52 protein-coding genes (1 of these 52 cut by a window edge) are annotated in these 56,762 nt (G+C 69.2%); 20 read left to right on the top strand and 32 right to left on the bottom strand.

Features of this window, described 5'->3' with window-relative positions:
• Positions 1-99: 99 nt before the first annotated feature.
• Entirely contained in the window at positions 100-528 is a 429-nt protein-coding gene (locus ACFWIW_RS04045; RefSeq protein WP_378367194.1) for a DUF4396 domain-containing protein, read from the bottom strand.
• A gap of 270 nt (positions 529-798) precedes the next feature.
• Between ACFWIW_RS04045 and ACFWIW_RS04040 the strand changes: the two genes are divergently transcribed.
• On the top strand, positions 799-1,815 hold the full coding sequence (locus ACFWIW_RS04040) for an autoinducer 2 ABC transporter substrate-binding protein (RefSeq protein ID WP_378367026.1): 1,017 nt from the start codon (positions 799-801) through the stop codon (positions 1,813-1,815).
• Position 1,816: 1 nt separating this feature from the next.
• Here ACFWIW_RS04040 and ACFWIW_RS04035 read toward each other — a convergent pair whose 3' ends face one another.
• Both ACFWIW_RS04035 and ACFWIW_RS04030 read right to left on the bottom strand, forming a co-directional pair.
• On the bottom strand, positions 1,817-3,025 hold the full coding sequence (locus ACFWIW_RS04035) for a DUF6923 family protein (protein ID WP_378367025.1): 1,209 nt from the start codon (positions 3,023-3,025) through the stop codon (positions 1,817-1,819).
• 4 nt (positions 3,026-3,029) lie between these two features.
• Positions 3,030-3,794 carry a hypothetical protein gene (locus tag ACFWIW_RS04030; RefSeq protein ID WP_378367024.1) on the bottom strand — a complete coding sequence of 255 codons (765 nt, stop codon included), beginning with the start codon at positions 3,792-3,794 and terminating at the stop codon, positions 3,030-3,032.
• A gap of 454 nt (positions 3,795-4,248) precedes the next feature.
• On the opposite strand from ACFWIW_RS04030, the gene ACFWIW_RS04025 reads away from it, so the two are divergent.
• A complete protein-coding gene (locus ACFWIW_RS04025; protein WP_378367023.1) occupies positions 4,249-5,274 on the top strand; it encodes a family 2 encapsulin nanocompartment cargo protein polyprenyl transferase in 1,026 nt (341 codons plus the stop codon).
• A 57-nt stretch (positions 5,275-5,331) separates the two neighbouring features.
• On the opposite strand, the gene ACFWIW_RS04020 is transcribed toward ACFWIW_RS04025, so the two are convergent.
• Positions 5,332-6,456 (bottom strand): CapA family protein, encoded by a 1,125-nt coding sequence (locus ACFWIW_RS04020; RefSeq protein ID WP_378367022.1) that lies wholly within the window; start codon positions 6,454-6,456, stop codon positions 5,332-5,334.
• 295 nt (positions 6,457-6,751) lie between these two features.
• Between ACFWIW_RS04020 and ACFWIW_RS04015 the strand changes: the two genes are divergently transcribed.
• Genes ACFWIW_RS04015 through ACFWIW_RS03995 form a run of 5 tightly spaced genes read left to right on the top strand, consistent with a single transcriptional unit; the run spans position 6,752 to position 11,337 of the window.
• A complete protein-coding gene (locus ACFWIW_RS04015; RefSeq protein ID WP_378367021.1) occupies positions 6,752-7,726 on the top strand; it encodes a substrate-binding domain-containing protein in 975 nt (324 codons plus the stop codon).
• A 20-nt stretch (positions 7,727-7,746) separates the two neighbouring features.
• On the top strand, positions 7,747-9,279 hold the full coding sequence (locus ACFWIW_RS04010; protein WP_378367020.1) for a sugar ABC transporter ATP-binding protein: 1,533 nt from the start codon (positions 7,747-7,749) through the stop codon (positions 9,277-9,279).
• Positions 9,276-10,274, top strand: a complete 999-nt coding sequence (locus ACFWIW_RS04005; RefSeq protein WP_378367019.1) for an ABC transporter permease — start codon at positions 9,276-9,278, stop codon at positions 10,272-10,274. The genes ACFWIW_RS04010 and ACFWIW_RS04005 overlap by 4 nt, the downstream gene beginning before the upstream one ends.
• Positions 10,271-10,921 carry a FadR/GntR family transcriptional regulator gene (locus ACFWIW_RS04000; protein ID WP_378367018.1) on the top strand — a complete coding sequence of 217 codons (651 nt, stop codon included), beginning with the start codon at positions 10,271-10,273 and terminating at the stop codon, positions 10,919-10,921. The genes ACFWIW_RS04005 and ACFWIW_RS04000 overlap by 4 nt, the downstream gene beginning before the upstream one ends.
• Entirely contained in the window at positions 10,918-11,337 is a 420-nt protein-coding gene (locus ACFWIW_RS03995; RefSeq protein ID WP_378367017.1) for a hypothetical protein, read from the top strand. The genes ACFWIW_RS04000 and ACFWIW_RS03995 overlap by 4 nt, the downstream gene beginning before the upstream one ends.
• A 19-nt stretch (positions 11,338-11,356) precedes the next feature.
• Here the strand turns inward: ACFWIW_RS03995 and ACFWIW_RS03990 are convergent, their stop codons facing one another.
• The 6 genes from ACFWIW_RS03990 to ACFWIW_RS03965 all read right to left on the bottom strand — a co-directional run bounded on the left by ACFWIW_RS03990 (position 11,357) and on the right by ACFWIW_RS03965 (position 16,975).
• Entirely contained in the window at positions 11,357-12,673 is a 1,317-nt protein-coding gene (locus tag ACFWIW_RS03990) for a DNA polymerase IV (protein ID WP_378367016.1), read from the bottom strand.
• Positions 12,660-12,983, bottom strand: coding sequence for a transcriptional regulator (locus ACFWIW_RS03985; RefSeq protein ID WP_016332004.1), 324 nt, complete (start codon positions 12,981-12,983; stop codon positions 12,660-12,662). Before ACFWIW_RS03985 ends, ACFWIW_RS03990 begins: the two co-directional genes overlap by 14 nt.
• Positions 12,980-13,609, bottom strand: a complete 630-nt coding sequence (locus ACFWIW_RS03980) for a hypothetical protein (RefSeq protein WP_378367015.1) — start codon at positions 13,607-13,609, stop codon at positions 12,980-12,982. Before ACFWIW_RS03980 ends, ACFWIW_RS03985 begins: the two co-directional genes overlap by 4 nt.
• 20 nt (positions 13,610-13,629) lie before the next feature.
• Entirely contained in the window at positions 13,630-14,361 is a 732-nt protein-coding gene (locus ACFWIW_RS03975; RefSeq protein ID WP_378367014.1) for an ABC transporter permease, read from the bottom strand.
• The gene (locus ACFWIW_RS03970; protein ID WP_378367013.1) at positions 14,358-15,260 is read right to left on the bottom strand and encodes an ABC transporter ATP-binding protein; all 903 of its coding nucleotides are present in this window, start codon (positions 15,258-15,260) and stop codon (positions 14,358-14,360) included. Before ACFWIW_RS03970 ends, ACFWIW_RS03975 begins: the two co-directional genes overlap by 4 nt.
• 143 nt (positions 15,261-15,403) lie before the next feature.
• Positions 15,404-16,975 carry an alpha/beta hydrolase gene (locus ACFWIW_RS03965; RefSeq protein ID WP_378367012.1) on the bottom strand — a complete coding sequence of 524 codons (1,572 nt, stop codon included), beginning with the start codon at positions 16,973-16,975 and terminating at the stop codon, positions 15,404-15,406.
• Positions 16,976-17,265: 290 nt separating this feature from the next.
• On the opposite strand from ACFWIW_RS03965, the gene ACFWIW_RS03960 reads away from it, so the two are divergent.
• The gene (locus ACFWIW_RS03960) at positions 17,266-18,438 is read left to right on the top strand and encodes a macrolide family glycosyltransferase (protein WP_378367011.1); all 1,173 of its coding nucleotides are present in this window, start codon (positions 17,266-17,268) and stop codon (positions 18,436-18,438) included.
• 63 nt (positions 18,439-18,501) lie between these two features.
• Here ACFWIW_RS03960 and ACFWIW_RS03955 read toward each other — a convergent pair whose 3' ends face one another.
• From ACFWIW_RS03955 to ACFWIW_RS03935, 5 genes are all read right to left on the bottom strand, one after another.
• Positions 18,502-20,235: an aminotransferase class V-fold PLP-dependent enzyme gene (locus ACFWIW_RS03955; protein WP_378367010.1), complete on the bottom strand. Its 1,734-nt coding sequence runs from the start codon at positions 20,233-20,235 to the stop codon at positions 18,502-18,504.
• Positions 20,232-20,999 (bottom strand): amino acid ABC transporter ATP-binding protein, encoded by a 768-nt coding sequence (locus tag ACFWIW_RS03950; protein WP_037346556.1) that lies wholly within the window; start codon positions 20,997-20,999, stop codon positions 20,232-20,234. Before ACFWIW_RS03950 ends, ACFWIW_RS03955 begins: the two co-directional genes overlap by 4 nt.
• The gene (locus tag ACFWIW_RS03945; protein ID WP_378367009.1) at positions 20,992-21,891 is read right to left on the bottom strand and encodes an amino acid ABC transporter permease; all 900 of its coding nucleotides are present in this window, start codon (positions 21,889-21,891) and stop codon (positions 20,992-20,994) included. Before ACFWIW_RS03945 ends, ACFWIW_RS03950 begins: the two co-directional genes overlap by 8 nt.
• Positions 21,878-22,846 carry an ABC transporter substrate-binding protein gene (locus ACFWIW_RS03940; RefSeq protein WP_360969216.1) on the bottom strand — a complete coding sequence of 323 codons (969 nt, stop codon included), beginning with the start codon at positions 22,844-22,846 and terminating at the stop codon, positions 21,878-21,880. The genes ACFWIW_RS03945 and ACFWIW_RS03940 overlap by 14 nt, the downstream gene beginning before the upstream one ends.
• A 161-nt stretch (positions 22,847-23,007) precedes the next feature.
• Entirely contained in the window at positions 23,008-24,225 is a 1,218-nt protein-coding gene (locus ACFWIW_RS03935) for a glycosyl hydrolase family 8 (RefSeq protein ID WP_378367008.1), read from the bottom strand.
• A 141-nt stretch (positions 24,226-24,366) separates the two neighbouring features.
• On the opposite strand from ACFWIW_RS03935, the gene ACFWIW_RS03930 reads away from it, so the two are divergent.
• Positions 24,367-24,768, top strand: a complete 402-nt coding sequence (locus ACFWIW_RS03930) for a PPOX class F420-dependent oxidoreductase (protein WP_378367007.1) — start codon at positions 24,367-24,369, stop codon at positions 24,766-24,768.
• A 69-nt stretch (positions 24,769-24,837) separates the two neighbouring features.
• Here the strand turns inward: ACFWIW_RS03930 and ACFWIW_RS03925 are convergent, their stop codons facing one another.
• The 5 genes from ACFWIW_RS03925 to ACFWIW_RS03905 form a co-directional block, all read right to left on the bottom strand.
• On the bottom strand, positions 24,838-25,389 hold the full coding sequence (locus tag ACFWIW_RS03925) for a TetR/AcrR family transcriptional regulator (RefSeq protein ID WP_378367006.1): 552 nt from the start codon (positions 25,387-25,389) through the stop codon (positions 24,838-24,840).
• Positions 25,389-26,954 carry a long-chain-fatty-acid--CoA ligase gene (locus ACFWIW_RS03920; RefSeq protein ID WP_378367005.1) on the bottom strand — a complete coding sequence of 522 codons (1,566 nt, stop codon included), beginning with the start codon at positions 26,952-26,954 and terminating at the stop codon, positions 25,389-25,391. Before ACFWIW_RS03920 ends, ACFWIW_RS03925 begins: the two co-directional genes overlap by 1 nt.
• Before the next feature lie 68 nt (positions 26,955-27,022).
• A complete protein-coding gene (locus ACFWIW_RS03915) occupies positions 27,023-28,228 on the bottom strand; it encodes a GTPase (RefSeq protein ID WP_378367004.1) in 1,206 nt (401 codons plus the stop codon).
• Complete coding sequence (locus ACFWIW_RS03910; RefSeq protein ID WP_378367003.1) at positions 28,225-29,991, bottom strand: dynamin family protein; 1,767 nt, start codon at positions 29,989-29,991, stop codon at positions 28,225-28,227. Before ACFWIW_RS03910 ends, ACFWIW_RS03915 begins: the two co-directional genes overlap by 4 nt.
• Positions 29,992-30,111: 120 nt before the next feature.
• Positions 30,112-31,209 (bottom strand): IniB N-terminal domain-containing protein, encoded by a 1,098-nt coding sequence (locus ACFWIW_RS03905; protein ID WP_378367002.1) that lies wholly within the window; start codon positions 31,207-31,209, stop codon positions 30,112-30,114.
• A 294-nt stretch (positions 31,210-31,503) separates the two neighbouring features.
• Between ACFWIW_RS03905 and ACFWIW_RS03900 the strand changes: the two genes are divergently transcribed.
• Genes ACFWIW_RS03900 through ACFWIW_RS03885 form a run of 4 tightly spaced genes read left to right on the top strand, consistent with a single transcriptional unit; the run spans position 31,504 to position 35,951 of the window.
• The gene (locus ACFWIW_RS03900; RefSeq protein WP_378367001.1) at positions 31,504-32,649 is read left to right on the top strand and encodes a molecular chaperone DnaK; all 1,146 of its coding nucleotides are present in this window, start codon (positions 31,504-31,506) and stop codon (positions 32,647-32,649) included.
• Positions 32,646-34,997 carry a LuxR C-terminal-related transcriptional regulator gene (locus tag ACFWIW_RS03895; RefSeq protein WP_378367000.1) on the top strand — a complete coding sequence of 784 codons (2,352 nt, stop codon included), beginning with the start codon at positions 32,646-32,648 and terminating at the stop codon, positions 34,995-34,997. The genes ACFWIW_RS03900 and ACFWIW_RS03895 overlap by 4 nt, the downstream gene beginning before the upstream one ends.
• Positions 34,998-35,001: 4 nt before the next feature.
• A complete protein-coding gene (locus ACFWIW_RS03890; RefSeq protein WP_378366999.1) occupies positions 35,002-35,466 on the top strand; it encodes a VOC family protein in 465 nt (154 codons plus the stop codon).
• A gap of 14 nt (positions 35,467-35,480) precedes the next feature.
• Positions 35,481-35,951, top strand: coding sequence for a hypothetical protein (locus ACFWIW_RS03885; RefSeq protein WP_378366998.1), 471 nt, complete (start codon positions 35,481-35,483; stop codon positions 35,949-35,951).
• Positions 35,952-35,955: 4 nt separating this feature from the next.
• Here the strand turns inward: ACFWIW_RS03885 and ACFWIW_RS03880 are convergent, their stop codons facing one another.
• Positions 35,956-37,254: an OmpA family protein gene (locus ACFWIW_RS03880; protein ID WP_378366997.1), complete on the bottom strand. Its 1,299-nt coding sequence runs from the start codon at positions 37,252-37,254 to the stop codon at positions 35,956-35,958.
• Positions 37,255-37,630: 376 nt separating this feature from the next.
• Between ACFWIW_RS03880 and ACFWIW_RS03875 the strand changes: the two genes are divergently transcribed.
• Both ACFWIW_RS03875 and ACFWIW_RS03870 read left to right on the top strand, forming a co-directional pair.
• Positions 37,631-38,035: a hypothetical protein gene (locus ACFWIW_RS03875; protein ID WP_378366996.1), complete on the top strand. Its 405-nt coding sequence runs from the start codon at positions 37,631-37,633 to the stop codon at positions 38,033-38,035.
• A 549-nt stretch (positions 38,036-38,584) separates the two neighbouring features.
• Positions 38,585-39,766, top strand: a complete 1,182-nt coding sequence (locus tag ACFWIW_RS03870; protein ID WP_378366995.1) for a DUF222 domain-containing protein — start codon at positions 38,585-38,587, stop codon at positions 39,764-39,766.
• Between the two features lie 87 nt (positions 39,767-39,853).
• On the opposite strand, the gene ACFWIW_RS03865 is transcribed toward ACFWIW_RS03870, so the two are convergent.
• Positions 39,854-40,993 carry a HEAT repeat domain-containing protein gene (locus tag ACFWIW_RS03865; RefSeq protein ID WP_378366994.1) on the bottom strand — a complete coding sequence of 380 codons (1,140 nt, stop codon included), beginning with the start codon at positions 40,991-40,993 and terminating at the stop codon, positions 39,854-39,856.
• Positions 40,994-41,103: 110 nt separating this feature from the next.
• On the opposite strand from ACFWIW_RS03865, the gene ACFWIW_RS03860 reads away from it, so the two are divergent.
• Both ACFWIW_RS03860 and ACFWIW_RS03855 read left to right on the top strand, forming a co-directional pair.
• Positions 41,104-42,528 (top strand): M20/M25/M40 family metallo-hydrolase, encoded by a 1,425-nt coding sequence (locus ACFWIW_RS03860; protein WP_378366993.1) that lies wholly within the window; start codon positions 41,104-41,106, stop codon positions 42,526-42,528.
• A 38-nt stretch (positions 42,529-42,566) separates the two neighbouring features.
• Positions 42,567-43,157, top strand: coding sequence for a hypothetical protein (locus tag ACFWIW_RS03855; protein ID WP_378366992.1), 591 nt, complete (start codon positions 42,567-42,569; stop codon positions 43,155-43,157).
• Positions 43,158-43,192: 35 nt separating this feature from the next.
• On the opposite strand, the gene ACFWIW_RS03850 is transcribed toward ACFWIW_RS03855, so the two are convergent.
• Positions 43,193-43,891 carry a class I SAM-dependent methyltransferase gene (locus ACFWIW_RS03850; protein WP_378366991.1) on the bottom strand — a complete coding sequence of 233 codons (699 nt, stop codon included), beginning with the start codon at positions 43,889-43,891 and terminating at the stop codon, positions 43,193-43,195.
• A 175-nt stretch (positions 43,892-44,066) separates the two neighbouring features.
• Here ACFWIW_RS03850 and ACFWIW_RS03845 point away from each other — a divergent pair, with 175 nt between their 5' ends.
• Together ACFWIW_RS03845 and ACFWIW_RS03840 are read left to right on the top strand one after the other, a co-directional pair.
• A complete protein-coding gene (locus ACFWIW_RS03845; protein WP_378367193.1) occupies positions 44,067-44,321 on the top strand; it encodes a hypothetical protein in 255 nt (84 codons plus the stop codon).
• A 45-nt stretch (positions 44,322-44,366) separates the two neighbouring features.
• Complete coding sequence (locus ACFWIW_RS03840) at positions 44,367-45,161, top strand: LmeA family phospholipid-binding protein (RefSeq protein ID WP_378366990.1); 795 nt, start codon at positions 44,367-44,369, stop codon at positions 45,159-45,161.
• A gap of 42 nt (positions 45,162-45,203) precedes the next feature.
• Here the strand turns inward: ACFWIW_RS03840 and ACFWIW_RS03835 are convergent, their stop codons facing one another.
• From ACFWIW_RS03835 to ACFWIW_RS03805, 7 genes are all read right to left on the bottom strand, one after another.
• Entirely contained in the window at positions 45,204-46,307 is a 1,104-nt protein-coding gene (locus tag ACFWIW_RS03835; protein WP_378366989.1) for a peptidase inhibitor family I36 protein, read from the bottom strand.
• 127 nt (positions 46,308-46,434) lie between these two features.
• Positions 46,435-47,013, bottom strand: a complete 579-nt coding sequence (locus ACFWIW_RS03830; RefSeq protein ID WP_378366988.1) for a hypothetical protein — start codon at positions 47,011-47,013, stop codon at positions 46,435-46,437.
• Positions 47,010-48,632, bottom strand: a complete 1,623-nt coding sequence (locus tag ACFWIW_RS03825; protein ID WP_378366987.1) for a substrate-binding domain-containing protein — start codon at positions 48,630-48,632, stop codon at positions 47,010-47,012. Before ACFWIW_RS03825 ends, ACFWIW_RS03830 begins: the two co-directional genes overlap by 4 nt.
• On the bottom strand, positions 48,629-49,783 hold the full coding sequence (locus ACFWIW_RS03820) for a toxic anion resistance protein (protein WP_378366986.1): 1,155 nt from the start codon (positions 49,781-49,783) through the stop codon (positions 48,629-48,631). The genes ACFWIW_RS03825 and ACFWIW_RS03820 overlap by 4 nt, the downstream gene beginning before the upstream one ends.
• The gene (locus ACFWIW_RS03815) at positions 49,783-50,871 is read right to left on the bottom strand and encodes a hypothetical protein (RefSeq protein WP_378366985.1); all 1,089 of its coding nucleotides are present in this window, start codon (positions 50,869-50,871) and stop codon (positions 49,783-49,785) included. Before ACFWIW_RS03815 ends, ACFWIW_RS03820 begins: the two co-directional genes overlap by 1 nt.
• A gap of 139 nt (positions 50,872-51,010) precedes the next feature.
• Positions 51,011-52,432, bottom strand: coding sequence for an ATP-binding protein (locus ACFWIW_RS03810; RefSeq protein ID WP_378366984.1), 1,422 nt, complete (start codon positions 52,430-52,432; stop codon positions 51,011-51,013).
• A complete protein-coding gene (locus ACFWIW_RS03805; RefSeq protein ID WP_378366983.1) occupies positions 52,429-54,084 on the bottom strand; it encodes an FAD-dependent oxidoreductase in 1,656 nt (551 codons plus the stop codon). The genes ACFWIW_RS03810 and ACFWIW_RS03805 overlap by 4 nt, the downstream gene beginning before the upstream one ends.
• A gap of 25 nt (positions 54,085-54,109) precedes the next feature.
• Between ACFWIW_RS03805 and ACFWIW_RS03800 the strand changes: the two genes are divergently transcribed.
• Positions 54,110-54,838: a hypothetical protein gene (locus ACFWIW_RS03800; RefSeq protein ID WP_378366982.1), complete on the top strand. Its 729-nt coding sequence runs from the start codon at positions 54,110-54,112 to the stop codon at positions 54,836-54,838.
• Here ACFWIW_RS03800 and ACFWIW_RS03795 read toward each other — a convergent pair.
• On the bottom strand, positions 54,825-55,379 hold the full coding sequence (locus ACFWIW_RS03795) for an HdeD family acid-resistance protein (protein ID WP_378366981.1): 555 nt from the start codon (positions 55,377-55,379) through the stop codon (positions 54,825-54,827). The genes ACFWIW_RS03800 and ACFWIW_RS03795 overlap by 14 nt on opposite strands.
• Positions 55,380-55,583: 204 nt before the next feature.
• A protein-coding gene (locus ACFWIW_RS03790) for an RICIN domain-containing protein (RefSeq protein WP_378366980.1) crosses the window boundary here: on the bottom strand, positions 55,584-56,762 show its 3' portion. 975 nt of this gene lie beyond the right edge of the window; 1,179 of the gene's 2,154 nt are visible here — the last part of the coding sequence; its start codon lies off the right edge, out of view; it ends in the stop codon at positions 55,584-55,586.

The following is a 56,762-nucleotide window of genomic DNA, read 5'->3' as shown; positions in this document are numbered from 1 at the left end:
GTGGCGTCCGTTCCGTCACGTGTGTCGTCCGTCCAGTCACGCGAAACCGCCGCTCACGACCAGCCGGACCCACCGCGGCTCCGTGTTGCGAAACCGGGCTCAGTGCGCGCCGTGGTGCGCGTGGACCTTCGCGTGCCCCAGCCCGCGCCCGATCATCCACTTGTTCACCGGCACGGTCAGCACGAACGCGACGGCAAGCGAGAACGCCAGCGAACCCCAGAACAGCACGCTCCCGAGCCCGGCCTCCATCGCACCCGGCACCACCAGCATGACCCCGTTGTCGACGATCTCCATGACCGCGATCGACACGGTGTCCGCGGCCAGCGCCACCTTGAGCGCGGCGCCGAACGCCAGCCCCGACTTCAGCACGCCGCGCATGGTCAGCGCGTAACCGAAGACGAAGGCGAGCGCCACCGCCAGGACGATCGTCGCCAGGTTGCCGAGGCCGAGCGCCGTACCGATGACCATGCCGAGGACCTCGCCGATCGCACAGCCGGTCAGGCAGTGCAGGGTCGCCGACGCCGCCATCGACCAGCTCGCTCCGTGCCGTGTGTCGTCCATACCTGAGACCATACCCCCCACCCGTATGAACTGCGCGGCGAACCGCGTATTCCGATCGCTCACCGTCACCCCCGTAGGCCGACTGGGTAATCGGCCCAGGTCGATGAACTCACTTCCGTAACCCTTTGCGCTCATCCGGTTGACCGGGGTAACCGGGGACCCCTAGTTTCGCCGGAGGTCTCCACCGCGCGTAGACCGATCGGCTGGTTCAGATGGTTCCGTGACTATGGGGTGGAGATGCGAGGGCCGACGAAGACGCTCGTCGTTGCCACTGTGCTCGCTTTGGGCATGGTGTTCGGGCTGGCCGGCTGTGACGGCGAAGAACCGGCGGGAACGGCGGCCAAACCGATCCGGATCGCGTTCGTGCCGAAGGTCGCCGGCATCCCGTACTTCGAGGCGATGAACACCGGCGGGCAGGCCGCGGCCAAGCAGCTCGGTGTCGAATGGTCCTCGACCGGTCCGGTCACGGTGGACCCCGCGGCGCAGGTCTCGATCGTCCGCGGCCTCGTCGACCAGCAGGTCGACGTCATCGCGATCGCGCCGAACGACCCGAGGGCGATCGCGCCCGCGATCGCCGACGCGCGGGCCAAGGGCGTCCATGTGATCACCTCGGACACCGACGCGCCCGGCACCGATCGGGAACTCTTCGTCAATCAGGCGACCCCGGAGGGCATCGGCAAGGCGCTCACCGACGCGCTGATGAAGAAGATGGGGAACGCGGGCAAGTACGCGATCGTCTCCTGCGGCGAGACCGCCGAGAACCTCAACGCGTGGATCGCCGTCCAGCGTGCCTATACCGCTACGGCGTACCCCCATGCCCAGCTCGTCGAGACGGTCTACGCCGGTGAGGACAAGGACAACGCCACCGCGCTGGCCAAACAGCTGATGACCAAGTACCCGGACCTCACCGGTCTGGTCGGCGAATGCACGACGTCCGCGCCCGGCGTCGCCGAAGCGGTCCGCTCGCAACAGAAGATCGGCCGCGTCTTCACCGTCGGCGTCGGGACACCGCAGGCGATCAAGCCGTACCTGCTGGACGGTTCCGCGTCGCTCTCGGTGCTGTGGAACGTCGAATCGCTCGGCTACCTCACCGCCTGGGCCGGCAAGCAGATCGCCGAGGGCAAACAGCTCGGCCCGTCGAACAAGGTCAACCTCGAACTCCCCGCGATCAAGTACGAGGAAGACAAGAAGACCCTCCTGCTGGGCGACCCGCTCCTGATCACACGCGAGAACGTGGACCAGTTCAAGTACTGACTCACCGGCCCCGCCGGACGGCACCGGCCGCCGCGCCACCACCGATGATCAGGACCAGCGCGGTCAACCCCCATCGCCGTTTCTCCTTCGTGCGGGCATGGGCATCGGTCTCCTCCGCCTCCTTCCGTTCCCGGGGCGCCGCCGAACGAGACGGCTTCGGCGCGGAAACGGGGGGCCGCGGCGCCACCTGAGGAGCGGAAGTGGGCGCCGGGCTCGACGACGGCGAGGGCGACGGGGAGGGGGTCGGCGTCGGACTCGGGCTCGGGCTCGGTGAAGAAGAAGGCGGCGCGGAAGTCGGAGAAGGCGTGGGGGTCGGCGAAGGCGTGGGAGTCGGCGTCGGTTCGGGTGGTTCGGGCTGGGGCGGCTCGGGCTTCGGCGGCGCCGGTGCGGTGAGACAGCCCGCGGCGTCCGAACCCGCCAGCGGCGGGCCCGAAAGCACCACGCTCACCTGCCCGCTCCGGTCCAGGCGGTAGAGCACGCTGCGCCCGCCGATCCGGTTCGCCGTGGCGTACAGGGCACCGTCGCGGCCGAGCACGACCGAGCCGTAGACGTCGGACGGCGGGAAACGCGCGTCTTCGGCTTCACGGACCTTGCCGGACTCCGGGTCGATGGTGATCACGGCGCCCTTTCCGCGCCAGGTGGTGGAAACGCCGTACAGCAAACCGTTGTGGTACGCGAAATCGTTGACGTCGTGGGCGAGCGTGATCGGCCGCAGGAACACCGTCCTGATCACCCGCAGGTACCGCTCCCCCGGCGACAAGTCCACTGTGTACAGTGTGCCGTTCCTGAGCAGGTACCAGGAATCCCCGCCGATCGCGCCGGCGGTCACCCCCGCGACGGGGCTCCACAGCGGCAGCCGGTTCCCGGCGCGGGTGATCGGGCCGAGGTCCCGGGTCTTCCCGTCGCGGTCGATCGTCACCGCGTGCGCGCCCCGGCTGAGCCCTTCGGCGACACCGAAGACCAGGTCCCGTTTCGCGGAGTAGCCGAGCGCGTTGAGCCGGTAGCCCGGCTCGGTCACCCGCGAGGTGGTCCCCGAACCGACGTCGAGCCAGCGCAGCTTCGACTTCCCGTACGACCCGGTCTCGGCCTGCACCACCAGACAGGACTCGGCGGCCCGCGCGGCCATCGGTGCCAGGAACGCCGACGCCCCCACCAACCCGGCGACGGCCATCGTCGCCGCCGCCCGGGTCACCCGGTCCACAGTGCTCACCGGCTCAAGAGATCCTCGCCAGCGCGGCGGTGAACGCGTCCGGCGGGATCCGCACCCCACCACCGAACGGGTTCTGCAGCTGGTAGATCGCGAACAGCAGCAACGTGACCGTGCCTGCCAGCGTGGACACGATCACCAGATGCGCGGCCAGCCTGGTGCCGCCGAACAGGTTGGGCAGCAGCGCCGAGACGAGGCTGCCGAGAATGAGCGCGAACCACACGACGCCACCGACCCGGCCGCCCACGACCGCGTTGAGCCGGTCCTGGCGGGCTTCGTAGACCTGCCAGAGCTGCGTGTTCGCCTCGGTCTTGCGCTCACGGAGCCAGTCGTCGTCCGTCGGTGCCTTGTCCACCGCCTTGCGCAATCGGTCGAGCTGTGTCCAGCCGAGGTCCGGGAGGGTCGTCTGGCCCCCGGCCATCAGCGGCCATTCCTTCCGCTCGACCGTGGTGATGTACTCGGTGCTCAGCTTCCGCACCTCGTCCTTGACCTCGGTCCCCAGCGAATCGGCGGCCCAGACGGCGGCGACCAGGCTGTCCGCCTCGTGGTAGGAGCCTTCGCGCGCCGCGCTCGCGGAGTCGAAGAGGGAGATCAGGATGAACGCGACCAGGACGGCGTGCAGGCCGCCGACGATGGTGAACACCTGGCCGGCGGCGTCGTTGTTGTCGGGCCGTCCTTCGTCCCAGCCGAACTTGCGGACGAGGTAGCCGACGAGTCCCGCGAGGGCCGCCGCGCCGACGACCCAGGCGATGCCGGTCAGGTAAATGCCCATTCGAGTCCTTCCAGGCGGAGACTGCTGAAACTAGTTCACGCTTCGACGAGCGGAAAAGACCGGTTGAATCAATTCATACCAGCGGCGGACGGACCCAAGTCGATCATCACCGGCTCGGCCCAATTTCCCACGACTCGAAACCATTTCCGATACGCGCCGGAAAGGCCCGTCACCGGTCGGAGAACACCTTTTCACGACCGAGTGAGCGGCCACCACGAGACGTCACCGACCTCGCTGCATACCGGCATTCCGCGCAGCTCGGGCACCCGATCGGCCGCCAGGGACCACGCGTCCGGCCCAGTCCGGCAAACAGGTGAACCTCTCCGTAGACCCGATCGAGCTGTTTGTCCGGGCATTACCCCTTGCTATGTTGACTTTGCGCCCGCCCCACTCGAATGGGTATCCACGAATTGCGAAAAACTGCAGTTCACCGGGTCGACTGAAAGGGAGTCCGTTGACGACCATCGAGACCCATGCCGTCGCCCGTCCCGCCGGCGAAGTACTGACCTGGAGCCGGAATATTCTCGACCCGGCGCTGCGGGAAGCCGTCGACGGACTGCCCGAGTCGATGCGGCTCATCGCCGGCTACCACTTCGGCTGGTGGGACGAACACGGCCGTCCGTCCACTTCGGACAGCGGGAAGGCGCTGCGGCCGGCGCTGGCGCTGCTGTCGGCGCGGGCGGTCGGCGGCGACGCCGGGATCGCCGTCCCGGTGGGCGTCGCGGTGGAGCTGGTGCACAACTTCTCCCTGCTGCACGACGACGTGATGGACTCCGACACCACGCGACGGCACCGCCCGACGGCCTGGACCGTTTTCGGCACCGGCGCGGCGATCCTCGCCGGGGACGCCTTGCTGTGCCGGGCCTTCGAGGTGCTGGCCCCGTTCGGGCAGACCGCGCTGCGGGTGCTCAGCACCGCCGTGATCGACCTGCTCGAAGGACAGAGCGCGGATCTGAAATTCGAGGAACGCGGTGACGTCGACACCGCCGAATGCGTTCGCATGGCCGAGGGGAAGACCGGCGCGTTGCTCGGGGCGTCGTGCACGCTCGGAGCACTGGCCGGAGAAGGGAGGCAGGATCAGGTCGACCGGCTGACCGAGTACGGGAGGGCACTCGGGCTGGCGTTCCAGCATATCGACGATCTCCTCGGGATCTGGGGAGATCCGGCGGTGACCGGGAAACCGGTCCACTCCGATCTCTCCAACCGGAAGAAGTCCCTGCCGGTGGTGGCCGCGCTCCACTCGGGGACGGACGCCGGGCGAGAACTGGATGCCTTGTACCGCAAGGAAAACCTCGACGCCGCGGAATTGCCCCACGCGGCGGAACTGGTGGAACGCGCGGGCGGCCGGGCGTGGAGCCAGGAGCAGGCCGACGCGCTCCTGACCGGCGCGCTGCACCATCTCGCCGTCTCGAACCCGGTGCCCGGCCCAGGCGCCGAGCTCGCGGCCCTCGCGAAACTGGTGGTGCGGCGACGATATTGAAGACGGGCACGGTCAGGCAGGGGTGGGCAGGGAAGAGCCCACCCCTGTCCCCTCAGGTCAGCGACCGGGGCGGGTCAAGCCCTGGTCACCGGCTCCACGGCTGAGAACGACCTCGTCGGTGGCCTTCAGCGCTTCCGCGCCCGCGTTCCCGGCCTTCCCGGCGGTCAGGTCGAGCAGCCGGATCGGCGGGCCGAGCCGGACCAGCGTCGGAATGTATTCGGCCTTGCCGACCTTCCAGCGTTCGCCGTCCCGCACGAACCGGAACCGCGCCGCGGCGCCCTGTTCGGTCGAACCCTTCGGCTCCGAATGCCGGGCGACACTGTTGCCGAGGCCGTAGGCGACCCATTTGCCGTTGATCTGCTCGAAGGGCTGCACGACGTGCGCGTGGTGGCCGATGATCAGGTCGATCGAGTCGTCGCCGAGGAGTTTCTTCGCCAGCGTGCGCTGTTCGGCGGTCGGGTCGTGCTGGTATTCGGTGCCCCAGTGCAGGCTCGCGAGGACGACCTGGGCGCCGGCCTTCCGCGCGGCCTTGGCCTCGGCGATCACGTCTTCGGCGTCGATCTGGTTGACCAGCCAGGGTTTGCCCGCGGGCACCTTGATCCCGTTGAACCCGTAGGAGAAGGAGATCTGGGCGACCTTGACCCCGTTGACGTCCACGATCAGCGGCTTCTTCGCCTCTTCGGCCGAACGCGCCGAACCGGTGTGCTTGATCCCCGCCTCGTCGAGTGCGTCGAGGGTACGGGTCGCGCCGTCCACGCCCTGGTCGATCGTGTGGTTCGAGGCGGTGGAGCAGTTGTCGTACCCGGTGTCCTTGAGCGCGACGGCGATCTCGGGCGGCGCACTGAACGACGGGTAGCCGCTGTACGGCCCGCCTTTCGGCGCGAGCGGGGTCTCGAGGTGGCAGATGCCGAGGTCGGCCCCGGAGATCAGCGGCTTGATCCCGGCCAGCAGCGGCCGGTAGTCGATCTTGCCGCCGCCGTCCTCCTTCGCCTGCTCGGTCAGCGCGGGGTGGATCAGCACGTCGCCGGTGGCGACCACGGTGAACGACCCGTCCGGCGCCTGGCTCGCCGGCGCCGCTTCGGACGCGGCGGGCGGCTTTTCCTCGGGGGCGCCGCTGCACGCGGAGAGCAGGACGGCGGCGCCGAGGAGGGCGGCGGTCTGGCGGACGCGGGAGCTGAACATCGATTCCCTCGATCAGGTGACAGTCCCTCCATCCTGCCTTACGCGCAGTAGGCGCGACACTCAACCAAAGTCAACAAGACCGATCGGACAAACTTCGGACAAGTTCCACAGGATCGATCGCGTTCCTGACCGGCGATTAGTCCGACCAGAGCCGCTGATCGTGACCGGATCGCGGCTTGACGTCACCCGTAGGAGTGTTTAGTAATACAAGTCACACTCTTCCGCTTCGTCCTGGGAGCATCCGATGTCCACAGCTTCGCACAGGTCCCTGCCCTGGCGCCTTGTTGGTTCTTGTTTGATTGCCGGTGTCGTCCTGACCGGCTGCTCCTCCGGGAAAGAGGCCGCCGCACCTCAGCAGCAGGCTCCCGCGAGCGGCAAGATCACCCTGTTCTACCTGCAGAAACAGGGCGACCAGCAGTACTTCGTCGAGCAGGCGCAGGGAGCACAGGAGAAGGCGAAGGAACTCGGCGTCGAGCTCAAGGTGGTCAACCTCGGACAGGACGCCAACAAGGCGATCACCGAACTCGACGCCGCGGTCGCCCAGGGCGCCAACGGCATCGCGATCGTCGTCCCGGACCAGGCGATCGGTCCGCAGGTACTCGACAAGGCCAAGAGCGCGGGCATCCCGATCATCGCCTCCGACGACGTGATCAAGGACGGCGCCGGGACGAAGTCGCCGTTCGTCGGCTTCAACGGCTCCCAGATGGGCGATTCGGTCGGCAAGGAGGCCGCGAAGCTGTTCAAGGCGGCGGGCTGGACCGCGGCGGACACCAAGATCATCAGTGCCTACAAGCAGGATCTGACGGTCTGCTCGGATCGGGTCACCGCCGCGAAGGCCGCCTTCGACAAGGAGGCCGGCGCGCAGGTGCCGGTGATCGAGGTCGGCACCGACAACACCCCGGTCGACGCGCAGAACCGCACCGGCGCGGTGATCGGCTCGAATCCGGGCGTCAAGCACTGGGTGGTCTGGGGCTGCAACGACGAGAACGAGACCGGCGCCGTCACCGCGCTCGCGAACTCCGGCGTCCCCGCGGCCGACATCATCGGCGTCGGCCTCGGCGCATACCTGACCTGCAAGGACTGGGCGGCGGGCAAGGACACCGGCAACAAGGCGGCACTGTTCATCTCCGGCGCCGAAGTCGGCCGCACGGCGATCCAGCTGCTCGTGGACAAGGTGAAGAACTCGAAGGAACTTCCCCCGGAGACGATCGCGAAGACCCAGATCGTCACCAAGGACAACTACAAACAGGCCGGCGTCAACTGCATCTGATCCCGCGTGGAGGCGGATCCATGGCCATACCCGAACCCGCGGCGGTGCTGACCGCCGAAGGGATCAGCAAACGGTTCTCCGGGGTGACCGCGCTCGACGGCGTCACCCTGGACTTCCGGCCCGGCGAAGTCCTCGCGCTGATGGGCGAGAACGGTGCCGGCAAATCCACCCTGCTCCGGGTGCTCTCCGGCGACCACGGCCCCGACGACGGGCACCTGCTGATCGACGGTGCCCCCGTGACGTTCGACAGCCCGCGGGCCGCGATGGCCGCCGGGATCCGGGTGATCTACCAGGAGCCGGAGATCATCCCGCACGTTTCGGTGGCGGAGAACGTCTTCGTCGGCGAGCTGCCCGCGCGGGGACGGCTGGTCAATCGCCGGACCCTGCACCGGATGACACAAGAAGCCTTGCGGGGGTACGGGTTCGAAGGGGTGCTGCGGCCGGAGACGCTCGGGAGCAGGCTGTCACCCGCGCAACGGCAGCTGGTCGAGATCCTGCGGGTGCTCACCGCCACGTCGCCGCCGAAGGTGATCGCGTTCGACGAGCCGACGTCGTCGCTGTCCGAGCACGAGGTCGACGCGTTGTTCGCGCTGATCCGGCGCCTGCGCGACAACGGGGTCGCGGTCGTCTACGTCTCCCACCGGATGAAGGAGATCTTCCAGCTCGCCGACCGGGTCGCCGTGCTGCGCGACGGCAGCCTGATCGGCGTCGAGGACGCCGCCTCCACCGACGAGAACCTGTTGGTGCGCATGATGATCGGTCGTGATCTGTCCACTTTGGAGCGCCGGACCACGCAGGCGGCCGGCCGCGTGGTGCTGCGGCTCGACCGGGTCAGCACCGACGACGTCACCGACATCTCGCTCGAGGTCCGCGCCGGAGAGGTCGTCTGCCTCGCGGGGCTGGTCGGTGCCGGGCGTTCGGAACTCGCGCACGCGATCGTCGGCGATCTGCCCGTGCGTTCGGGAACCGTCGAACTCGACGGGAAACCGTTGCGTGCCCGCACTCCCGGCGACGCGGTGAAGGCAGGGATCGGGTTCGCGCCGGAGGAACGCAAGACCGACGCGTTGCTGATGCAGCGATCGGTGCGGGACAACGTGTCCATCGCCGTCCTGGACCGGCTGCGCCGGTTCCGGGTGGTGCGGCGGGCCAAGGAACGCGAACTCGTCGCCGAATACGTACGCGAACTGAGCGTGCGGACGCCGTCGATGGAGCAGGAGGTCCGCAAGCTCTCCGGCGGCAACCAGCAGAAGACGGTGCTCGCGCGCTGGCTCGCGCGGCGCCCGAAACTGCTGATCCTCGACGAGCCGACCCGCGGTGTCGACGTCGGCGCGAAGGCCGAGATCTACCGGATCATCGACGGTCTCGCCGCCGAAGGTATCGCGCTGCTGGTGATCTCGTCGGATCTGCCCGAGGTGCTGAGCCTCGCCGACCGGATCGTCGTACTGCGCGCGGGCCGGGTCGCCGGCGCGCTCGGCCGTGACGACGCGACCGAAGAAGCCGTGCTGACCCTGGCCATCCCCGAATCCGAAGACACCGAGGAGATCGCCTCGTGACCACCATCGCCCAACCGGTGTCCCCGTTCCGCCGGACGGTGACCGCGATCGGCGTGCAGAACTCGAGCCTGCTGCTCACCCTGATCGCGCTGGTGATCCTGATGAGCTCGCTGAACGAGAACTTCTTCCGCACCAACAACCTGCTGCTGATCGGCAGCGCGATCACCATCATGGGCCTGCTGTCGCTGGTGCAGACCCTGGTGATCATCCTCGGCGCACTGGACATCTCGGTCGGCTCGATGGCAGGGCTCGCGTCGGTGGTGTCGGCGATGGTGTTCACCTCGACCGGGAGTTCCGCGGTCGGCACCCTCGCCGCGATCGGTGTCGGTGTGGTGTGCGGCCTGGTCAACGGCATGATCATCATCTTCGGCCGGGTCAACCCGGTGGTCGCGACGCTGGCGATGCTGGCGACGTACAAGGGCATCGCGCAGGTGATCTCGGACGGCAAGGCGCAGGGCTACACCGGCGCCGACGACCTGTTCATCTTCCTCGCCAAGGGTTCGATCGCGGGACTGCCTACCCTGGTGTGGGTGTTCCTGCTCGTCGCGGCGGTGCTGCATTTCCTGTTGCGCTACACCGACATCGGCCGCAACATCTACGCCATCGGCGGCAACGACACCGCCGCGCGCCTTGCCGGGATCAACATCAACCGCTACATCATCGGCGTCTACGCGCTGGTCGGCGTCGTCGCGGCGATCGCGGGGCTGCTGATCACCGCGCGCACCGGCTCCGGGCAGCCCACGTCCGGCTCCGAGGGGCTCGAACTGCTGGCCGTCACCGGCGCCGCGCTCGGCGGCACGATGCTCAAGGGCGGCAAGGGATCCATCGTCAGCACCGTACTGGCGGTGATCATCCTCGGCGTGCTCAACAACGGGATGTCCGGGCTCGGCGTCAACCCGTTCTGGCAGAACATGGCCACCGGGACCCTGCTCGTCGTGGCCGTCGTGCTGCAGCAGGTCCGCGGCGGGGAACGCCGGGTCGGTCTGCCGGTATGACCCGGCATGCCCGGATCGTCGACGAGCTGGGCAGGCTGATCGTTTCCGGTGCCTTCGGGGCGGGGCGGCCGATCGTGCCCGAAGACATCGGGCGCCGGTTCTCCGCGTCGCGCACGGTGGTGCGGGAAGCGTTGCGGGTGCTGGAATCGAAGGGCATGGTCGTGGCGCGGCCGCGGGTCGGCACCTGGACGCGGCCGCCGGAGCATTGGGACGCGATCGATCCGGACGTGATCGCCTGGCGGGTCGAGGGGCCCGAGCGCGTCCGGCAGCTGGCGGAACTGCGCGAACTGCGGCGGGCGATCGAGCCGCAGGCCGCGAGAATGGCGGCGTGGCATCGCCGCCCGGACGAACTCGCGGTTCTCGTCGCGGCGTACGGGTTGCTGGAGGAGTCCACTGACGTCCGGGCTTTCCGGGAGGCCGACAGTGCCTTCCACGCGGCCCTGCTTCGCGCGTCCGGCAATCCCCTGATCGCGCGCCTGCACGTCCCGGTCGTCGCGGCGCTGGACGAGGTTCCCGGCGACGAAGTGCTGTCCGCGCATTCGCTCGTCCTGGCGGCGGTGCTCGGGAAGGACGCCGACGGGGCGGAATCGGCGTCGCGGCGCTTACTGGACATCGTGGCGCCTGATCGCCGAGTATCGCTGCCATGACCGCGTACTCCAGGCTGGGCCTGATCGGTTTCGTCGTCGTGACGTTCTGGGTGACCGCCGCCTGCGGTTCGTCGCCCGACAGAACGACGGCGGACGGCACGGCCGGGGCGATCGCGAACGCGATGACCGACGGCGACAACCCCGCCCTGCTGGCGTTGACCTGCCCGCGCACCCCGGACAAACCGGCCGCTCCCGACGAGCTGGTCTCCGGCGAGACACCGGTCACCGTCGGCAGTGTGGACCGGAAAGGGCAGGCCGCCATGGCCGTCCTGAACGACCAACGGAACGAGAAACGCTCGTACGGCGCGCTTCTGGTGGAAGGCGACGACGGGAACTGGTGCATCTTCGGTTTCCGAAACTGCCCGCGCGAGGTCAAGGTGACGAGCGCGAACTTCGTGACGGTCTGCCGCACCTGATCTCGCGTGAGTTCCGTGTTCAAGCCAGGCAGTCGCCGGGTTCGCCCCGGCGCAACGCCGGATCCTCCTGCGGGAACGTTCGCGCCACGCCCGGCCCGCTGGATCGCGTCTCGAACCGGACGGTCACCCGCCCGTGCCCGGCGCCCTGCACCCAGCCGGTGCCGAACTCGTCGTGCACGACGTCGTCCCCGGGCCGCCAGCTCGACGAGACCACGGGCGCCGGCGCCGGTGCCCGCTCGACCACGGGCGTTTCCGAAACCGGGACCGAAAGCGTGAACAGCGGATCCTGATGCGGTACCGAAAGCCCGGACAACGCGACACCGGCCAGCCGCACGCCGCCGAATTCGGCCGGGTCGATCAGCAGCCGTTCCGCCATCGCGGCGAGCTGGTCGAATTCGTCGGTGGACGAGGCCATCGTCTCCGAACGCGTCACCGTGCTGAAATCGGTGTGCCGCAGTTTCACCACCACCGTCCGCGCGACCCGGCCGGCGTTGACGAGCCGCCGGTGCGCGTGCACGGCCAGGTCGCGGACCTCGCGCCGCAGGCTCGGCAGGTCGATCAGGTCCCGGTCGAACGTCGTCTCCGCGCTGACCTGCTTGAGCTCCGCGCGGTCGGATACCGGCCGGTCGTCGACGCCGGTCGCCAGCCGCCGCAGGTCCCGCCCGACCACACTGCCCAAAGTGGACACCGCGTCGGCGTCGGAGAGCGCGGTCAGCTGCCCCAGGGTCCGGACGCCGATCGCGCGCAGTTTCCCCTCCGCCACCGGGCCGATCCCCCACAGCACCCTGGTCGGCAGCGGGGCGAGGAAGTCGCGTTCGGTGCCCTGGTCGACGACGAGCAGCCCGTCCGGTTTCGCCAGATCCGAAGCGACCTTCGCGACCTGTTTCCCCGACGCCGCCCCGATCGACGCGACCAGGCCGACGTCGGAGCGGATGTGCTCCCGCAGGCGCGCACCGAACTCCCGCACGTCGTCCGACGACGCCCCGGCCAGTGACGGCGGTTCCGCGAACGCCTCGTCGAGGGAGATGCGTTCCAGCACGGGCGCGTACGTGGCGACGAGGTCGAACACCCGGGTGCTCAGCAGTTCGTACAGTTTGAACCGCGGCGGCAGGATGACCCCGTTGGGCGGTAGCAGCCGCCGGGCCTGCGACATCGGCATCGCCGATTTGATCCCGTGTTCCCGCGCCTGGTAACTCGCCCCGGCGACCACGCCGCGCGGGCCCGCACCGCCGACCAGGACCGGACGGTGCGCCAGGGTCGGCCGGGTCAGCTGTTCACAGGAGGCGTAGAACGCGTCCATGTCGAGGTGGATGACCCACCGGTCATGCCCGCCCATCGCCCGGCACCTCGAGAAGACGGTGCAGGGCCTTCGTGTACTCCTCGAACGCGGCCCGGCCACGCGTGGTCAGCTCGACGAGCGTCACCGGCGTGCGATGTTCGAAGGCCTTGGTGATCCCGACGTAGCCGGCGTCCTCGAGTTTGCGCAGATGTGTCGACAGGTTGCCCGGTGTCATGTCCAGCAGTTGCTGCAACCGCGGGAAGGTGATGCTGTCGCCAGGTCCCAGGCTCGACAGGGCCACGGTGACCCGCAGCCGCGCCTGCGCGTGGATCACCGGGTCGAGCTGGGGCAGCCCGTCCTCACTCATCGCGCCCGTACCAGGAAGACCAGGGACGCCACCAGGAAGCCACCGCCGCCCGCGACGCTCAGCACGAGGAAGTTGTACGGTCCCCCGGCCAGCACGCTCGCCGCGCCGCAGGCGATGATCCACACGCCGAGGCCGTACTGCAGTTTGCTCTGCCACAGCATTCCGCCGGCGAGGTACATCAGCCCGGTCAGCATGAGCGAGGTCCCCGACCACAGCAACGGGACCAGGTCGGCGTCGAGGCCGAGCCGGATCAGCGCGGTGTTCACCACCGTCAGCCCGCCGAACGCGATCATCCAGCTCCACCCGTACATCGCCCCGACGATCCGGGACGGGCCGCGGACGCCGCGACCCGAGCGGATGCCGTAGATCGCCGAGTACGTCATGGCCCCGGCGAAGCCGACGACGGTGAGCACGGCGGCGACCCACATCGGCATCAGGGCGGTCGGCGGGGCGGAGACGTAGATCAGCCCGAAACCGAACAGCCACACCAGACCCCAGACGGCGAGCAGCACGGCCGGATTCGGCCCGATCTCGCGCCGGGTCCGCTCCGACTGCGTGGCGATGAGCGCGAGCGACTCCTCGGGCGTCATCGGCCGCTCGTCGCCGTCCCGTTCATCCTCCACCACTTGGGAAAACTAACACGGGTTCACAGTCTCGCCGTGTCGAGCCGGAACCTCGCCATCACCACGAGCGCGGGCACCACCAGCCACGCCGCGAGCACTCCGACCGCGGTCACCAGTCCCGAACCGCCGAGCACCGGCGCGCGGCCGATCTCGCCGAGCCAGTACGTCGGCATGAGGTGCCCGGCGGTGTTCATCCAGCCGGGCAACACCTGCAGCGGGATCCACAGCCCGCCGAACATCCCCAGCGGCAGCATCAGCGCACCGGTCACGGCCTGGACGGTGTCGCCCTTGCCGAACAGGCCGATCATCAGGCCCAGCACGGCGAAGGGCAGCGTCCCGAGCCATAACGTGCCGAAGATCGTGAACCACTGGCCGGTTTCGAGCCGGATGCCGCGGATCATCCCGGCCGCGAAGATCACCAGCAGTACGGGCAAGGCGACGAACAGACCGGCCGACACCTTGACCATCAGGTAGCCGGGGGCCCGCATCGGCGTCAGCCGCAGGGTGCGCTGCCAGCCGTCGGTGCGTTCGGTGGCGACGCGCGTGCCGGTGAACAGCGCGGCGGTCATGGCGCCGTACGCGGCCATGTTCACCATGGTCACCGTCGCGGTCGAGATACCCGGGGCGATCTCTTGGGCGCCGAAGATCCCGCCGAACAACAGGAACATCGCCAACGGCATACCGATGGTGAACAACGCGAACTGCGGGCTGCGGACGATGCGCTTGATCTCCAGCGTCAGGTAGTTCAGGTTCATCTCAAGGCTCCTTCGGCCGCATCGGCGGTGAGCGCGATGAAGGCTTCTTCCAGTCCCACAGCGGTGATCTCGATGTTCGCGGCGAGCGGGAACTCGCGCAGCAGGCCGCGGATGGCGGCGTCGGAGTCGGCACAGCTCAATTCCGCGTGCCCGGCACGCAGCACGGCTCGCGAGACCCCGGGCAGCGCGGCGAGCGCGGCCTCGGTGGCTTCCGGGACGACCGCGCGCAGCACCCGCCCGGCGACCGCGGCCCGCACCTCGCCGACCGGACCGTCCGCGACGACCCGGCCGTGCCGCATGAGCACGACGCGGTCCGCGTAATCCTCGGCCTCGGCGAGGTAGTGCGTCGCGAAGAGGACGGTGCGGCCCGTCTCGGTGTACTCGCGCATGGACGCCCAGAACCGGCGCCGCCCGTCGACGTCCATGGCCGCGGTGGGTTCGTCGAGTACCAGGAGGTCCGGATCGCCGACCAGCGCGAGCGCGAACCGGACCCGCTGCTGCTCGCCGCCGGAGAGCTTCCCGCAGCGGCGGTTCGCGTACTCGGTGACGCCTGCCCGCTCGAGCACCTCGCGGACCGGCAGCGGATTCCGGTGCAGCGAGGCGAACAGGCCGACGAGTTCGGCGACCGTTGCGTCCCGCAGCAGCGTCCCGTTCTGCGCCATCGCGCCGACCATCCCCCGGTCCATCGCCTCGGCCGCGCCGAGCCCGGCGACCCGGACCTGCCCGGCGTCCGGCCTGCTCAGGCCCAGCAGCATGTCGATGGTGGTCGATTTGCCCGCGCCGTTCGGCCCGAGCAGCGCCACCACCTCCCCGGGCGCGACCCGCACACTGACGTCTTCGACGGCCAGGACGTCACCGAAGCGCTTGACCAGCCCTTCGAGGCTGAACGCGTCCGCCATGACTCTCCCCCTTCGAGCACTCTGAAATACAAAGCTCATTCGCACTTTGTAACACAAAGTCCCCTGCCTTCAAAACCCCAGAAGTCCGTGAAGGCCTCCTTGAGGGACTCTGGGTCCCTCAAGGAGGCCTTCACGGACTTGGGTTAGGCGGGCACCCGGGAGAGCGCCGCGTCGGGGGCCGAGGCCGTGGCCGAAGCGGCGGGTGCCGGAGGCGGCACCGGGAGCGGCAGCGGCGCGCATTCGACGTCGGCCGTACGCCCCGGCTTGCGGTCGGGCAGCGCGCCGGTCGCCAGGTAGTCGGCGATCCGGTTGTCGACGCAAGCGTTTCCGCGCGGGGTGATGGCGTGGCTCGTACCGCCCGGCTCACCGATCAGGCGAGCGCCGGGGAACCGGCTACGCACCTCGAGGCTGCCCTCGTACGGCGTCGCCGCGTCGAGCGTCTCACCGATCATCAGCACACTCGCCACCTTCGAGCCGTCGACCTTCACCGGCTTGGCGGGCTTCGCGGGCCAGTACAGGCAAGGCGCGTTGAACCAGGCGTTCTGCCACGTGAAGTACGGCGCCTTCTCATACGTGCGCCAGTTGTCGCGCTTCCACTGCTGCCAGCTCGGCGGCCACTTCACGTCCGTGCACTGGACGGCGAGGTAGACGGCGTACCCGTTGTCGTCGCCGCGGCCGCCGAAGGCCTCGAACAGCCCCTTCATCGTCTGCCAGTCGCCCTTGTTGACGAACTTCGCGAGCGCGTCGCCGAGCAGCGTCCAGCGCAGCTGGTAGTACGACGCCTGCTGGAAGACGTCGAGGAGTTCGTCCGGTCCGATGAAACCGCCCGCCGGGACGGCGGCCACCTTCTTCAGCTGCTCGTCGAACACCTGCTTCACCGCGGCCTGCGTCTTGCCGAGGTGATAGACGTCGTCGTGCTGTGCGACCCAGCCGAACCAGATGTTCAGGTTGACGTCGAAGGCCACGTCCTGGTTCAGGTTCGCCTGGTACCAGACGTTGCGGGGGTCCACAGTGGAATCGAGGACCATCCGCCGGACGTGCTGCGGGAACAGCGTCCCGTAGACCTGGCCGAGATAAGTGCCGTAGGAGTACCCGTAGAAGTTCAGCTGCTCCACGCGGAGCGCCTTGCGGATACTTTCCATGTCCTTGACCGTGTCGGTCGTCTTGATGTTGTCCAGCAGCGCGCGGCTGTTCTTCTCCGCGCACGCGTCGGCGTAGGACTTCGAGCGCTGCAGCCAGGTCTTCTCCAGCTGCCGCGTCGTCGGCACGTAGTTCGGCCGGTTGTAGTCCATGTAGTCCGGGATGCACGAAAGCGCGGGTTTGCTGGAACCGACGCCGCGCGGGTCGAAACCGACCCAGTCGTAGGCGTCGCCCGCGTGGTTCGGCACGCGTGTGCCGCGGGTGGCGAGCAGCAGCCCGGAACCGCCGGGGCCGCCGGGGTTGGTGAGCATGACGCCCTGGTACTGCGCCTCGGGTGTCTTGTGCTTGACGCGGCTGAGCGCGAGCTGGATCTTCCCCCCGCGCGGCCTCGAATAGTCCAGCGGAACGGACAGGTAACCGCATTCGGCGCCGGCGTTGATCAACGTCGGGTCGGTGCACGCTCCCCAGGTGATCGTCTCGACGGGCTGCGCCGCCTCCGCCGCGCCTGCGGGCGCGGTCACCGCGACCGAGGCGAGCGTGGCCGCGGTCAGCGCGGTGATGAGAACACGTCTCAAGGTTTCTCCCTTTCCCTCCAAAGGTGAAAGCCCCGAAACCCTATCCACGTCCATGACCTGCGGAAGCTTTCCGGCGAAGGTCCCTACCAACGGCGGGTCCCGATCGCGGCAAACCGGGCAACCGGTTAATCGGTTGGGCGGCCGCGCGGGACTCGCTAGGCTGTCGATCATGCTCTACTTCATCCGCCTGCGCACCGCCTGAGACGGCGTGACCGCAGGGCCGCCCGCGATCGGGTGGCCCCCTTTCTGCGCGCCGTCTGACGTCCCTTCACGGATTCAGGCAGGACATCATGCGGAACCAGCACATCGCCATGATCGGCTCCACCGCGCCGAGTCACATCTATCCCTCGTTGGCGATCATCCGTGAGCTGGTCGCTCGCGGGTACCGGGTCAGCTACGCCGTGGGCGAGCCGCTCACCGGGTTGATCGAACCGACCGGGGCCGAGGTCGTCGCGCATCCTTCGATCCTCCCGCTCGGCGATCAGTCGGCGTGGCCGGAGGATCCGGCGTCGCAGATGCGGGTCTTCCTCGACGAGGGCATCCAGGCGATGCCGGTGCTCACCGATTTCTACGACCAGAACCGCCCGGACCTGCTGCTGTACGACATCGGCGGGCTTCCGGCGCCGCTGCTGGCCAGGCGTTACGACGTTCCGGCGGTGCAGCTCTCCCCGACCTACGTCGCCTGGGAAGGCTACGAAGAGGACATGGGCGAGATGCTGACCGCGATCCGGACCTCACCGTCCGGAAAGGACTATTCCGCCACTTTCACCCGCTGGCTGAACGAGAACGGCATCGAGGCGGACGCCTGGGACTGGATCTCCCGTCCGCCGCAGGTGCTCGCGCTGCTGCCGAGGGCGATGCAGCCGAACGTCGACCGGGTGCCGTCGACGGTCCGGTTCGTCGGCCCGGCTTTGGACCCGGAACGCCTGGCCGATCGGAGCTGGACCCCACCGTCGAACGGCAGGAAGGTCCTCCTGATGTCGCTCGGCACGGCGTTCACCGACCAGCTCGACCTGTTCCGCGCCTGCGTGGACGGGTTCCGCGAGTCGGACTGGCACGTGGTCATCTCGATCGGCCAGACCGATCCGGCCGCGCTCGGGCCGCTGCCGGAGCACATCGAGGTCCATCAGTTCGTGCCGCAACTCGCTGTGCTGGAGGCCGCGTCGGCGTTCATCACGCACGCCGGTATGGGCGGCAGCACGGAATCGCTGTGGTACGGCGTGCCGACCGTCGCGATCCCGCTGGCCACCGACGGCTTCGGCAACGCGGCGAAACTGGCCGAACTCGGCGTCGGTGAGCGGCTTCCGGCCGACGAGGTGACGGCCTCGACGCTGCGTGCCGCCGTCGAGCGGGTGGCCGGTTCGCCCTCGGTGGCCGCTCGGCTGGCCGAGGTGCGAGCCGAGACTCGCGGGAACGGCGGCATCGAGCGGGCCGCGGATGCCGTGGAGTCCTTCCTCGCCTAACCCCTCGTGAGTGGTAAGGACGGTTAGAACCGTCCTTACCACTCACGAGACGTGACCCGGCACTTACGAGAGCTGGCCCCTGATCTCGTTCAGATAGTTGTAGATCGTGTACCGCGTGACGTCGAGTTCCCCGGCGAGGTGGTCCACCGAGTCCTTGATGAGGAAGAACCCCGCCTCGTCCAGTTCCCGGACCACGGCCGCCTTGTGCCGTTTCTTCATCAGGTCCACCGGGATCCCGGCCTTCGCCACCGCGCGCCCGACCAGGAACCGCTGCAGGCTGTCGACGTCCGGCGGGAACGTCTCGGGTTCGTGCCCGTTGGCCTTCGGCGCGCCGTCGGACAGCCGGTTGACGCACAGACAGCCGATCGCGACCCCGTCGGCGTCCCGCAGGAACAACGTCGACGACCGGATCGCGCGCCCGTCGGGGCCGTGGGTCTCGTAGTTCGTCAGATCCTGCGTGGTGCCGCGGCGGACCAGGCCCAGCAGCAGATCCGTCATCGGCCCGCCGACCGTCCGGCCGGTGAGGTCGCCCGCGATGGCGACGATCGAGTCCGGCAGCCTGCTCAGATCGTGCAGCAGGACTTCGTTGCCCGGCCCCAGCATCGCCGCGAGCGCGTGCACCGCCGGGACGAGCGCGGTGAGCAGATCGCCTGAGGCCGCGGATGCGACGACGGGTGTTTCGAACACACGAGCCGGTTTCTTCAGCCGTTCCAACGCCGAACGCACCTGTTCCGCCGCGCTCGCCGATGTGGACGCGTGCGGCGACAGCCGGACGTGCTCGGGCCGCACCGTCGCCGCGATCCCGGCGTTCGCCAGCGCGGAACCCACCTGTTCGGCCGCGTGCCCGGGCAGGGTGAAGGCGAGGATCCCGGCCCGCCGCTCGACGGCCGAAACCACCTCCCCGCCAACGGATTTCACGACCTCTTCGAGTTCGCCGACCCGTTCGGCGATGCGCCCGGCGATGGCGCCGACGCCCGCTTCCTCGACCAGCTCCAGCGCGGCCGCGAACGCCCCCGACGTGATCGGGCTCAGGTTCGAGATCGACCACGCGGCCGCGGTGTCGTCGGCCGGATGGATCTCGTCGTCGAACAGGCCAGGGTCGCGGGCGCCGGTCCAGCCGGAGAGGATCGGCTCCATCCGCTCCAGCGCGCGATCGGACAGCACGGCGAAACCGGTCCCCCAGCCCGCCCGCAGCCATTTCTGCCCGCCGACGACGAGCACGTCCGCGACCTCCCACGGCGCCTCGGTCACGCCGAAGCCCTGTATCCCGTCGACCACGAGGAGCCTGTCCCCCACCACCTCGCGGATGGCCGCCAGATCGGCGCGGTACCCGGTGCGGAAGTCGACCGCGCTCACGCTCACCAGCGACGTCTCCGGGGTCAGCGCCGCCTTGACCGCGTCCGCGGTGACGTTGCCCAGCGGCAGCCGTCGCACGGTCAGCCGTCCCGCCTGTTCCGCGCGGGCCCACGGATAGGTGTTGGCCGGGAACTCCGCCGCCGACACCAGCGCCTCGCCACCCGGCGCGTTGAACGCCGCCTGGAACAACCCGAGACTGGTGTGCGGCAACAGCACCGTGTGGTCGGTGTCGCTACCGGAAAGCCGCGCCGCGGCGGCCTTGGCCCTGGTCTCCTGCCGCATCAGGTCGTCCACAGTGGACGGACCGGCCTTCGTCGAGGCGTCGAGCAGGCTCGCCGTCGTGTCGAGCACGGCGTGCGACGGCGGGCCGAACCGGGCGAAGTCGAGGTACCCGGCGGGCTCGCCGAACTGCAGCAGGTACCGCGGCGAGATCCGCGTCATGCGAGGACCCTGGCCAGGAACTGCTTGGTCCGCTCGTGTTTCGGGGAGCTCAGGAGCTCCCCCGGCGGGCCGGTCTCGACGACCGTGCCGTCGGCCATGAACACCACCTCGTCCGCGGCCTCGGCCGCGAACCCCATCTCATGCGTCACCACGACCATCGTCATCCCCTCCGCGGCCAACGTACCCATCACCGCCAGCACCTCGCCCACGAGTTCCGGGTCGAGCGCCGACGTCGGCTCGTCGAACAGCATCAGCTTCGGTTTCATCGCGAGCGACCTGGCGATCGCGACCCGCTGCTGCTGCCCGCCCGAAAGCTGCGCCGGGTACGCGTCGGCGCGGTGCGCGAGGCCGACCCTGTCGAGCAGGTCGAGCGCCTGCTCCCGGGCTTCCTCCAGGGGGACGCCGAGCACGCGCACCGGCCCCTCGACGACGTTCTGCAGCGCCGTCCGGTGGCCGAACAGGTTGAAGCGCTGGAACACCATGCCGATGTCGCGCCGCTGCCGGGCGACCTCGCGTTCCTTCAGCTCGTACAGCTTGCCGTCGCGCAGCCGGAACCCGATCGGCTCGCCGTCGACCCAGACCTGTCCGGCGTCGATCGTCTCCAGATGGTTGACACAGCGCAGGAACGTGCTCTTCCCGGCGCCGGACGGGCCGAGCAGGCAGACCACCTGTCCTTTATGGACTTCGAGGTCGATCCCGCCCAGCACCTCGGTGTGACCGTAGCTCTTGCGGACGCCGACGGCCTTGAGCAGTGGCTCAGACACGTTCACTCCTCACCAGTGGCGCGGTGCGCAGGGCCTTGGCGGCGCGGGAGAACGCGCTCCGCGACCGGTCTTCGGAGTCGAAGGCGCGCTCCAGGTAATGCTGTCCCACCCCGGCGACGGTCACCACGACCATGTACCAGACGGCGGCGGCCAGCAGGGTCTCCATCACCAGCAGGTTGTTGGACGAGATGTTGTTGGCGGCGTGGATCAGTTCGGTCACACCGATCACCGACGCCATCGACGTCCCCTTGAGCATGTTGATGAAGTCGTTGCCGGTCGGCGGGATGATCACCCGCATCGCCTGCGGCAGCACCACGCGGCGCAGCGTCGCGCCCGGCGACATCCCGATCGACTTCGCCGCCTCGGTCTGTCCACTGTCGACACTGTTGAGCCCGGCGCGGACGATCTCCGCCATGTACGCGCTTTCGTTGAGCGCCAAGCCGAGCAGCGCGGCGGTGAACGCGGTGATCAGCACGTTGGTCTGCTCGTGCAGCAGGTAGCCGCCGAACGGCAGCGGGATCGAGATGAACTCGAAGACCAGCGCCAGGTTGTACCAGATCAGGATCTGCAGCAGCACCGGAAGACCGCGGAACAGCCAGATGTAGCCCGCCGCGAACCAGCGCGCCACCGGGTTCGCCGAACGGCGCATCAACGCGATCACGATCCCGATGACGATCGCCGATCCCTGCGCGATCACCGCGAGCAGCACGGTGTTGAGCAGGCCGACCGCCATCACGCGGTACCACAGGAACTCGGGGACCGAATCCCATTGGATCTGCGCGTTGCCGAGCGCGATCCCGAGCAGGATCAGCAGCACCAGGATGATCGCGGCGCTGATCCACCGGCCCCAGTGTTTGCGCCGGACGATCGGCAGCGGCTCAGCTTCCGCCATTGAGCTTCGCCTCCTTGAGCGCGCCCTGCTCCACGCCCCAGGCCTGAAGGATCTTGCCGTAGCCGCCGTCGGCGATCAGCGACTGCAGCGCCTTCTGGATCGACTCCGCGAGCGGCTTGTTCTCTTTGTTGACGCCGATTCCGTACGGCCCGCCGTTGATCGGCTCACCGGGCACGACCTCGAAGAACTTGCCCTCCCCCGCGGTCCGCGAGATGTAGACCGCGCTGGGCAGGTCGTTGAGGATGGCGGCGACCCGGCCGGTGCGGAGCTGGTTCTGGTTCTGGGTGTCGGAATCGGTCGCGGTGACGGTCAGCGCGGGCTTGCCGGCCTGCGCGCATTTGCCGTTCTGCTCTTCGGCGAACTTCTGGTGGCTCGTTCCCTGCACCACCGCGACGTTCTTGCCGCACAGCGTGTCCGGGCCGGAGATCTGGTCGGGGTTGCCCTTGCGGACCATGATCGTGATGCCGGACGAGAAGTAGTCGACGAAATCGATCTGCGCCTGGCGGGTCTTGGTGTCGTTCATCGCGGCCATCGTGAGGTCCACGCGGCCGGACTGGAGACTCGTGATCAGCGAACCGAACGCCATGTCCTGGTGGTGCACGGTGACGCCCAGCTTCTTGCCGATGGCCTTGGCGAGGTCGACCTCGTAGCCGATCGGGGTCTTGCCGTCGGCGGCGTAGAAGTTGTTGGGCGCGGACTGCAGGTTCGAGGCCAGGTGCAGCATCCCGGCCTGCGCGTACTTCGCGGGCAGGGTGCCGGCGACGGCGGCGTCCTTCTGGACGGACTCGATCAGCGCGGTCGTGTCCGGGATCGCGGCGGGCGCGCCCGGCGCCGCGGGTTCCTGGCCACCGGCGCCGTCGGGCCCGCCTCCGCAGGCAGCGGTGACGAGCGCGGCAAGGCCGGTGAGCACGGCCAAGCGCCAGGTTCGGTTCAGGGTGAGCGGCGTCGACGGCATGACGGACCTCCACGGGGGCTTCAGGTGGTCGCCGACGCTACAACTGGCTGTTGAAGTGGTCAACACACAGTTGAAATCCTGTCTCGCGGATGTCCGTTTCGCGCGTGAAGGCCCCCTTCGCCCGGCTGAGCCGAGGGAAGGGGGCCTTCACGCGAGTTCGGTCAGACCGCGATGTAGTTCCCCGAGAGGATGAGCAGGACCTGCAGGGTGATGCCGGTGCCGTAGTAGTCCTTGGCGTTCGGCGTCCAGGTCGTGATCGAGGTCCACAGCTTGTCGAGCCAGGCCTGGCTGCCCGGGTCGTTCATCGCCGCGATGGCGAACGACGCGGTGAAGCAGGGGTGCTGACCCGTCTGCCCCGGGATCTTGGCACCCGACAGCAGATAGCCGGTGGTGATCTTGGCCGGGTCGCCGCCGGTGTTCTGCTGGATCCAGGTGTTCATCTTCCGCACCTGCCCCTGCGCCGGGCTCCCCGACACGGTGATGCCGTCGACCCCGAGCCGCCACGGGTCGCGGCAGGCGTTGTAGCTGTACTTGTCGTCCCTGCCCTCGAGGAAGTCGAAGGGAGCGGGCTTCGGCGTGGAGTTGGTGTTGACCACGAAGTCGGGGATCAGGCCGGTCTTCGGCGCGTACTGCTGCTGCAGCTGCGTGACCGCCTTCTCCTGCCGGGTCCGGACCTGACCCCAGAACGAGTCACCGGTGACCTTTTCGAACGCGCGAAGGTGACCGGGCATCCAGTCCGAGGAACGCGAGCTGTTGATGTACTTGCCGCTGTCGGCCCAGTCCGCCAGCCGCATGAACTTGGTGGTGGGGTGCACCTCGCTGCGTTTGATCGCCTTGATGATCCGCAGCGCCTCGGCCTTGTAGTTCACCGAACCGCCACTGCCCCAGACCTTGTCGGCGAGCAGGAGGCCGTAGGCGATTTCGAGGTCGCCGTCGGTCGCCGAGTCGACGCCGTTGACGCTCGTGCAGCTCTCGTTCTGCTCGGCGGCGTGCAGATCCTTGTCGATCGACGAAGGGTGCGCCTTCACGAACTTCAGGATCCCGTCGAAGACCGTGCGCGCCTGCGAGTCCTTGCCCGCCATCATCGCCGCGATGGTCATCCCGTAGCCCTGACCCTCGGCCACGAAGGCGTGGTCGGCGTCCGGCGCCTTGACCGCGTACGTGCCCGCGCCGCACTTGGTGGTCAGGAAGTTCTTCTTCCAGTAGTCGTAGTACTTGGCGAGCGCCGCGTCCTGCGCCGACTGCGACACGGACGGACGCAGAACGCCCGGCAGATAAGGGGTCCCCTGAGTGGTCGCCGCGGTGGCGGGGGCGGTCGTGGCGACCAGCCCGGCGGTCAGCGCGGCCGCGGCCAGCACTGTCCGAACGGTCTTTCTCATGGCTCCTCCGGAAACGTCGTTGGTGGCGGCGGCGCGTTCCGAGAGTGACATCCGGATCGGGCAAAAACAAGAGAGTTAAGAAAGTTTCCTTACTATTACCTCAAAAGACGTCTTCGTGAACGGTGGCCTAGCGTAGGCCGCATGACGATCGACCTGAGCGCGCGCGGCGAAGCCTTCCGGGACTTCTGGACCGAGCGGCACCTCGCCACCCTGACCACGGTCCGCCCCGACGGGACCCCGCACGTCGTCGCGGTGGGGGTCACGGTGGACTTCGAGGCCGGGATCGCCCGGGTGATCACGTTCCGTTCGTCCAAGAAGGCCCGCCTGGTCAAGGAAGCGGGCGAACAGGGCATTCCGGTCGCCGCCTGCCAGCTCGACGGGCCCCGGTGGTCCACTTTGGAGGGACGCGCCGTGCTGCGCGAAGACCCGGAGTCGGTGCGCGACGCCGAAAACCGCTACGCCGCGCGCTACCGGCAGCCCAAGCCGAACCCGGAACGCGTGGTCATCGAGATCACCGTGAGCCGGGTGCTCGGCAACGCCTGAAGGACGCTTTCCCCGCATCTCACGCGGTGAAGGACGCTTTCGCCACGTCGCATGCGGGGAAAGCGTCCTTCAGCTCCCGCTCTGGCCGGCGAGCACCAGCCGGGTGTACTCGTCGAGGATGTCGCCGAGGTCGGTGAAACCGCCCGCCGAGGCCACCTGCTGATACCCGACCAGCATCGCCAGCCCGAGCGAGGTCACGACCTCGGCGCGGCGCCGGTCGGGGATCAGCTCGGCCACCACCCTCCCCACCGTCTTGACCCGGGCATCGTCGACGCGTTTCTGTGCCACGCGAACGGTTTCGTCGTTCGCCGCCCAGGCGCGGATGGCCGCCTCCGCGCGATGCCGGAGGCCGCGCGTCAGGCTCATCAGCGCGGCGAAATCCGCCTCCGGACCGCCGGAACCGAAGTCCAGTTCCCGCAGGATCCGCACCTGCCGCTGCGCCCAGAAGTCGAGCAGCGCGCCGACGAACCCGGGCCAGCCGCCGAAATGGTGGTAGAACGATCCGCTCGTCACGCCGAGGCGCCGGCCGAGCGCGCCGACGTTGAGCCCGGCGAACCCGGACTCGGCGAGGATGTCCAGCGCCGCGTCGAAGTACTTCTCAGGGCTGACGGTCGACGGCATCAGACGGCGCGCTCCCGCCCTTCCCAGTACGGCCGCCGCAGGGTGCGTTTCAAGATCTTGCCGGTCGCGTTGCGCGGCAACGCCTCCACGATCTCGACCGTGCGCGGGCATTTGTAGTGCGCCAGGCGTTCCCGGCAGTACTCGACGAGTTCTTCGCCGTCGACCCGCTCCCCCGGCGCCGGGGCGACCACCGCCTTGACCTGCTCGCCCCAGCGATCGTCGGGGATCCCGATCACGGCGACCTCGCCGACCGCGGGATGTTCGGCGATGACCCGCTCGACCTCGGGCGAATAGACGTTCTCGCCGCCGGTGATGATCATGTCCTTCACGCGGTCCTCGATGAAGACGAACCCGCCGTCGTCGACCCTGCCGACGTCGCCGCTGCGGACCCAGCCGTCGATGATCGTCTCGGCGGTCGCCTCGGGTTTGCCCAGATAGCCCGCCATCGCCTGGTCGGTGCGGAACCACAGCTCGCCGGGGGTGCCCGGTTCGGCGTCTTCGAGGGTCGCCGGGTCGACGACGCGCATCCCCACCGCGGGCAGCACCGTGCCCGCCGACGCCAGCCGCTCCGGCCGGGCGGGGTCGCGATGCGCGTCCGGGCCGAGCGTCGTCACCACCCCGGACAGCTCGGTCATGCCGTAGACCTGCACGAACCGGGTGTCCGGCCAGGCCTCGAGCGCCTTGCGCAGCAACGGGAGCGGCATCGGCGAAGCGCCGTAGCCCAGGTACTTCAACCGCGCGAACGCGGCGACGGCCCGCTCCCCCGCCTGCATGATGCCGGCGACCACCGCGGGCACCAGGAACGCGTGCGTGACCCCTTCGGCGAGCGCGCCAAGCAGCGACTTGCCGTCGGGCTCGCGCGTCATCGTCGTCGGCTGCCCGTAGTGGAAACCGATGATCGCGTAACAACTCCCGCCGACGTGGAACAGCGGCATCGCGACCAGGTTGCGATCGCCGTCGTCCATCGGGAACGCGGCCCCGGCGTTTCGGCTGTGCGACAGCAGGTTCCGGTGCGTCAGGACGGCGCCTTTGGGGAATCCGGTGGTACCGCTGGTGTAGATGATCAGCGCGCCGTCGTGCTCGTCGACCCCGGGTGACACCCCGGCCGGCGTCGCGTCGGCCAGGAAGTCCTCGTACTGATCGTCCTCTCCCCCGACGACGATCACGCGCTCGACCGACGGCAGCCGATCGCGCAGCGCCTCGACGGCGGGCAGCAGTTCCGGGCCGGCGAAGACGACCCGCGCGCCGCTGTCACCGAGGACGTACGCCAGCTCCTCCGGGGCGAGACGCCAGTTGACGACCGCGTTCGCCGCCCCGAGCGACGACGCGCCGAAGGTCACTTCCAGGCAGGCGGGCGTGTTCTTGTCGACGAAGGCGACCCTGTCACCGCTGCCGATTCCGGCGGCCGCGAGCGCGCCGGTGACGCGCCTCGCCCGCTCGTCGAGCTCGGCCCAGGTGAGCCGCCGCCCCTGGAACGAAAGGGCCTCCCGCTCGGGGATCGTCTTCGCCCAATACGCGAAAAGTTCACCGAGAAGCCGCACATCCGGACGCGCGTCGTCGGGCATGCCGGACCCCTTTCAGCTGGTCAGAGCCACCATAGAGTGCTCTATGGTGACTCGCCTGCCGTCAGGCGTCAAGCCACGAACAGGCTGAGCAGTCCCTCGACCGAACGCACGATCACCCGGGCGGCGGCGCGTTCGGCGTGCGCGGCGTCGGCTCGTTCCGCCTCGTTCCGCCACCGGACGAGCGCGCTTTCGGCCGCGGCGTGGATCTCCGCCGGATCCGCGTCCGGTTCGAGACCGAGCCGTTCGGTCGGCGCGAGTCCCTGCGCGCCGAGCAGCCGGACGGCCTCCTCGGCGGTCTCCCCGGACAACGCCGTGCGGCCACCGCGGATACCCGCGATGAGCCGCAGCTCCCGGAAGTCGTGCGCGGCCGCGGCGAAGCGTTCGACGCGGGCGGCCAGCCGATCACCGTGCGGGAGCGGTTCCGCGGCGAGAAGGCCTTCCAAGCGCACCACCGCCGTACGCGCCTTCAGTGCTTCGGCCCGCGCGACGAAACACCCCGCGAGCGTGTCCCTCAGGTCGCCGAGACCGCTGCGGTGCACGAGTTCCGCCGAGAGTTTCAGCCTGCTCTCGCAACCGGTGCGGATCAGGGTGATCGCCAGCCGGACGCCGTAGAGCCCGAACCGCGACACCAGGTGCTTCCGTGATTCCGGCGAGACCCGCACCGGGAACGGATCGCCCACAAAGGAATCCACGGACAGGAGATACCGCTCCAGTTCCGGCCGGGAGACCGACGCCAGCGCGCGCAGCACTTCGAATTCGTCGTCCCGCAACGCTCGTCCCGCGTAGCCGAGCTGCCCGGCGACCGCGATGACGCCCTGGAATCCCGCGCAATCCGGGTTCTCGCGCCAAGCCCGGCGGGCCAGCTGTTTCGCGGTGAGCAAGGCGTCGATCCGGCCCGCGCCGACCTCGTCCGCCCTGCCGAGCACGAGCACCGAGTTCACCGCCGTCTGCCGCGCGAACGCCGAACCGCCCACCGGCCGGGTGCCGGCGAGTTCGTCGGGTTCGAGATGGCGCACCAACCGCACCGTCGCGTCGACGTGCTCGGCGAAGGCCGGTGTGTCGAACAGATCGATCTCGCGCAAGGCCCGCGTCGGCCATTCCGCCAGCGCCGAGACCAAAGTGGACTTCCCGGTTCCCGGCGTGCCGATGAAGCCGACGCGCAGTGGTTCGTCCAGCCGCTCCAGGCATTCCCGCAGCATCTCCACCGCGTGCGGGCGCTCCCGGTAGTGCGCCGCGGCCTCGTTCAGCAGTTCCCGGACATCGAGCGAGGTCACGCCGACAGCTCCCGGATATCACGGGCGGTCGCGCCCAAAGCTCCCGCCTTCCGGTGCAGGGCGGCCAGCCGGTCGATCTCCTTCTTGACCCGCTGGGTACGCCGGTCCCGCTCGGCGGAGCCGGCGATGATCAGTTCCCGTTGCCGCGTCAGCTCTTCCGAGAGCTGGTCGGACAGCGCGGCGAAATGGTCGCGCAGGCGCCGCTGCACCTGGCGGACCTCGTCCTTGATCTCCTTGCTGAACCGGATGAACACGTCGTCGACGTGGCGCTGCGCCGCGGCCTTCGCCAGCGCTTGGCGGCGCTGCAACCGCATCCCGCCCTCGTCGCGGACGCTCTTGGTGGCGAACGCGACACCGGCGCCGAGCGACACCGGGTTGATCAACGGCAGTCCGGCGAGACTGGTGACCAGGCCGAACATGAGCACACCGCCGTAGGAACCGCGCAAGCCGGTGAAGAGTTTCTGCCCGATCTTGAACCGCTCGATCTTGGGGGCGCCGACCTCGGGAATCGAGTCCACTCCGGACCCGGTCAGCGGCAGTTCCGGGGCGTGGCCGTAATGCGGCCCGAAAGTCGAGGCGACGGCTTGCGCGATCCACGCCGACCGGTCGGACACCCAGTTGTAGTTCGTCTCGACGGCCTCGGCGAGGTTCTCTTCCAGCCAGGTCTGGAAATCCGGCCAGATCTGCACCGGGTCGCCTTCGTCGAAGGTGCGGTCGACATGCCGCACGATCACCCGGGTCCGCTCGCGCAGGTCGTATTCGGCGTCGGAGATCAGATCGGTGATCTCGTCGGACAACATGTTCTGCCAGCGGACGTTCTGCCGCCGCAGCTCCTCCGTGCGCCGTTGCGCCTGGTGCAGCAGGGTGACCTGATCGACGCCGTTGTCCTGCGAGACGGCGTTCAGCCGGGTCTGCAGCGTCTCGACCAGTTCGACCGCCGCCGCGCGCACACTCACCGCGGCGGCGAGCGCGCGGGTGCGTTCGATGGGGCGCGCGGCCTGTTCTCCCACCCAGTTCAGGAGTTCCGGGAAACCGGACTGTCCGTTCAGTGCGGCGTCACCGGCTTTCGCGGCGGCTTGACGCACCGTCGCGGACACGGGGAAGACGTCGGCGACGACACCGGTCTCCGACAGCGCGGCCCGATTGCGGGCGGCGAGCTCCCGCCAGTCCGGGCTCGCGTCGATCTTGGTCAGCGCCAGCACCAGCGCCGGGCACCAGGTCCGGATATGCCTCGCCAGCGCGAGTTCGGCGGGCTGGAGTTCCTGTGTCGCGTCGGAGACGAGGATCACCGCGTGCGCGTCGGCGAGGACGTCGAGGGTGGCCGCCGTACGCGGGGACCGCGGATCCCCGATCGCCGGGGTGTCCACGAGCACCAGCCCCGTGCCGAGGAGTTCGCGCGGCAGGCCGACTTCGACCCGGCGCAGCGAACCGGGCGGCCGGACCTCGAGTTCCCTGGCGAGATCGCCGACCGGCACGTTCTCCCTGGCATGCCCGACCAGGACGGCGGCGGGGTCGGCGGCGTACCCGATCTCCGTGGGAACGGCGGGCGTACTCGCGTCCCCGACCGCGCAGACCGGCGCGTTCAGCAGCGCGTTGAGCAGGTAACCCTTGCCCTGTTTGGGAAAACCGACCACCGCGATCCGGGTGCCCGGCGCCCGCTGGTCCCGTCTGCGGCGGAGCCGTTCGGCCAGGTCGGCGCGACCGTGGGCGGCACAGGCGTCCAAGGTCTCGTTGAGCACGTCGAGCCAGGCGGGGGCTGTCACGGGGATGCAGTGTTCCCTTAACCAAGCGCGGAATCAATGTGGCATGGGCCAACACGCCATGCGGGCCCCGCGACCTGCTGCGGTCGCGGGGCCCTGACACAGAGCTGAAAAATGTTCGGATCAGCCGATGTGGATGTCGTTGTTCGACGCGATGTCGCCGGCACCGAGGTTGATGTCGCCCACGTGGCCGATGTTGTTGGCCACACCGGAGACGACGTCGTGCACGTCGTTGACGCCCGCGTGGTTCGCGACGTCGTTCACGACGTTGTCGGTGACATCGGTCGCGACGTTGTCGGTCACGTCGCTCGCGACGTTGCCGTTGCCGATGTCGTGCGCCTTGCCCGCGATGTCGTGCACCTTGGTGGTGACGTCCGCGACGTCGACGTGACCGATGGTGCTGGTCAGGTCGCCGACCTCGGAGAGGAAGTTCGGGGCGTCGCCCGCGACACCGTCGGCGCGCGGCAGGTCGCTGGTCAGGTCGCCGACGGCCGGGACCGAGTCGACGGCGGGCAGGGCGCCGGCGTCCACGGCCGGAACGCCGTGGGCCACGTCGGTCGCGGTGTCGAGGGCACCGGTGGCGAGGTCGCCGGCCTGGCCGACGGAAGCGGCGTCGAGGCCACGCGAAAGGTCGTCGGTCAGCCCGAAGCTGCCGACGGTGTTCTGCGCGAGGGCGGTCACCCCGGCGGCGGCGTTCGACACGTCGGTCACGTCGGAGACGGCCGGCACGGCGGACAGGCCGGGGACGTCGACCGGGAGGTCGCCGACGGCGGGCACGGCCGGGACGGCGGGCAGGTCGCCCAGCTCCGGCAGGCCCGGAACGGCCGGGACACCCGGGAGACCGGCCTCGGGCAGGCCCGGCAGGGCGCCGGCACCGGGGACGGCGACCGGCAGGCCGGCGGTCAGCGCGGTGAGCTGGTCGATCGCGCCCTGGACACCGTCGGCGCACTCGCCGTCGGTGCCGTTGACGGCGTTCGTGACGCCGCCGAAGCCCGCCAGGTTGTCGGCGGTGGCCGCGGTGGCTCCGGTGAGGTCGGTGGCGGTGCCGACCGGGACGAAGTCGAGCACCAGCGGGACGACCTCGTGCACGTCGGCGGCGTTGATGTCGCCGAGGCCGGCGTCGGCCAGCACCTGCTGCGGGTCGTTGGCGAACGCCGCGCGGGCCGCGGTGTCGTTCAGCAGGTTCAGCGTGAAGTCGTGCAGGGTCTGGACGGAACCCATGAAAGGACTCTCCTGGAGGTGTAGGTCGGTGGGGCGCGCCCAGCGGCCGGAGGGCACGGCTGAGCGCAGGTCACCGAAGTTAGTGAGCCGGTGCCCATGGGCACATCGGGGATCACTCCTGGTCGTCGCTCACTCAGCCAATAGGGGATCGGTATGACATCGTTAGGGCGTTAGGGGCTTAACCGAGACGCACTCGGTTGGGTTTAATGCCAACCCTCACCCGGATGGGTCAAGCCGTTCAGGTGAGTGGCCCTATCTGGTCCTAGGGGCTGGTCAAGCGAAGGAGGATGCTCGTTGCCCTACGTCCTCGGCATCGATATCGCCTCGACCCGCACCACCGCCGCCACCTGCGTGAACTCCGGCGACGGCTGGAGCGTGCCCGAGCCGTCGTGGCTCGGCGCGCGGGGCCCGGCGGCGGCGTCGGCGGTGTTCCTCGACGACGACGGCTACCTGCTCACCGGGGACGCCGCGGTCGAGGCAGGCCGGTCCGCGCCCGCCCGCCTGCTCACCGGGTTCCACGAACGGGTCGGCGACGACGTCCCCGTGATCGTCGGCGGCGAGCGGTTCCCCGCCGAATCCCTCAGCGCGGTCCTCGTCGACGCGGCGGTGGATCAAGCGGCCGAACGCTTCGGTGAGAAACCGCACCACATCGTGCTCACCCATCCCGTCGGCTGGGGTTCGTTCCGCCGGGACCTGCTGCGCCGGGCACTGGCCGAGGCCGGATTCCCCCGTGCCGCGCTGGTGGCGGCGCCCGTCGCCGCGCTGCACGCGTACCTCGCCCCGCACGGCGACGTCACCGCCGGCGTCTGCGAATTCGGCCCGGACGGCGCGGTCGTCACGATCGCCGCCGCCACCGTCAACGGCTGGCAACCGATCAAAACGCTGGAAGGTGTCGACCCCGCCGAGGCCGTCGGCAAGGTCTTCGAACTCGCGCACGGCGCCGGGATACCGCCGCAGGCGCTGGCGGGCATCGTGCTCTGCGGCGAAGCGCCGCCGGTCCCCGGCCGGACACCGTGCCCCGTCTTCGCGTCGAGCGACCCGGTGCTGACGGTGGCGACCGGCGCGGCCAACATCGCCGCGCGACGTGACCTTCCTCAACCCGGCGGGGCGGGATCGCACGCCGTCGCGACCATCGAAACCACCCTGCTTCCCCGGGTCGACACGCCCGAAGAGCTCACCGAGCGGCCCGAACGGCCGCCGGTGGACATCACCCCCTTCCCCTTGCCAGAACGCACCGGGGCGGCGAAACTGCTCAGCCGACGCAAGCCCCTCGTCGCCGGAGCCGCGGTCGTGGTGCTCGCCGCGACCACCCTGCTGCTCACCCTGACCACTCGAGAAGCCACCGCAGACAAGGGTCCCGAAGCCCCTCCCGCCACTTCGAGCTCGTGCGCGCCGCCCACCCCCGGTGCCACGCCGTCCACTCCCGAAGGTCGCTGTTGAACGCACTGCTCGACAAGCCCGGCATCATCCATCCGGGTGCCCGGAGCCTGCTCGACGAGGTGACCACCGCCCCGGAACTCCCGGTGCGGGTCACCGTCGTCGCCCCCGGCGGGCACGGCAAGACCCACCTGCTCGGCCTGCTCGGACGCCACTACGCGGAGGCGGGGGTCGAAGCGCTGCTGGTCGACGACGCCGATCAGCTCGACGACGACGAGCTCGCGAAGATCAAGGCACAGGCCGAAGAAACCACGGCGCCCGTGGTGCTGGCGTTCCGGCCGGCGGCGCGGACGACGACCCTGCGCGTACTGGCCGATTCCTTCGGCCGGTCGGTGACCTTGGGCGCTTTCGGCGTCGACGACGTCCGGCGGCTCGTCGAGTACGCCGGCGGCGACGCGGCCACCGCGGCGGAGGTCCACGCGAGAACCGGTGGTGTGCCGGGACTCGTGGTGCGCACGGTCACCGGGCGGCTCGCGGATTTCCGCGGCGAACTGGAGCAGCTGGACGACGACGTGCACCGCTACCTGATCGCGGCGGAAGCGGGCGCGGGCCGGAACCTCGATCTCCTTGCCGCGCTCCTCAACCGCGATCGCGAAGGGCTGCCCGAAGTCTTCGACAGCGCCAGGGCGACCGGTCTCCTCGGTGAGGACGACGTCCTGCTGCCGATCGCGGCCGAAGCCATCCGGACCTGGGGTTCGCCGGGCCGACGGCTGACGGTGCTGCAGCGGCTGGTGGAACTCCAGCTGCGGGACGGGCTTCCGGTGCTCGACCTCGCCCGGTCGTTGCTGGGCACGGGAAGTTCGGGCGCGAGCGCGGCGGCGGCCTTCGAAGCGGCCGCACGCGAGGCGATGCCCGACGACACGAAACTCGCGGCGCGGTTCTACGAGGCCGCGTCCGAGGCCGGTGGGCGCGGCGCGGCGCTCACCGTCGGCTGGGCGCACGCCGCGGCGCTGGCCGGGGACCTCGACACCGCACTGCGGCTCGGTGACGGCATGCTCGGCAGCACGTCGGACACGGACGCCAGGGCCGCGGGCGCCGAAGTGGCCGCGACCGTGCTGGCGCATCGCGGCGAACTGGCGCACAGCGCCGAGCTGTACCAATGGTCCGGGCGGGCGGCGTCGAAGGCGTTCGCCGCGATCGCGTTGCTGGGCACCGGAAAACTCGAAGCCGCCCGGGGTGTGCTGGAAACCCCCGAAGTGCCGACCCTGTTCGCCGGAGCCGCCTCGCGGATGGCGCGGGCGATCACCGATTCGGTGTCGGGTTGCGGCACCGAAACACTTTCCGCCTTGCTGGGCGCGGCTTCGATGCTGGAATCGGCGGGCGCGCCCGCGCCGCTCCCGGACAGTCCGGCGGCCCTCGCGGCGTTGGTGGGCCTGCATTCCGGCGAACTCGCGCTGGCCGAGTCGGTGCTGAACCGCGCGGAGAACGGCCGGATCGGTGGCGACCTGCTCGCGAAGCGGCACCGGCTGCTGCTCGGCTGGGTCGCGATGACCGCGGGCGACCTCAAGACGGCCGCCGAGGCACTGATGCCGCCGGACGGCCTCGAAGCGCGCGACGAACTCTTCGCCGCCACCCTGCAGCTGGGTCTGGCACGGCGAGCGAGCGATCTTCCCGGCCTGCAACGCTCCTGGGACCGCGCGTATCAGGCGTCGATGCGCCAGCAACCGGACCTGTATTCGCTGCTGCCGCTGGGAGAACTCGCGATCGCGGCCGCACGGGGCGGCGCGAGCGCCAAATTGGCCGGACAGCTGGAACGGGCACACGCCGTGCTCGACGCGCTCGGCAACCCTCCACTGTGGACAGCGACCCTGCGCTGGCACGAACTGCACGCCGCCATCACCGTCGAGGACCACGCGTCGGCAGGGGAACATCTGGCCGCGCTGACCGATTTCGCCCCCTGCGGCCGCTATCCCGCGGCCCTCGCCGCCGCCGCGACCGGCTGGCTCGCGGTCTTGACCGGGAGTTTCGATCCGGAATCGATCACCGCGTCCGCGTCGGAACTGCACGAACTCGGGCTCTGCTGGGACGCCTCCCGGCTGGCCGGGCAGGCGGCGATCCGGACCTCCGACCGGAAGGCGATGGTCCAGCTGCTCGAAGCGGCCCGGCAGTTCCAAGGCCGGGCACCGGAACCCGTCGCGGCCACCGGACTGAACGCCTTGAGCGAACGGGAACTGGAAGTCGCCCGCCTCGTCGTCGGCGGGCTGACGTACAAGCAGGCCGGGAGCGAACTGTTCATCTCGGGGAAGACCGTGGAACACCATATGGCGCGGATCCGCGGGAAACTCGGGGCCGGGGACCGGCGGGAACTGCTGGCGATGCTGCGGGAGTTGCTCGCGGTTGGCGAGGGTTGAGCAGTTGAACGCCTTCTACCACCTGTGCTTCGTCGTCCGGGATATCGGACAGGCGACCGAGGACCTCACCCGCACTCTCGGGGTGACCTGGAGCCCGGTCCGTGCGGGCACCCTCGGGGACTGGGACTACGAAATCGTGTTCTCGACCGGCGGGCCGCCGTTCTTCGAGGTGATCCAAGGGCCCGCCGGCAGTCCGTGGGACGCGACCGGCGGATCCCGCTTCGACCACATCGGCTACTGGTCCAAGGACGTCGTGGCGGACAAACAGCGGCTGGCGGACCGGGGCGCGCCGATCGAGTTCGACTCCTGCCCCTACGGGCGCTCCTTCACCTACCATCGGCTCGACAGCATCGGGGCCAGGATCGAACTGGTCGATCTCGCGGTCCAACCGGGATTTCGCGACGCTTGGGCGCGAGACGCGGCGGCGATGCCGCCGCTCGACCTCGACGACCCGGCCGCCGGTCCGTGACGGAGGAGCCGTCCATGTCCGTCCGCTTGAGCGCGGTCATCAGGACGCCGAACGGATATCTGCTCGCCCTACGGCAAGACCTTCCCGACGGCACCAGTCGCCATCTTCTGCCCGGCCGGCGGGTCGGCGACAGCGATCGGCCGTTCGACGAGGCCTTGCGGCTCGCCCTCCGCGAGCAGGCGAACCTCGACACGACCATCGGCGCGCTCATCGACATCGACAAGACCGGCGTCGACGACGAATACGTGTTCGTCGCGCACATCGACGGTGACGCCTCGATCCCGGAGCGGCTTCCTCCAGCGCCGAGCGGGTGTTCCTGGGACTGCGTCGAGCCCACCCCGGCCGCCATCCACGACGCCGGCTTCACGCCCAAGGGGATCGGCTATCTCCTCGCCGGCCACCTGCGACACGGCAGGCAGCCGTGGGCACTGGCCGATATCCGATCACGCCCGCCTGCCGCCCGCCGCCACCACAAGGGTCGCTGAGCCGTCACGGCGTCGCGAGCTCGACCCTCCGGTTGCGCTGTCGGCCCGCCCGCGTGTCGTTGGTGTCGACCGGCTCCGACTCACCCCGCCCGGACGCGTGCAGCCGGCCTGCGAGCGACCCGTCCTCCGCGACGAGGACGGCGATCACGGCCTGTGCCCGTCGCTCCGAGAGTCTCTGGTTGTACTCGTCGGTCCCTCGGGAATCCGTGTGCCCCACGACGTTCGTCGAAGGCCTCGCCCGCAGCGCCGGCACCACGGCGGCCAACGCCGACCGGGCCTCGGGTCGCACGGTCGCCGAATTGAAGTCGAACAGCAGGTCGCCGGTGAGCACGAGGGGCGGCGCGGGCGCCGGGGGCGGAGGTGGTGGAGGCGTGGGCACCCACCGGTGCTGCACGCGCCAGTGCCACCACATGTACTGGGTCGCCTGGCCGCTCAGCACCGCCTGGTCGGCGAACCGCCCGAACGACGTCCGGCTCATCTCGTTCTGCATCCAGATGTTCACCGTCGCGGTCCCGGCGGTCTGGTCGATCGCGTCGACCGTCGCGCGCAGGACGAACGACCCGATCGCGCAAGTGTGCAGTTCCCATGTCTCGATCCGCGGGAGGAGCGGCCCGACGGGGCCCGCCAGCCCGCGCCCGACCTCCCCGGCCACGTACGGGATGAACGCGTTGCGGCAGGTCGTCGGATCCGTGCCAGGAGGGTGGGGCACGGAGTTCGACGCCGCGGCGGGATCGTGCCCCGTCATGCCGGAACTCCACCCCGGCGTCGTGCGGTGCCTGGTGTCCCACTCCGCCGCGTTCTGTTCGAGGTGGTTCAGGAGCCACGCCTGGCCGTCGATCACCGGCTGCCACCCGCGGACGAGCACGGTGTACGGGTCGCTCTCCTCCATGACCCACACCCGCGGGGACGACAACGGCGAGAAGTACTCGTCGAGGATCGGGCCGACCGTCGTCCGCTGCACCACGATAGGGGCCTCGGCGGACATCTGGGCTCGCTGGACGGTCGCCTGGCGCTGCTCCCCTTCCGGGGAGGCGTCTTCGCCATGGCACGGGCACTCGTCGGCCGGGGTCGAGCCGCACCGCTGCACGGAGGCCGCGGGATCGACGGCCAACGCCGCGACGCCGCCCGCCACCGCAGCGTTGCCCGCCGCGCGCTGCAGCCGCAGGAGCGACGCGGGACCAAGCGACGCCAGCGAGGAGCGGTTCCCGGGCAGCGCGGGAAGATGCGCTCGCGCCACCGGCCCGCGGGTGGCCAGGGGTTCGGTTCCGGCGTCGGTCTGCGATCGGGCGGTTCGCAACGGCATGGGCCGGCCTCTCGTATGGTCACTCCATGGTGGCACCGGCCTGGTTGCCGCGTCGGTACCCCTGCGGGCAGCCATCCGGGCGCGGGCACGGGCCATTCGGGCAGCGAAGTCCGACGTGAGCGGGGGCCGATCGCGAGACGCTGGCGGCTCGCGGGGCGTGGCAACTCGTCAGCTCGGTGCCCGCGGCGACGCTGGGCCAGATCGACAGCGTCCTGGGGCGAAGAACTTCATCACCAGGTACGGCATCATCGTGCTCGGGTGAGTGGCCCGATTCGACATCGGCGCAGTGATCGGCGGTGGTGGCCTCCGCTCCCTGGCGGCCCGATGCCGAGCCGGCTCCTGCGCCTCCGCGCTCAACCACCGGCATACTTCGGCAGTGAACGATTTTCCGCAGGACGTGGAGACGCGCTACCGGCGTCTGGCCGCACAACGGCACTGGTCGCTGGAGACTGAAGCCGCGTTCCGGGCAAGCGTCGCTTGGTATCGGGCGTTCGACGAAAGCTCCGAGCTTCGCCAGTACTACGAGTACGTGGACCATGAAGGCCTGGTCGACGAAGGAGCTCGCTGGCTGTGGGAAGCGATCACGGTCAACGACGAGGCAGTGGCCATCAAACAAATCGAGCTGGATTCGTCCGGAACTGCTCACCGCTACTGCTGGCGGAACATCGAAGATGACGCCGGCGGACTCACCGATCGAGCACTCGACCTCGCCGATCCCGGCTTCACACCGATTTCCCGTTCTGCGTTCTACGCGCTCTGGGACAGCAGCACCGGCAAGTGAAGCCGATACGAGTCAGGTGGGGTTGGTCGCGGCGACCGAGGCGACATGCGGCATGAGCGGACGTTCACTCGTCGCGATGGCGCGAAACGAGGTCGGTCAGTCGCGAATCACCCAGGAGATACGGGCACTGGCGCCTCACTGTGGCGTCCGCCTGCCCTCAGAGCCGGCACCCCGGGTGTCCTCTTCCCACGAGCTCAGCATCGGCCAGAGTATCGACGAGGTCGGCGTCGGAAGTTCCCCGCACATCCCGCTCGGGTACGTGTCGCGGCCGGCGACTCGAACGGAGGAAAGCTCGATCCGATAGAGCAGCCCTCGCCCGTCGAAACAGTCGAGCCAGCCCTCAGCCGTGCTCGTCGCCGATCACCGGCTCGCGCCGCCAACACTTCTCGGTCTTCCAGCAGTCCGGGGTAGTCGCCGCTCCCCTCCCCATTCACTCGGTGACCGCATCTCAACATGAACAAACGGTCGTCACTGGCCCGTTCACTCTCCGCGTAAATTCGATCACGATCTCGATCGCATTCGAACGCGCGTTCGACTATGATCATGGGCATGACCACAACTCTCGCTTATAACCCGAAAGCCGCTCGCTTTCTTGACGCCGCGTTCGACGAAGAGCTTTCCCTTCGACGAACGCAGGGGCGTCAGGTACGAGCGTTAGCCGACTTCGCCGCTCGCGGTGGATCACGAAGATCCGTGACCGAGGAGGTCGCCTTGCGCTTCTCGGTCACCCGCAATCACGCGTACCTGCTCGTCGAGACCTCGTGCGCTCTGGTCGCCCGCCTGCCGAACACGCTGGCGGCGTTGGATCGTGGCGATATCGACCTGTACAAGGCTTCCAAGGTCATGCAGCTGACCCGGGCAGTGTCGGACGAAGTCGCGGCGCAGGTCGACGCCTGGCTGACCAAACGTCTCGCCGATCGCGATCCCGGCGCGATCCGGGGCTCGGTGAGACACGCCGTGCAGAAATTCGATCCCGACGGCTATCGCGAACGAGCGGCGAAGAAACGCGCGTTGCGGCATATCTCGTTGGAACACGACGACGAGACCATGTCCACACTCTCAGGCCACCTTCCCACGGAAGTCGCCAGTTCCATCTACGCCTCAATGAGCCGCGCCGCGCGAGCCCGGCGGAACAAGGACAAATCCCGGACGCTCGACCAGCATCGCGCCGATATCTTCGCCGAACGACTGCTGGCGGAGAACGGCCGGGGAAAGCCCCGGGCCCATATCCATGTCTACGTCGATTTCTTGACACTCGTCGGTGCGCGCGATGATCCCGCGACACTCGCCGGGTACGGTCCCATTCCCGACTGGCTGGTCCGCGAAATCGCGTCCGACCCCGCATCGACCTGGTCTCGGCTGATCACCGACTCCGCCACAGGCCAGTTGCTCGAGGCGGGCGGCGACAAGTACCGATCACCGGCGTCCTTGGCCCGCTTGATCAAGGCGAGGGACCGCGAGTGCACCCAACCGGGCTGTCATCTGCCGGCCGAGGCCTCCGAGATCGACCATATCGTCGCGCGGGCTCGCGGCGGAAAGACCAATCATCACAACTGTCACGTCCACTGCAAGAACCACAACCTGCTCAAAGAGGAACCCGGGTGGTCGGCCGTGCCCACCGGCGACGGCGGAATGATCATCACCACGCCGAGCGGCCATACCTACGAGACGACGCCAGAGTCGTTCCACGAACCACGCACGGGCCCCGAGGACGATGAACCTCAGACCTGAGCACGGAAACGGATGGCCGCAGGGGCTTGCCAAAACGCCCCGACGCCTTCGCGGCCCGCCATGTCCGACGCCCGATGGCTGCGGACATCAGGCCCTTGTCCGCAATGCCTTCCAGGCCGCCCTGACCACCCGACGGGAAGGATCCTCGACCATCGACCTCACCGGCTCGACCGGAACCGCATCCAAAATCCGAAGTGCCCCAACGGCTTGAGCCCGCACCCTGGCCACGGGATGCCTCAGCAACGGATAGAGCAGTTGCCCGTCCTCTTCCCGCCCCGACTCGGCGAGCCCCGCGATGGCGCCGAGAGAAGGGTTCGCACCGGAAACCGCCGACCGGTACCAGTCGACAGCGTCGACACCCGTTCGGCGGGCAGCATCCCGTGCGAGCGCGCGGATCAGCGTGGAACTGTCGTCCAGCAGACCGGCGATTTCCTCCCAGTGGCCGAGGCGCGCGAGTCCGGTCAGTGCGCTGATCCGCACCTCGCCGTGGCGGCAGGCGGCCAGCTTGCGCAGGGCGTCCACGCGACCGGTCCACACGGCCTCGCGGGCGACGGCCTCACCGGCTCGGGCGCGGATGCTCTTGTCGGGATTCGTCAGGGCAAGCCGAATCAGCTCATCGAGTTTCAGATCACCACGCCGAGTTCTGACCTCGAACGCGAACCTCGACACCGCTGAGTTCACCGAGCACATCAGCTGTTCGAGCACCGCCACTGGGGCGTCGTACGCAGCCGCGTACAACTGCTGCACGCCGAAGCCCCCGCGACGACGGCGTCGAAGGTGAATCATCGTTTCGGCGGCGGGCCGTAAATACGTCGACGGATCATCGTGCAGCAGCCGGACGACACCCATGCGGGCGACGTCGCGGACCGGCGACGCCCAGTCCGTCATGCGCACCAGCAGGAACGGAAGCATCTCCGGGCGCGGGCTCGCCAGCATCCTCGTGACTGCCAGCTCCCGGATCCGGCCGTTGCCGTGCGAAGCGGCGATCGCGGTCGTCAACGGCCCGGCCTCACCTGTCATGAGTCGGTGACCGGCGTCGACCAAGGCCCGGTGATACCGGAAGTGCACGTCGAGAGTCGGGACGAGCGCAGGTGTCGCGGTGATCGTCGCGAAGGCGGCCGTGATTTCGGAGGCGTCGCCGGACTTGTCGGCGCGCACGAGCGCATCGACAAGCACGCCGACGTCGTGTCCCCGGCTCTCCAGAGTTTCCCGGAGTGCCTCGGCCACAGACTTCCTTTTCCCGAAGATCACCTGGTGATCCTCTCCCATCACCCGCCCACCGCGCTCATCCTTTTCGCGGGTAGACGCCCGGACGCAGGACGCGTAGGAACAAGAGAATGGCTGAGGAAAGGTCCAGACGAGTTTTCCTGTCCACGTCGGCCGCGCTCTCGGCGGCCGCCCTGTCATCGACGGCTCTCCCCCAGGCCGCCGGCGCCGAGGTCCCGGCCGTCACCGAAGAACCCGGCGAACGGCTCACCCCTCAACGACCCGACGCGGAACTCCGGGCGATCCTCCGGGAGATCGACGAGCACCGCATCGAGGCCACCGTACGCAGACTCGCGGCCTTCGGAACCCGGCACACGTTGTCCTCGCAGACCGATCCCGTCCGGGGAATCGGCGCCGCCCGCGACTGGATCCTCGCGGAGATGACGAAATCCGCCGAACGATCGGGCGGCCGGATGACGGTCCGGCTGCAGTCGTATCTGCAGCAGCCCGCTCCGCCCCGGATCCCGGTCGCGACCACGATCACCAACGTCGTCGCCACCTTGCGCGGCTCCACCACCCCGGAACGGGTTTACGTCGTGTCCGGCCACTACGACTCGCGGTGCTCTGATCCGCTCGACGCGACGAAGGACGCGCCGGGTGCCGACGACGACGCCTCCGGGGTGGCCGTCGCGATGGAGCTCGCCCGGGTGCTCGCCACTCGCCGTCCGGCCGCGACCATCGTGTTCGCCGCCGTCGCCGGTGAGGAACAGGGCCTGTTCGGCGCACGGCACATGGCCACGCTGTTCAAGACGGCGGGCACGAACGTGCAGGCGATGTTCACCAACGACATCGTCGGATCGAGCCGGGCGGACGACGGGACGCGGGATCCGCGCACGATCCGCTTGTTCGCCGAGGGCGTGCCGACGTCGGAAACGCCGGCGCAGGCCGACATCCGGCGCGCGGTCGGCGGGGAGAACGATTCGCCCTCCCGGCAGCTGGCGCGGTTCGTGCGGTCGGTCGCGGACAACGAAGCGACCGGCATGACCGTGCGGGTCATTTACCGGCGCGACCGCTACCTCCGGGGCGGCGACCACATCCCGTTCCTGGAGCAGGGATATCCGGCCGCGCGGTTCACCGAACCGCACGAGGACTACGCCCATCAGCACCAGGACGTCCGGGTGGAGAACGGCAAGCGGTTCGGCGATCTGCCCGAGTTCTGCGACTTCCCGTTCATCGCCAGGGTCGCGCGGGTCAACGCCGCGACGATGTGGTCGCTGGCGACCGCGCCCGGTACCCCGGAAGACGTCCGGATCCGGACGAACCGCCTCACGAACGAGACGGATCTGGTGTGGCGGCGCGGAACAGACCCCGACCTCGCCGGCTACGAGGTCGTCTGGCGGGAGACGACGGCGGCCGACTGGACGCACGTCGTCAGGGTCGGCGACACGACCGAGGCTAAGGTGGATCTGTCGAAGGACAATGTGTTCTTCGGTGTCCGCGCGGTCGGGAAGAACGGTCACCGCGGGCCGGTCGCGTTTCCGACACCCTCAAGTTGACGAGACCCTCAAGTTGATGACACTGAGCTGATGCCACGATGACAATCACCCCCGGCGACCTCGACGCCGCGATCACGAGTGTGGTCGGCGAACTCCGCCAGGCGTCGGGCCGTGACTGGTCGGCGGCACCGGGCACCGGCGAGCTGAACGCCTGGCGCACGGCCGAGCACCTCGGCGACTGCCTCATCTCCTATGCGGGCCTGTTGATCGCGCGGCCGTCGACACCGCGTTTCGTCTGCTTCGAATCCGTCGCCGACCAGGCCGCGACGCCGTCGGAGATGCTGGAGTTCGTCACGGTCGCCGGCGGCATCCTGGGTGCCACGCTCCGCACGGTGGCGCCGGAAGTCCGCGCGTACCACCCGAGCGGCCGTGCCGACCTCGAAGGTTTCGCCGGGATGGGCTGTGTCGAAGTCCTGGTCCACGGCGAGGACATGGCCAGGGGACTCCGGGTCACCCTCGATCCGCCGCGCGACGTCTGTTCGCGAGTGCTCGCGCGGATGTTCCCGGAAGTGGACGTCGCCGGCGTCGATCCCTGGACGGCGTTGCTGTGGGCGACGGACCGGACGGAGCTGCCGGGACGGCCGTCGCGCTCCGGCTGGCAATGGCGCGGCGCACCTCTGGACGACTGACCGCCTGGCCGGGCGGAGATGCATCAATCGCCCGTTCAGCGAGCCCTGAAGGCCACAACAGCGGCTTGAGCACCGTTCCGCCACGCCACGGCTGGCTCGTCGACCGGCCCGGCCTTCAAGGCCCGCAGGTGCCACGCGGCGGGAGGATGCCATTCCGCCGAAGGCGAATCGCCGAACAGCCGGGCCCGTTCCACCACGGCCGGGCCCAGCACCGGATCCGCCGCGGCCTGATCCCACCAGGCGCCCCAGGAGCCGTCATCGCTCTCGGACACCACGGTTTCCCCTTCCGGCATGTCGTCCACGTTGGCCACGAACCCGCCCGCCCGCACCAGCCCGGCGAGTTCGGCGTACAAGGCCGTCAATCGGTCCGGTGGCAGGTAGTGCAGCGCCATGACCGCCAGTACGGCGTCGTAGCCGCTGTCCGGCAACAAGGCGGTCCAGCCCGGATCACGCAGATCGGCCCGGACCACCTCCACCGAGGACGGGAGCGACGCACCGGCGATCGCCAGCATCACCGGGTCGAGATCGACCAGGGTGACCTCCGCCTCGGGCATACGCGCGAGCAGACGAGAGCAGAGAGTGCCCGTGCCGCCACCCACGTCCAGCACCCTCGGCGCCCGGCCGTCGCGGTGCGCCGCGATCAGGTCGATCATCCACTCGATGGCCTGCTCGCGTCCTGGCTGATATCCCGCCATGAGGCGATCCCAGCTGTCACTCCAGTCCCCAGTGCTCATATCGGCAATGATAATCGATATCAGCAATCGAGCAGTGCGTCACGGACCGTCTCCAGGCAGTGAGCGGGGTACGGCCGATCGGCGCAACTTGGCCACTGAAGCGTTTGCCGCCACGGAGTCCGGGAACTTTTCCGGTATGTCCAGATGGCGAACCACCAGCAGGAGCAACACCGCCGTGCGCGTCATCACCGGCATCGGCGCGCTGTTCGCTTTCATCGAGCTGCTGTACATGGTGATGGTGCTCGCGGGAGCCAACGCGGGCAACGGTTTCTACGTCTTCATCCAGGCGCTCGCCAGGCCGCTGGCGTTGTTCTGGCCGGGCCTCTTCCCGGTGAGTGACCCGAATCTCGCGGTCATCCTCGATTACGGCCTGGCCGCGGCGTTCTGGGTGATCCTGGCGGGTGTGATCGCCCGTTTCGCGGCCCGCTGACCCCCTGCGGCGGCGATCGGCGTCCCGTTCGGCGACACTGGACGGATGAGCGACGGCAGATGGTTCGACCTGAACCCGCTTCCCGAGCTGTTCGGCCTGGCCGCCGCCGGGCGGGCGCTGTTGCCGAACGTGCCCGTGACCCCGGCCGCGTTCCTGAAGACCGTGACCGAGCAGCTGGTCGGCCGGAGGCTGACGGCCAAGGTGGACGGGCACGACGTCGGTCTCACCCTGACCGGGATCGACTACCAGGCCGACAGCCTCAGCCTGGCCGCCACCGGCCGGGTCGGCGACGTGCGGATCGTCGTCGAGGACGTCGACTGGCCGGAAACCCCGCTGGAACGCATCACCGTGCTGGCGTCGAACGTCCGCCTACGCTCGCTCCCCTCCCCGGCCGCCATTCCCGAACAGGTGAAGATGGCGATCCGCGTATCCCCGGAAGTCCTCCAGTCACGCGTGGCCGAAGTCCGGCCGGGCATCATCGTGACCCCCGGCGACGACGGACATTTCCACATCCGCTGGGAAAAGCGGCCCCGCTGGGGACATCTCGCCCTGGAGTCCACTGTGGAGCACGACGCCGTCGTCCTCCGGCCGATGTCCGTCCACATCGGACGCCGCCGGTTCGGCCCGCCGTCCCGGCTCAAACCGATCGTGCTGCCGCTGCCCGAACTCCCGCAAGGGATCCGGCTCACGGCGGTCGAAGCGCACGACGGTCATCTGGTCCTGCACGCGCTCGCCGAGGAGTGGCCGGAGAAGCTGTCCACCATCCCGCTCGGCGACCTGCTTGGCTGGGTGACGACAGCGGTGACCACGTTGACCCTGCCGAGACTCGGCGGACGTTGACCGGCGATGGCCCTCGCCGCGGCGACGAGGGCCATCATCGGGTCAGCTGTGCAACGCGCCCTGCGCGACGCGCACCGCGGGCGCGGCCGGCTTCGCCGCGGTGGTTGCGGATTCCGCCTCGGTCACGGCGGACGACCGCACGAGACCGGCCGACTTCCCGCACACCTTCTTCTTCTCTTCCGAGGTCATCTTCTTGCCGACGGTCCTGGTCTGGCCGACGACACCGGGCGCCGGGCCCTCACCGCTGAAGTTCCAGACGTACCACTGGTGGTGGCCCCATCGGCGCTTGTCGTACCACATGTCGTAAGAGCCGTAGCCCACGCGCATCACCGGAGAGCGGTCCAGACCCGCCCAATAGCCCGGATTCACCTCGATCCGGGTCTCGACGCTCTCGCTGGTCTCCCAGCCCCACTCCTGGCCCCACGTGCGCTTGTAGGCGACCGTCCACTGCACGAGGAACTCGAAGCCCGCGCTCACGCTGAGCTCGTTCGACACCGTGTTCTTCCCGCTGCGGGTGTCGCGTTTCCCGATCACCTGGGTGATCTTGTTGGCACTGCAGTTGAAGACCGTGTCCACCCGCCCCCAGTCACCGTAGAAATCCTGACCGCGCTGGTCGACGTGGGCGTTGCAGGTCTTGGTGGCGCGGCCGCAGTCCTTGAGCAGTTCGGCGCGGGACGGCCCGCGCGAGTACACGACGGAGCTGCCGAGGTCGTTCATGTTCGACCCGTAGTTGGCGCTGTCGTTGGCGTACCACTCCTGACTGGCGCCCTGGTATTCGGCGTGCTCGTACATCGTGATGTAGCAGTTGTTGAAGGTCTTGAACGAGGAGATCCTGTCGTTCCAGGCACCGAGGAAGCCGACGGTCTGGTTGGTCCCCTCGACACACGGCGATCCGGTGACCGCGACGCTCGCGCCGCCGAAGTTCGCGTGTTCGTAGAGCACGCTGATCACCGTCGCGGACGCGCCGACCTCGCCCGCGGACGCCGCCGCGAGGGATTCCTCGGCGCTGCCGAAGCACCGGAACGCTCCGGTGGCCGTGTCGGCGACGCAGTGTTCGTCGCGCTGTCCGGCGTTCGCCGGGACACCGCCGGCGAGACACATCACCACAGCGGCCAGGAAGGCCGCCCCGAGTCTGTACTTGTGCACGTCTGAACTCCCTGTGGAAACGGAATACCGACCACGACCGGATCGGCCTCACGAGTCCACCACGGGGAAACCGGTTTGCCCATGCAGAACGACCGGCAGACTGTTTTTCGCTTACCACTGAACGGGACTACTGGGCCGATTCGCCGCGCTCGCGCAGGTATCGCGTGTGGTCGGCCTGCTGATGGACGTCGCCGGCGTAGAAGCGTTCCGCGATCCGGTGCGCCTCGGTCTCCAGCAGTTCCAGTTGCGCGAGGAGTTCCTCGGCGGGCCGCTTGGCGGCGAACCACCACGGCAGATTCAGGTAGGTCTCCACCGAAAGCGGCAGATCCGTTCGCGCCAACCGGGTGACGGCGTGCTGGACGTCCGGGTTCGCCGCCCACCGCTCCGGCCGTGAAAGCAGGTCGTCGAGTATCTCGGCGATCCGCCGCACACCGTCCACAGAGGACACGGGCATCCGCTGCGCCCGTTCGGTCACCTTGCCCACGAGCGATTCGAGGTCCGCCCGCAGCTGCCCGGCCTCGGCGACGGCGTCCGCCGAGACCAGCCGGACCCGTTCGGGCGGCGCGAGCAGGGCGAACACCGCGTACAGCCCGGCGACGACCAGCGGCCACAATCCGCCGACGACACCGGTCAGGTAGAGCACCAGCCCGATCAGCCCGCCGACGCAGCCGGCGAGGTTCTTCGTGGAGCCGAAGTACCCGATCACTGGTACCCGCGGATTTCCTGGAACACCTTGGGGAGCACGTCGCCTCGCGCGTCGAACACGTTGCCACCGGTGCGTTTCGCGACCTCGCCGAGTTCGGCGGAGTCGCCTTCGCCGAAGATCACGGTGAACACCGGGATCTGCCGCATCGCCTCGGGCAGCGACGGGAATCTCTGCTGGAAGTCCGAGAACTTGGCGCCGTTCGCGTTCTGCCCGTCGGTCATCAGCACGATCGAGGTGAACCGATCGGGGTCACGCGCGACCAAGGGGCCCATGATGTCGTACGCGCGCTGAAGGCTGTCGTAGATCGCCGTGCCGCCGTTCGCGTCGAGGCCCTCGGCGAAGCGCTTGATCTTGTCCAACGCGGGCTGTGGATCGCCTTCCGGGACGGTGAACGTCTCCGGGGTGCCCGGCACGGTGTCGAACGGCAGCATCGTGACCTCTTCGCGGCTGCGGAACCGGCGATACCGCCCGGTCAGCGAACCGTCGGCGCCGGTCAGCCCGATCAGCGCGGCGCGCAGCGACTCGATCCGGTCGCCCGACATGGAACCGGAGGTGTCGAGCACGTACAGCGTCCGCGACGGCCGCCGGATCTTGTCGAAGTAGGCGCCCAGCAACGCGTCGACCGCCTGCTGCGTCGCCGGGAACGGAAGCTCCACGAGGTCCTTCTGAGCGAACTGCCGCCCCAGCTGGACCCCGGGCACGACCGGACGGCGTTGCGTGGTCTCCATGATCTTGCGCTGGGTGTCCGGCGTCCGCAGCCGCTCGGCCAGCTTGCGGTGCGCGTCCCGCGCGTCGGAGTTCGCGCTCTGCACCAACGTCAGCGGATAGTCCGCGGTCACCACCCCGTCGGAGGGATACACCAGCGTCAGCGGTTCGGGGAGTTTCCCGCTCGCGTTCATCGACAGCAGGACGGACTCGTAGTTGATCAGCCCGTCGACCTTCTTGCCGGGATCCTGCCCGCTCGCCCGTCGCTGGTATGCCTCGGAAAGCCAGCCGGACGAGCCCGCCGACATCGCCTGCGCGCTGAAGAACTCGGTCAGTTTTGGGGTGACGGAGGCGATCTGCCGCGCGTCGATCGCGTTGCCCGCCCCCGCGAGCGCCGAAGCGACCCCGACGAGCGCCGAGAAACCGGAGTTCGACGCCGACGGATCGGTCATGCCGTAGGTGAAGGCCTTCTTCCCCGCCTGTTCGGCGATCTCGCCCCAGCCCACCGGCCGCCCGGTCCAGCCGAGCCGCTGCGCGGCCGACGCGGACAGCCCGAGCACCACCGGCGAGCTCATGATCTTCACCTGCTCGCCCAGCCGTTTCGCGGCCTCCGGAACCGCCGCCGGATACCGGTTCGACGAGAACCACACGGCGTCGTACTGGCCGTCCACCTTGCCGTTCGCCAGCGACTCGGTGCCTTCCAGTGTCCCGGTGAACTGGAATTTGACCTTGACCCCGCTGGCCGCGGCTTCCTGTTCCAGCAGCGGCTGCAGGTCGGCCAGCTCGCTACCCGCGAGCACCCGCAACGTGCCGGCTTCGGCCTCCCCCAGGCCCGTCCCGCCTTCACTCGAATCGCAGGAAACCAGTGACAGCGCGCAGATCGCCGCCACCGTGAGCACAGCCCAGCGTTTCACGATGCCCCCTCGGCCGCCGCCGTCTCGTGAGACCGGCGCAGATGGTCTTCGGCCCGCCGGATCTCCCCGGACAGCGCCTCCACGGTCGCCGCCATCGTCGAGACGGCCCCCGCCTTGAATTCGTCGATCGCGTCGATGCTCCGGTAGATCCGCTCGAACGACTCGCGGATCGTCGCCACCGCCACCGCCGGGTCACTGCCCGCGCGCTGGATCTCGGCGCTGCGCAGTTCCAGCATCTCCGCGTTGGCCCTGATCAGCCCGTCGGTGGTCGCCCGCACGGCCTGGACCTCGTCGAGGACGTCACGCTGCCCGGCGAGCGCCCCGCTCACCACGAGCGCGACCCGCAGCGCCGCGACCGTCGTCGACACCGCCCGCTCGATCCCGCGGATCAGCTCGTCGTTGTTGCGCCGCACCAGGTCCAGCGCCAGATAGCCCTGCGCGCTGACGGCGAGCTGGGTCAGCAGGTCCTGATGCCGTTGCCGGATCGGATGCAGTGCGTCGGCCCGCAGCGCCTTGGCCCGCGCGGGATCGGTGAAGTCGAAGATCCCGGCCTGGCGGTCGACGGCCGTGTCGACGGCCTCGGCGAACGCGGCCGCTTCCGACAGCTTGCCGAGCGTCGCCCACAGCCGTTCTCGTTCACCCTTGAGCGCGGCGTTGTCCCGTCGCAAGACGTCTTGCCGCGCGCGCAGGTCCAGTACGAGCGCGTTCACCGGCTCGTTGGCCGCGCGGTAGCGGTCCAGCGCCTTCTTCGCGCTGCCCGCGACCGGAATCAGCCCCATCAGCTTGCGGCCCGTGATCGGCAGCTTCGCCGGATCGATCTCCGCCACGGCGCGCCGGAGCCCGGCCAGACTCACGGTCGCCTGGTGTTGCGGCGACCCGATTTCCGAGAGCGCCCGCGTCGACCGGTCCAGCAGCGCACCGGCGACGGTCGCCGCCGCGCGCATGTCGGACTCCCCGACCGCGAGCAGTTCGTCCAGGACGCGCGTGAAGTCCGGCGACCGCACGTCGAGCGCTTCGAGCCGCCGGGCGAAATCTTCCGCGCGCTTCGTGACTTCAGCGTGCACCTCGGGCGCGAGGGTGACCAGGCCGGCGGCCCGCTCGGCCGGGATCGCCTCCACCGGTTCGGGTGGAGTGAGCGTGAAATCGTCCATCAGTACTGCTTCTTCACCGCGTCGAGCAGACGCTCCAGCGTTTCGTACGACGGCGGCTCGACGGCGTCCACCAGATCCGCGGGCACCGGCGCCTTTGCCGCGGCGACGACGTCGGCGAACAGGCGCGGGTCCCCGGTGCGGAAACCGAAGGTGGCGGCGAGTTTCCCCAGCTCCGGGTCGGTCGCGAGCAGCCTGCCGACCTGGTCGCCGTTCGGTTTCAGCGGTACGAGCGTGTGCTTGGAGTACACCGTCGGCGCCGTGTAGAGCAGGCGCATGTCCGGCCGGATCGAACCGTCGGCGCGCACCAGCCTGTCGACGAACTGCGACTCGTAGATCAGCGCCATCGGCGTCTTGCCCATCCCCGCGGCGAGATAGTCCTCGAACGGGCCCTCGGTGCTGTTCTGCGTGTAGCCCTGGTCGATGAACAGCTTCGACACCGCGGGCAGCACCTTCGCCTCGGCTTCCGGCGTGCTGACCACGTTGTTCCCGTTGGCGACGAAGGAAACGATCGACAGGTACATCGCCGCCGAGTTCGATTCGCGCGGGTCCGTGGTCGTGACCAGCACGTTCTTGCGAGCGGGGAACGCGGTGTTACCGGGAAGCTGGTCCCAGCGCGTGCCCTTCTGCGCGAGTTCGAGGTACTTCGCGATGTCGAGCACCTGGTACTCGCCGGCGCCCTTGCGCACGATCCCGTTGGCGCTCAGGAGATTCACGATCGGCTCGAAGGTCGCGACCGCCATCGGCGACTGGAACGGCGTGTGCACGCCGGTCACCTGATGGTCGCGCTGGATCCGTTGCGCGGCCGGCGACGAGGACGGGAACGCGAACTCGTACTTCCCGAGATCCATACTCGCGATCTGCCGCGAGCCCGCGGTGTCGACCTCGACCTTCAGCCCGTGTTCGGCGAACGCGTCCGCCACCCGCTTGTCGGAGAAGAAGGCGAGCTTCTCCGAACCGATGACCCCGCGCACCGTGGTCAGATCCGTGCCCTGCGCGGTGTTCTCGTCATCGCCCCGGCCCCAGACGATCACCGCGGCCACGGCCAGCAGCAGTACCACGGCCAGGCCGATCGACAGACGGCGTTTCACCGGCCCACCCCCTCGTTCACGGGCTCGATCTTTCAGCCCGTTCGACTCTTTTGACGCGCGGGCGGGCCATTTCGAAGTGAACGATCGATGAACGGAAGCCGTCGGTAGTTTCTGACTAAACGCTGGGGTGCAAGGGAAATCAGATCACGGACTGTTCCGAGACCGGCAGGCACACGGTGAACCGCGTGTCACCCGGCGCCGAATCGACCCGCAGGTCGCCCTGATGCCGTTCGACGACGATGCGCCAGGAGATGTCCAGGCCGAGCCCCGTCCCCTGCCCCACCGGTTTCGTGGTGAAGAACGGCTCGAAGATCCGCTGCCGCACCTCCGCCGGGATACCGGGCCCGGTGTCGCCGATCTCGACGTGCACGTGGTCGTCCACCCTGGACGTCCGCAGGGTCAGCGTGCCCTCGCCGCCCATGGCGCCGAGCGCGTTGTCGATGACGTTCGTCCACACCTGGTTCAGGTCGGCCGCGTACGCCGGGATCCTCGGGATCGTGTGGTCGTACTCCTTCACCACGCGGATCCCCGGCGCGATCTTGCCCGCCAGCATCACGAGGGTCGAGTCGAGGCCTTCGTGGACGTCGATCCACTGGTGCGGCGCGCGGTCCATCTGGGAGTACTGCTTGGCCTTGCCGACCAGCACCGAGATCCGGGTGGTCGAATCCTCGATCTCGCCCATCAGCATCTCGGTCTCGAGCGCGTACGCGAGCCAGCGCACGGCACCGTCGAGGAAGGTCTCGCCGACCGAGTCGAGCAGCCGGTCCAGATCCGGCACGGTCAGGCCGGCGCGGACGTAGATGTCGGCGAGATCCCAGCCCTGGTCGATGCCGTGGCCGTCGAACCAGTCGCCGATCTCGTCCTCGCGGTCGGCCTGCTGCATCGCGGTCAGCTTCGGCGCCGACGCGACCTGTTTGACCAGCTGCTCCTGGATGTCGAGCAACTGCTCCAGCAGCGTCGGGTCGACGTTCTTCTTCGCCAGCATCGCGAGCTTGTGCCGCATCCCAGCGACCCGCTCCCGCAGCGACGCCGTCGCGCGGACGGCGGCGGCCGCCGGGTTGTTGAGTTCGTGGGTCAGCCCGGCGGAAAGCTCGCCGAGCGCCAGCAGCCGCCGACGCGAACCGATGACGGTGTCGCTGTTGCGCCAGCCGAGGTACATGCCCTCCAGCAGATGTGTCGCCATCGGGAACCAGCGGCGGAACTCGGTGGCGAACTCGGCCGCGGGCAGGGTCAGGAAGGTGAGGTCGCTGACCGCGTGCACCGAAGCGCCGTACGTGTGCTCGGTCTCCTGGTGCACGAAGAACTGCGTCGCGCCGCAGTACGCGCCGCGCTGATCAGACCGGATCGTCTCGACCTCGGTGCCGCCGACGAGCCGCGTCATCCGCAGCGCGCCCGACAGCAGGAGATAGAAGCAGGTGGCCGGTTCACCCTCGCGCATGACCGTGGTGCCGCCGGTGTACTGCTCCAGCACCGCGTGTTCGTCGATCCAGTCGAGCTGCTCCTCGCTGAGGTGCTCGAAGAGGAAGAGCCCGCGCAGTTCTTCCCTGGGCAGAACGCTCATTGCTCCTCCAAGTACCGGTGGACCAGGGTGACCGCCATGGCGCCTTCGCCGACGGCCGACGCGACACGTTTCACCGACGCGGCCCGGACGTCGCCCGCCACGAACACGCCCGGGATGGACGACTCCAGATAGTGCGGGTCGCGGTCCAGCGGCCAGCCGGGCGGCGGGCCGCCGTCGGTGAGCAGATCGGGGCCGGTGCGCACGAAACCGTGGTCGTCCCGCTGGATCTCCGTGCCGAGCCAGTCGGTGCGCGGGGCCGCGCCGATGAAGATGAACAGATGCCCGGTGGGCACGGTTTCGGTCGCGCCGCCGTTCTCGCACAGGGTCAGCCGTTCGAGGTGGTCGTCGCCGTGCGCCTCGACCACGGTGGTCCGGGTGCGGACGTGGATGTTCTCGATCCCGGCGATCTGCTCGATCAGGTAGTGCGACATCGACGCTTCGAGCGACTGGCCGCGGACGAGGATGGTGACGTCGGCGGCGTGTTTGGAGAAGAACACGGCCGCCTGCCCCGCCGAGTTCGCGCCGCCGACGATGTAGACGTGCTCGCCCTTGCACTCGGGCGCCTCGGTCGCGGCCGAGCCGTAGTACACACCGCGACCGGCCAGCTCGGCGACGCCGGGAGCCTCCAGCGCCCGGTAGGTGACGCCGCTGGCCAGCACCACGGAATGCGCGGAGATCTCGGTCCCGTCGCCGAACATGACCACCCGCGCGGAGCCGCGGGCCTCCAGGCCCACGACGTCGCGGGCGGTGAGCACTTCGGCGCCGAACTTGAGCGCCTGCCGCCGCGCGCGGTCGGTGAGCTGCGCGCCGGAAACGCCGTCCGGGAAGCCCAGGTAGTTCTCGATGCGGGAGCTGGTGCCCGCCTGCCCGCCGGTCGCCTTGCGCTCGACGATGACCGTGCGCAGCCCCTCCGACGCGCCGTACACGGCCGCCCCGAGCCCGGCGGGCCCGCCGCCGATCACGATCAGGTCGTAGAACTCCTGGGTCGGCCGGGTGGAGAGGCCGACGGCGTCGGCGAGTTCGGGCCCGGACGGCTGGCGCAGCACCGTGCCGTCCGGGGTGACCAGCACCGGGATGTCGTGCGGCGCCGCGTCCGCCGCTTCGAGGATCCGGCGGCCCTCGTCGTCGTCGACGGAGAACCAGCGGTACGGCACCGCGTTGCGCGCCAGGAAGTCGCGCAGGTGGAACGACGGCGAGGAGTACCGGTGACCGATGAGCTTGATCTCGTCGACCGGCCTCTCCCCCACCGCCCGCCACGTCTCCACCAGCGCGTCGACGACCGGATAGAGCTTCTCCTCCGGCGGGTCCCACGGCTTGAGGAGGTAGTGGTCGACGTCGACGACGTTGATCGCCTGGATCGCGGCGTCGGTGTCGGCGTAGGCGGTCAGCAGCGCGCGACGGGCGTTCGGGAACAGGTCCATCGCCTTCTCGAGGAAGACGATGCCGTCCATCTGCGGCATCCGGTAGTCGGCGAGGATCGCGGCCACGGCGTCGCCGCGCAGCTTGATCTCGCGCAACGCGTCGAGGGCGTCGGCGCCGGAATCGGCCCGGATGATCCGGTAGTCCTTTCCGTACCTTCGGCGCAGGTCACGGGCGACCGAGCGGGATACGGCGGGATCGTCGTCGACGGTCAACAGGATCGGCTGGCTCACCGGATCAGCCTATTACGTTGGGGGCGTGCTGACCGAAGCCGAAGAAGTGATCCACGCCCGTACCGCCGTCGCGTGCGAGGCGGCCACCGCGGCGGGGCTTCCCGGCCGGTTCGAGGCCTGGCGTGAAGACGGCCTGCTGGCGGTCCTGGCCACCGCGCCGGACCTGCGGTTCCTGCGCACGATCTCCGGGATCACCGAGGAGAACCTGCCGCAAGCGGTCCGGTTCGCCGGGGCGTCGTGCTGGGACGGCGACCCGCCGGTACTCGTGCTCCCGGAGGGCTTGCACCCGCGGGACACCGGTCTCGTGCCTGCCGGTGTCCGTCCGATCGCGACACTTCCGCTCACCGAGCTCGCGGCTTCGGACGCTGGCGTCGACACCTCCCCCGACATCGACGTCTTCCTCCGCGTCCTGCTCGACGGGTACGAGAGCGGAGACGCCGTGACCGCGTTCATGGCCGCCGAGCACGCCGACCCGCGGATCCGGCTGTCGCTGCTGGTCGAGGACGGGGTGCCGATCTCCGCCGCGGCCCTGAGTTCGCACGGGCCCGGCGTCCTCCTCGGCGGCTCGGCCACCCCGCGGGCGCATCGCGGGAAGGGGGCCCAGGCACGGCTGCTCCTCCACGGCCTGGCCGCGGCCGCCCGCGAAGGTCACCGGTTCGCCGTCGCGACCGCGGTCGAAGGTTCGCCGAGCCTGTCGAATCTGCGCCGAGCCGGAGCCGAGGTCCACTCGCGGCAGGCCTTCAGGCTTGGGTGAGCTTCCGCAGCCGGAAGGCGAGGACGAGCAGCATCACGCCGTACAGCAGGGCGTAGATCCCGGCCAGCAGGGCGATCCCGTACGCGCCGGCGATCGGGTTGAACACGATCACGATGCCCGCGATCAGCGAAAGCGCGCCCGCCGCGATGAGGAACGCCTCACCCTCGATCTGCTTGCGCAGCCGGATCGCCGCGACGATCTCGACGATGCCCGTGAAGATCGCCCAGAAGCCGACCAGGATGGCCAGCACCAGCACCGTGATCCCGGGCCAGATCAGGACGAGGACACCGGCGATGATCCCGAACGCGCCGAGGACACCGTAGGCGGCGCGATGGGCGGCGTCGCCCGGCCGGAAGGCCTGCACGATGCCGCCGATGCCGTCGAAGATGGCGTAGATGCCGTAGAGGATCGCGAGGGCCAGGACGGTCGTTCCCGGCCAGATCAGCGCGAGAATGCCGAAGAGGACGGCGAAAGCCCCGCGCACGGCGGCGAGCGGCCAGGCCAGGCGGGGTTCGACGACGGTGAGACCGACGAGAGGCATGTCCCGAGTATCGGAGCGCCCGTGCGGCCGCGCGCGGCACGCCACCCGTTGGGGTGAGGCCTTTCCCGCCCGCCCGCCGGCAGGTGTTGCGAAAGCCACTTTCGCAACCTTCAACGTCGCGAAAGTGGCTTTCGCAACCTACCCGCGCCCCCACGGTGAGGCCGGTGCGCGCCGCGACCGCCATCACGGCGCGCACCGGGGTCATCAGGGATAGGCGACCAGATTGGCCACGTTCGATCCCGAGTTCGCGGGCCCACCCCGGTCGTTGATCACCCGGGCGATGGTCCCGTTGCCACCGAGGGAGACGGCGACCATGCTGCGGAACCGGACACCCGGATTGTTCGGCACCTCGATCGCGCGATCCGCCACCACACTCGGATTCACGTTGAAGTAGCAGTAGCTGCCGAGCCCATAGGCCTCGTGGTTCGTCACCGAGTTCGCCACCTTGTAGGCCGCGTAACCCCGCGTCGATCCGTTCATCCAGGCGGCCTGATTCGGTGGGTCGTAAGGCATTTCGTTCTGGTAGAAGTACGTCCTGCCGCGTTCGCCGGCCCAGATCGTCTGGTACTTCTGGTAATGCTCGACGAACAGGCCGTACATCGTGACGTCGTCACCGTTGACGATCAGGCCCGTGTCGGCGGTGTTGGTGTTCCACCCCACCCCGCTGCCGTGGTCGGCGCGCCAGATCCACAGGTGGTCGCCGATGACGTCGTCGCTGTTGACCACCAGGCTGTTCGTGGCCTTGCCGACACCCGCCCCGCCGATGCGGAAGAACACGTCGTGCAGTGAAATCGGGTTTGCCGCGTGGTCCTGCGCCGAGCCCGCCGGGCCGACCTCCATGAGCGTGTTCGAGTTCGTGGTGCCCGCGTCGATCAGCACGCCGGCGACCTTCACGCCGTCGACGTCGGCCACCGTCATCGCGGTGATGCCGTTGTCCGGGATCAGCGTCGCCAGGCCGAGTCCGAGCACGACGGTGTCCGGCCGGGTGACGCGCAGCGTCTCGTCGAGGTGGTAGACGCCCGGGGTGATCAGGAGGTCCTTGCCTTCGGCGAGGGCCGCGTTGAGCTGCGACGCCGTCGTGCCGGGCTTCGCGATGAAGAACCGGCTGATCGGCAACGAAGCCCCTGGCTGGCTCGCGCCCCAGGTGATCCCGGAGGCATTGGTGCGCTTGGCAGGCACGAAGACCTGATACGCGCCCGCCGCGTCGACGTAGAGGAACGGCTTCTCCCGCACGACCGGTGTCGTGTTCACCGTGGTGTACGGCGGATTGGGAAAACTGGCCGGCGGCGCGCCGCCGACTCCGGCGAACACCATGTTCCAGTTGGAGCCGCTCCAGCTCCCGAACTGCGAGTTGCGCGAGATCCACTGCTGCTGCGAGCCGGA

Source organism: Amycolatopsis sp. NPDC058340 (assembly GCF_042723975.1).
In the GTDB taxonomy this organism is placed as follows: Bacteria; Actinomycetota; Actinomycetes; order Mycobacteriales; family Pseudonocardiaceae; genus Amycolatopsis.
The sequence above is the reverse complement of the archived record's forward strand: the minus strand, read 5'-3'. Positions and strand labels throughout refer to the sequence as shown.

Excerpts from the sequence above, each read along its gene's own strand:
- ACFWIW_RS04045 (WP_378367194.1), bottom strand. The coding sequence starts at position 528 with ATGGCGGCGTCGGCGACCCTGCACTGCCTGACCGGCTGTGCGATCGGC.
- ACFWIW_RS04040 (WP_378367026.1), top strand. The coding sequence starts at position 799 with ATGCGAGGGCCGACGAAGACGCTCGTCGTTGCCACTGTGCTCGCTTTG.
- ACFWIW_RS04030 (WP_378367024.1), bottom strand. The coding sequence starts at position 3,794 with ATGGGCATTTACCTGACCGGCATCGCCTGGGTCGTCGGCGCGGCGGCC.
- ACFWIW_RS04020 (WP_378367022.1), bottom strand. The coding sequence starts at position 6,456 with ATGTTCAGCTCCCGCGTCCGCCAGACCGCCGCCCTCCTCGGCGCCGCC.
- ACFWIW_RS04010 (WP_378367020.1), top strand. The coding sequence starts at position 7,747 with ATGGCCATACCCGAACCCGCGGCGGTGCTGACCGCCGAAGGGATCAGC.
- ACFWIW_RS04000 (WP_378367018.1), top strand. The coding sequence starts at position 10,271 with ATGACCCGGCATGCCCGGATCGTCGACGAGCTGGGCAGGCTGATCGTT.
- ACFWIW_RS03995 (WP_378367017.1), top strand. The coding sequence starts at position 10,918 with ATGACCGCGTACTCCAGGCTGGGCCTGATCGGTTTCGTCGTCGTGACG.
- ACFWIW_RS03990 (WP_378367016.1), bottom strand. The coding sequence starts at position 12,673 with ATGGGCGGGCATGACCGGTGGGTCATCCACCTCGACATGGACGCGTTC.
- ACFWIW_RS03985 (WP_016332004.1), bottom strand. The coding sequence starts at position 12,983 with ATGAGTGAGGACGGGCTGCCCCAGCTCGACCCGGTGATCCACGCGCAG.
- ACFWIW_RS03975 (WP_378367014.1), bottom strand. The coding sequence starts at position 14,361 with ATGAACCTGAACTACCTGACGCTGGAGATCAAGCGCATCGTCCGCAGC.
- ACFWIW_RS03970 (WP_378367013.1), bottom strand. The coding sequence starts at position 15,260 with ATGGCGGACGCGTTCAGCCTCGAAGGGCTGGTCAAGCGCTTCGGTGAC.
- ACFWIW_RS03960 (WP_378367011.1), top strand. The coding sequence starts at position 17,266 with ATGCGGAACCAGCACATCGCCATGATCGGCTCCACCGCGCCGAGTCAC.
- ACFWIW_RS03955 (WP_378367010.1), bottom strand. The coding sequence starts at position 20,235 with ATGACGCGGATCTCGCCGCGGTACCTGCTGCAGTTCGGCGAGCCCGCC.
- ACFWIW_RS03945 (WP_378367009.1), bottom strand. The coding sequence starts at position 21,891 with ATGGCGGAAGCTGAGCCGCTGCCGATCGTCCGGCGCAAACACTGGGGC.
- ACFWIW_RS03940 (WP_360969216.1), bottom strand. The coding sequence starts at position 22,846 with ATGCCGTCGACGCCGCTCACCCTGAACCGAACCTGGCGCTTGGCCGTG.
- ACFWIW_RS03935 (WP_378367008.1), bottom strand. The coding sequence starts at position 24,225 with ATGAGAAAGACCGTTCGGACAGTGCTGGCCGCGGCCGCGCTGACCGCC.
- ACFWIW_RS03930 (WP_378367007.1), top strand. The coding sequence starts at position 24,367 with ATGACGATCGACCTGAGCGCGCGCGGCGAAGCCTTCCGGGACTTCTGG.
- ACFWIW_RS03925 (WP_378367006.1), bottom strand. The coding sequence starts at position 25,389 with ATGCCGTCGACCGTCAGCCCTGAGAAGTACTTCGACGCGGCGCTGGAC.
- ACFWIW_RS03920 (WP_378367005.1), bottom strand. The coding sequence starts at position 26,954 with ATGCCCGACGACGCGCGTCCGGATGTGCGGCTTCTCGGTGAACTTTTC.
- ACFWIW_RS03905 (WP_378367002.1), bottom strand. The coding sequence starts at position 31,209 with ATGGGTTCCGTCCAGACCCTGCACGACTTCACGCTGAACCTGCTGAAC.
- ACFWIW_RS03885 (WP_378366998.1), top strand. The coding sequence starts at position 35,481 with ATGTCCGTCCGCTTGAGCGCGGTCATCAGGACGCCGAACGGATATCTG.
- ACFWIW_RS03880 (WP_378366997.1), bottom strand. The coding sequence starts at position 37,254 with ATGCCGTTGCGAACCGCCCGATCGCAGACCGACGCCGGAACCGAACCC.
- ACFWIW_RS03870 (WP_378366995.1), top strand. The coding sequence starts at position 38,585 with ATGACCACAACTCTCGCTTATAACCCGAAAGCCGCTCGCTTTCTTGAC.
- ACFWIW_RS03860 (WP_378366993.1), top strand. The coding sequence starts at position 41,104 with ATGGCTGAGGAAAGGTCCAGACGAGTTTTCCTGTCCACGTCGGCCGCG.
- ACFWIW_RS03855 (WP_378366992.1), top strand. The coding sequence starts at position 42,567 with ATGACAATCACCCCCGGCGACCTCGACGCCGCGATCACGAGTGTGGTC.
- ACFWIW_RS03850 (WP_378366991.1), bottom strand. The coding sequence starts at position 43,891 with ATGAGCACTGGGGACTGGAGTGACAGCTGGGATCGCCTCATGGCGGGA.
- ACFWIW_RS03840 (WP_378366990.1), top strand. The coding sequence starts at position 44,367 with ATGAGCGACGGCAGATGGTTCGACCTGAACCCGCTTCCCGAGCTGTTC.
- ACFWIW_RS03820 (WP_378366986.1), bottom strand. The coding sequence starts at position 49,783 with ATGGACGATTTCACGCTCACTCCACCCGAACCGGTGGAGGCGATCCCG.
- ACFWIW_RS03810 (WP_378366984.1), bottom strand. The coding sequence starts at position 52,432 with ATGAGCGTTCTGCCCAGGGAAGAACTGCGCGGGCTCTTCCTCTTCGAG.
- ACFWIW_RS03795 (WP_378366981.1), bottom strand. The coding sequence starts at position 55,379 with ATGCCTCTCGTCGGTCTCACCGTCGTCGAACCCCGCCTGGCCTGGCCG.